Source organism: Aquimarina sp. I32.4 (assembly GCF_002924285.1).
GTDB lineage: Bacteria > Bacteroidota > Bacteroidia > Flavobacteriales > Flavobacteriaceae > Aquimarina.
The window spans coordinates 1-50377 of sequence record NZ_PGUB01000027.1 but is presented as its reverse complement, the minus strand read 5'-3'; the positions used below and the strand labels follow the sequence as shown (position 1 = coordinate 50377).

General features: G+C 33.4%; 38 protein-coding genes. 17 read left to right on the top strand and 21 right to left on the bottom strand.

Annotation, left to right across the window (positions count from 1 at the left end):
- Positions 1-62 precede the first annotated feature (62 nt).
- From CVD18_RS08235 to uvrC, 5 genes are all read right to left on the bottom strand, one after another.
- Positions 63-803, bottom strand: coding sequence for an IS1595 family transposase (locus CVD18_RS08235; protein ID WP_103864966.1), 741 nt, complete (start codon positions 801-803; stop codon positions 63-65).
- Positions 804-972: 169 nt separating this feature from the next.
- Positions 973-2112 (bottom strand): 4-hydroxyphenylpyruvate dioxygenase, encoded by a 1140-nt coding sequence (gene hppD / locus CVD18_RS08230; RefSeq protein WP_103864965.1) that lies wholly within the window; start codon positions 2110-2112, stop codon positions 973-975.
- A gap of 216 nt (positions 2113-2328) precedes the next feature.
- Positions 2329-3486, bottom strand: coding sequence for a homogentisate 1,2-dioxygenase (locus CVD18_RS08225; protein WP_103864964.1), 1158 nt, complete (start codon positions 3484-3486; stop codon positions 2329-2331).
- 177 nt (positions 3487-3663) lie between these two features.
- A complete protein-coding gene (locus tag CVD18_RS08220; protein ID WP_103864963.1) occupies positions 3664-5925 on the bottom strand; it encodes a patatin-like phospholipase family protein in 2262 nt (753 codons plus the stop codon).
- Complete coding sequence (gene uvrC / locus CVD18_RS08215; RefSeq protein ID WP_103864962.1) at positions 5912-7726, bottom strand: excinuclease ABC subunit UvrC; 1815 nt, start codon at positions 7724-7726, stop codon at positions 5912-5914. The genes CVD18_RS08220 and uvrC overlap by 14 nt, the downstream gene beginning before the upstream one ends.
- 459 nt (positions 7727-8185) lie before the next feature.
- Here uvrC and rimK point away from each other — a divergent pair, with 459 nt between their 5' ends.
- The 3 genes from rimK to CVD18_RS08195 are packed head-to-tail and all read left to right on the top strand — an operon-like array spanning position 8186 to position 10605.
- On the top strand, positions 8186-9058 hold the full coding sequence (gene rimK, locus CVD18_RS08205) for a 30S ribosomal protein S6--L-glutamate ligase (protein ID WP_103864960.1): 873 nt from the start codon (positions 8186-8188) through the stop codon (positions 9056-9058).
- A gap of 4 nt (positions 9059-9062) precedes the next feature.
- Positions 9063-10043, top strand: a complete 981-nt coding sequence (locus CVD18_RS08200) for a succinylglutamate desuccinylase/aspartoacylase family protein (RefSeq protein ID WP_103864959.1) — start codon at positions 9063-9065, stop codon at positions 10041-10043.
- Positions 10036-10605 (top strand): 5-formyltetrahydrofolate cyclo-ligase, encoded by a 570-nt coding sequence (locus CVD18_RS08195; RefSeq protein ID WP_103864958.1) that lies wholly within the window; start codon positions 10036-10038, stop codon positions 10603-10605. The genes CVD18_RS08200 and CVD18_RS08195 overlap by 8 nt, the downstream gene beginning before the upstream one ends.
- A gap of 1 nt (position 10606) precedes the next feature.
- On the opposite strand, the gene CVD18_RS08190 is transcribed toward CVD18_RS08195, so the two are convergent.
- Both CVD18_RS08190 and CVD18_RS08185 read right to left on the bottom strand, forming a co-directional pair.
- Positions 10607-11215 (bottom strand): lipoprotein signal peptidase, encoded by a 609-nt coding sequence (locus CVD18_RS08190; protein ID WP_103864957.1) that lies wholly within the window; start codon positions 11213-11215, stop codon positions 10607-10609.
- A 269-nt stretch (positions 11216-11484) separates the two neighbouring features.
- On the bottom strand, positions 11485-13092 hold the full coding sequence (locus tag CVD18_RS08185; RefSeq protein ID WP_103864969.1) for a beta-N-acetylhexosaminidase: 1608 nt from the start codon (positions 13090-13092) through the stop codon (positions 11485-11487).
- Positions 13093-13467: 375 nt separating this feature from the next.
- Here CVD18_RS08185 and CVD18_RS08180 point away from each other — a divergent pair, with 375 nt between their 5' ends.
- On the top strand, positions 13468-14097 hold the full coding sequence (locus tag CVD18_RS08180; RefSeq protein WP_146052735.1) for a hypothetical protein: 630 nt from the start codon (positions 13468-13470) through the stop codon (positions 14095-14097).
- A gap of 97 nt (positions 14098-14194) precedes the next feature.
- On the opposite strand, the gene CVD18_RS08175 is transcribed toward CVD18_RS08180, so the two are convergent.
- From CVD18_RS08175 to CVD18_RS08165, 3 genes are all read right to left on the bottom strand, one after another.
- Entirely contained in the window at positions 14195-14578 is a 384-nt protein-coding gene (locus CVD18_RS08175) for a TraR/DksA C4-type zinc finger protein (RefSeq protein ID WP_103864955.1), read from the bottom strand.
- 4 nt (positions 14579-14582) lie between these two features.
- The gene (ileS, locus tag CVD18_RS08170) at positions 14583-17987 is read right to left on the bottom strand and encodes an isoleucine--tRNA ligase (protein ID WP_103864954.1); all 3405 of its coding nucleotides are present in this window, start codon (positions 17985-17987) and stop codon (positions 14583-14585) included.
- A 371-nt stretch (positions 17988-18358) separates the two neighbouring features.
- Entirely contained in the window at positions 18359-19579 is a 1221-nt protein-coding gene (locus CVD18_RS08165) for a hypothetical protein (RefSeq protein WP_103864953.1), read from the bottom strand.
- Positions 19580-20111: 532 nt separating this feature from the next.
- On the opposite strand from CVD18_RS08165, the gene CVD18_RS08160 reads away from it, so the two are divergent.
- Positions 20112-20894 carry a nitrilase family protein gene (locus CVD18_RS08160; protein WP_103864952.1) on the top strand — a complete coding sequence of 261 codons (783 nt, stop codon included), beginning with the start codon at positions 20112-20114 and terminating at the stop codon, positions 20892-20894.
- On the opposite strand, the gene CVD18_RS08155 is transcribed toward CVD18_RS08160, so the two are convergent.
- Entirely contained in the window at positions 20891-22510 is a 1620-nt protein-coding gene (locus CVD18_RS08155; protein WP_103864951.1) for an Ig-like domain-containing protein, read from the bottom strand. The two genes, CVD18_RS08160 and CVD18_RS08155, sit on opposite strands and share 4 nt — an antisense overlap.
- Positions 22511-22616: 106 nt before the next feature.
- On the bottom strand, positions 22617-23078 hold the full coding sequence (locus tag CVD18_RS08150; RefSeq protein WP_369858591.1) for a ComF family protein: 462 nt from the start codon (positions 23076-23078) through the stop codon (positions 22617-22619).
- 294 nt (positions 23079-23372) lie between these two features.
- Between CVD18_RS08150 and CVD18_RS08145 the strand changes: the two genes are divergently transcribed.
- The 3 genes from CVD18_RS08145 (at position 23373) to CVD18_RS08135 (ending at position 29294) form a co-directional block, all read left to right on the top strand.
- Entirely contained in the window at positions 23373-24260 is an 888-nt protein-coding gene (locus CVD18_RS08145) for a hypothetical protein (RefSeq protein WP_103864950.1), read from the top strand.
- 138 nt (positions 24261-24398) lie between these two features.
- Entirely contained in the window at positions 24399-25934 is a 1536-nt protein-coding gene (locus tag CVD18_RS08140; protein WP_103864949.1) for a glycine--tRNA ligase, read from the top strand.
- Positions 25935-26288: 354 nt separating this feature from the next.
- Positions 26289-29294: a T9SS type A sorting domain-containing protein gene (locus CVD18_RS08135; RefSeq protein ID WP_103864948.1), complete on the top strand. Its 3006-nt coding sequence runs from the start codon at positions 26289-26291 to the stop codon at positions 29292-29294.
- Between the two features lie 7 nt (positions 29295-29301).
- On the opposite strand, the gene CVD18_RS08130 is transcribed toward CVD18_RS08135, so the two are convergent.
- Complete coding sequence (locus CVD18_RS08130) at positions 29302-29661, bottom strand: hypothetical protein (protein WP_146052734.1); 360 nt, start codon at positions 29659-29661, stop codon at positions 29302-29304.
- Positions 29662-29795: 134 nt separating this feature from the next.
- On the opposite strand from CVD18_RS08130, the gene CVD18_RS08125 reads away from it, so the two are divergent.
- On the top strand, positions 29796-30560 hold the full coding sequence (locus CVD18_RS08125) for an exodeoxyribonuclease III (RefSeq protein ID WP_103864946.1): 765 nt from the start codon (positions 29796-29798) through the stop codon (positions 30558-30560).
- 27 nt (positions 30561-30587) lie between these two features.
- The gene (locus CVD18_RS08120) at positions 30588-31547 is read left to right on the top strand and encodes an OmpA family protein (RefSeq protein ID WP_103864945.1); all 960 of its coding nucleotides are present in this window, start codon (positions 30588-30590) and stop codon (positions 31545-31547) included.
- Between the two features lie 149 nt (positions 31548-31696).
- Here the strand turns inward: CVD18_RS08120 and CVD18_RS08115 are convergent, their stop codons facing one another.
- The 8 genes from CVD18_RS08115 to CVD18_RS08080 form a co-directional block, all read right to left on the bottom strand.
- A complete protein-coding gene (locus CVD18_RS08115) occupies positions 31697-32884 on the bottom strand; it encodes an efflux RND transporter periplasmic adaptor subunit (protein WP_103864944.1) in 1188 nt (395 codons plus the stop codon).
- 2 nt (positions 32885-32886) lie between these two features.
- Positions 32887-37275: a CusA/CzcA family heavy metal efflux RND transporter gene (locus CVD18_RS08110; protein WP_103864943.1), complete on the bottom strand. Its 4389-nt coding sequence runs from the start codon at positions 37273-37275 to the stop codon at positions 32887-32889.
- Positions 37276-37398: 123 nt separating this feature from the next.
- Positions 37399-37713: a DUF6660 family protein gene (locus CVD18_RS08105; RefSeq protein ID WP_369858590.1), complete on the bottom strand. Its 315-nt coding sequence runs from the start codon at positions 37711-37713 to the stop codon at positions 37399-37401.
- A 117-nt stretch (positions 37714-37830) separates the two neighbouring features.
- Positions 37831-38277 carry a hypothetical protein gene (locus tag CVD18_RS08100; RefSeq protein ID WP_103864941.1) on the bottom strand — a complete coding sequence of 149 codons (447 nt, stop codon included), beginning with the start codon at positions 38275-38277 and terminating at the stop codon, positions 37831-37833.
- Between the two features lie 54 nt (positions 38278-38331).
- Positions 38332-42018 carry a T9SS type A sorting domain-containing protein gene (locus CVD18_RS08095; RefSeq protein ID WP_103864940.1) on the bottom strand — a complete coding sequence of 1229 codons (3687 nt, stop codon included), beginning with the start codon at positions 42016-42018 and terminating at the stop codon, positions 38332-38334.
- A gap of 87 nt (positions 42019-42105) precedes the next feature.
- On the bottom strand, positions 42106-42474 hold the full coding sequence (locus CVD18_RS08090; protein WP_103864939.1) for a hypothetical protein: 369 nt from the start codon (positions 42472-42474) through the stop codon (positions 42106-42108).
- 149 nt (positions 42475-42623) lie between these two features.
- Positions 42624-44177: an aldehyde dehydrogenase family protein gene (locus tag CVD18_RS08085; protein ID WP_103864938.1), complete on the bottom strand. Its 1554-nt coding sequence runs from the start codon at positions 44175-44177 to the stop codon at positions 42624-42626.
- A 334-nt stretch (positions 44178-44511) separates the two neighbouring features.
- Positions 44512-45435 carry a nicotinic acid mononucleotide adenyltransferase gene (locus CVD18_RS08080; RefSeq protein WP_103864937.1) on the bottom strand — a complete coding sequence of 308 codons (924 nt, stop codon included), beginning with the start codon at positions 45433-45435 and terminating at the stop codon, positions 44512-44514.
- Positions 45436-45558: 123 nt separating this feature from the next.
- On the opposite strand from CVD18_RS08080, the gene CVD18_RS08075 reads away from it, so the two are divergent.
- The 7 genes from CVD18_RS08075 to CVD18_RS08050 all read left to right on the top strand — a co-directional run bounded on the left by CVD18_RS08075 (position 45559) and on the right by CVD18_RS08050 (position 50364).
- Positions 45559-46554 carry an NAD(P)H-dependent glycerol-3-phosphate dehydrogenase gene (locus CVD18_RS08075; protein WP_103864936.1) on the top strand — a complete coding sequence of 332 codons (996 nt, stop codon included), beginning with the start codon at positions 45559-45561 and terminating at the stop codon, positions 46552-46554.
- A gap of 37 nt (positions 46555-46591) precedes the next feature.
- A complete protein-coding gene (locus CVD18_RS08070; protein ID WP_103864935.1) occupies positions 46592-47047 on the top strand; it encodes a nuclear transport factor 2 family protein in 456 nt (151 codons plus the stop codon).
- A gap of 15 nt (positions 47048-47062) precedes the next feature.
- Complete coding sequence (locus tag CVD18_RS08065) at positions 47063-47914, top strand: sulfurtransferase (RefSeq protein ID WP_233194508.1); 852 nt, start codon at positions 47063-47065, stop codon at positions 47912-47914.
- A 23-nt stretch (positions 47915-47937) separates the two neighbouring features.
- On the top strand, positions 47938-49047 hold the full coding sequence (locus CVD18_RS08060) for a glycoside hydrolase family 3 N-terminal domain-containing protein (protein WP_158250412.1): 1110 nt from the start codon (positions 47938-47940) through the stop codon (positions 49045-49047).
- Between the two features lie 90 nt (positions 49048-49137).
- Positions 49138-49425 carry a hypothetical protein gene (locus tag CVD18_RS08055; RefSeq protein WP_103864933.1) on the top strand — a complete coding sequence of 96 codons (288 nt, stop codon included), beginning with the start codon at positions 49138-49140 and terminating at the stop codon, positions 49423-49425.
- 253 nt (positions 49426-49678) lie between these two features.
- Complete coding sequence (locus CVD18_RS22965) at positions 49679-49852, top strand: hypothetical protein (RefSeq protein WP_199185059.1); 174 nt, start codon at positions 49679-49681, stop codon at positions 49850-49852.
- Entirely contained in the window at positions 49849-50364 is a 516-nt protein-coding gene (locus tag CVD18_RS08050; RefSeq protein WP_199185058.1) for a sterol desaturase family protein, read from the top strand. Before CVD18_RS22965 ends, CVD18_RS08050 begins: the two co-directional genes overlap by 4 nt.
- Positions 50365-50377 lie beyond the last annotated feature (13 nt).

Sequence of the window (50377 nt, the reverse complement as noted above, 5' to 3'; positions counted from 1 at the left end):
AAATATTTCCATCATAAGCACGCCAAATACGCCGCCTGAAAGATTTATAAGAACTAATTACCCTAACGATTAATAATTTCTTTTTTTGGAACCACTTTAGAATCCAAATTATAATCCTCTTTCAAATTATTATAACTGTTTGATTTGTCTGAAACAATTTTAGTATTCTTTTTTACCTTTTCCTTTACCACCACAGCTAAATCTTCTTTTTTTAATGATTCAATAACCATCATCTTTAAATATCCTACACGTTTTTTAGTTCTATGTTTTTTAGGATTATAATTTTGTTCTTCTACTCTTGATTCTGCTGCAACCAACACCGTTGATTGACGCTGACTTCCCCGTCCTCGTTTTAATGGTTCTGTTTTATCCCTTGTTATAGAGACAGTTTCAAAAAAAACTTCATCTAATTCTATTTCCTCTCCTAATTCGTATTGTTCGTCTCTAAGCCCCATAACACTTCGTAATTTATGAACCATTGACCAGATAGGCTCATAACGTTTATGACCTATTTGACGTTGAATTTCTTTAGCAGAAAATGATTTCTTTGTACTTGTTATTAAGTGCATGGCTATAAACCAGTATTGGTAGGGCAATTTACTGCTCTGCATTACCGTTCCACTCTTCAAAGTAGTACGATGCTTACAGCTCTTACATTCCCATTGCTCTCTGTTCTTTTTCCAGTAATGTGAAGTACTACCGCATTTTTTACACGTTACACCTTCTTGTAAACGATACGATTTAAATGCTATCTTACAGCTTTCCTCGTCTGGATAATGCTTAAAAAACTCAATTAATTTCATACTTTAAAGATACCAAGTAATAGGGAAACATACGGATAAGCATATATAATTACACACATTAATGTATACCAAATGAAGAACAGTATGTCTATACAATTGGTATACAAGAATGGATATAAGAAAACAGATTGGTTTTCTTGATATATGTTATTTAATCTGGCAAGTGTTTTTACAAAGTACCTCTCTGCTCTTGCTCTCTTTCTATAGCTTCGAACAATGCTTTAAAATTACCTTTCCCAAAGGACTGAGCCCCTTTACGTTGTATAATTTCAAAAAACATAGTAGGCCTGTCTAGCACAGGTTTTGTAAAGATCTGAAGAAGGTATCCTTCATCATCACGATCAATTAAAATACCTAATTCTTTGAGCGGAGCAAGATCTTCATCAATTTCACCAACACGATCTAAAACTGTCTCATAGTAACTTGCAGGAACTGTAAGAAAATCCACTCCTCGATTCTTAAGCTCAGAAACAGTTTCTATAATGTTATCTGTTGCTAATGCCATATGTTGTACTCCAGCACCGTTATAAAAATCTATGTACTCTTCTATCTGTGATTTTTTTCTTCCTTCAGCAGGTTCGTTTATAGGAAACTTAATACGTCCATTTCCATTACTCATTACCTTACTCATCAAGGCTGTATATTCTGTAGAAATATCTTTATCATCAAAAGATACTAATTGTGCAAATCCCATAACTTTGGCATAAAACTCACACCACTTATTCATTTCATTCCATCCTACATTTCCTACCATATGATCTATAAACTTAAGTCCAGTAGATTCTGTTTTATACGGTTTATCCCATGCTATATATCCTGGTAAAAATACTCCATGATACTCTTTTCTTTCTACAAAAATATGTACTGTTTCTCCATAAGTATGAATTCCTGAAAATACTACTTTACCATCCTCATCTTCCTCTACTCTAGGCTCCATATATGATTTGGCTCCTCTTTTTACTGTTTCCTCATAACTTTTGGTTGCATCATCAACCCAAAGAGCAACAGTTTTTACACCATCTCCATGCGCATTAATATGATCATTAACTTCCCCGTCAGGTTGTAATGGCGAAGTAAGGATCAAACGTATTTTATCTTGTTGTAACACATAAGATACACTATCTTTTCTTCCTGTTTCTAATCCTGCATAAGCAATTATCTGAAATCCCCATGCGGTTTGATAATAATATGCTGCTTGTTTGGCATTACCAACATAGAGTTCTACATAATCTGTTCCTAATAATGGTAAAAAATCTCCTGCTTGTGGAACTAATTTTTCTAAATTTTGAGGTGTTGTATTACTTGACATAATGTTTTTGATTTATATAAATTAAAATAAATGAATCAACAAGAAATACTTTATTGAATTTCTTGGACAAATTGATTTTAAAGCGCGCTACCACATCGCCCTCAAATGGGCTGTAATATCCTTCCTGTAATTTAGCATACTATAAAATATATTTCTAAAAAAAGCACCTATACAATTTATTGATTATAAATCATTTAATCGACAGGTTTCTGTTAATTAATCTAACCATGATTTATGATAATCCTCGTCAGCTATTTTCATAGCTTCTTCTGTTACCATAAGAGGCTTAAAAGTATCTACCATAACTGCTAGTTCATCGGTTTTGGTTTTACCAATACTTCGTTCTGCCGCTCCAGGGTGAGGTCCATGAGGAATCCCTGCTGGGTGCAATGAAATATGACCTGCATCAATATCATTTCTACTCATAAAATCACCATCTACATAATACAACACCTCATCACTATCTATATTACTATGATTATAGGGTGCTGGAATACTCTGTGGATGATAATCATATAATCTTGGCACAAAAGAACAAATTACAAAAGCATCTGTCTCAAACGTCTGATGTACTGGTGGTGGCTGATGTATTCTTCCTGTAATAGGCTCAAAATCATGTATAGAAAAAGCATATGGAAAACTATACCCATCATATCCAATAACATCAAAAGGGTGTGTTGCATAGATCATATCAAAGATTTCATCTTGCTTTTTTACTTTGATCAAAAAGTCCCCTTTTTCGTCATTTGTTTCCAACTCATATGGTCTTCTTAAATCACGTTCACAAAATGGTGAATGCTCTAATAACTGCCCAAACCAGTTACGATATCTCTTGGGCGTATAAATTGGCCTTCTTGATTCTACAATAAATAAACGATTATCTGTAGTGTCAAAATCAAGCTTATATATTGTTCCTCTTGGAATAACGATATAATCTCCATATTTAAAATCAAGATTACCGAGGTGACTTCTAAATTTTCCACTTCCACGATGTACAAAGATCAATTCATCAGCATCAGTATTCTTGTAAAAATAATCTTTGGTAGACTCTTTTGGAGCAGATAGAATAATACTTGCATCACTATTGGTAAGTACATTTTTTCTGCTTTCTAAGTAATCATTTTCGGGAGCTACCTTAAAACCATGAAATCTATATGATTTAATATTATTCTCGATTGCCACTTTGGCAGCTACATTATAACTTCCTTTAATTTCTTTTACCTGTGTAGGTCTCTGACAATGATAAGAATTAGTAGACATTCCATCGAAACCTATTGTTCCGAATAATTGTTCATAATATAAACTACCATCAGGTTTTTTAAAAATGGTATGTCGCTTGGGAGGTATTTCTCCTAATGAATGATAAAAAGGCATAGTATTGCATGTTTAAGATATTAACTACTTTTTTTGATAAAAACAACAAATAGTAAGACTACCTCATTCGGGATTCCGTTTAATAAGGTAGTGTAGTAGTAATAATAAATCCTGCCAAAACAAGCTCATAAGAACACAAATATCGTAAATATTTCTATTCTTTTGTAATTTAATTGTTTAAAACCAAAAACCAATGCTAAAAAACCAATTACTTTCTTCTAGTTCAGGAGAATATGTATACTTAACTTGTATTGGCCCTGCAAAGGTATCTAGGCCATACCCCAAAGCATATCCAGAATACTCAGGATCCTCAAACCATCTTCCTGTGCTAAACAATTTATTACCTGCATTGGCAAAATTGGCAGATACATTAATGTGGTTTTTCTTAAACACCTCATAGTCTATAGAGAAATATGTTTTTGCAAAACTTCCTCCTGTTATTCCCAAAAAGTCATATCCATAGAAAGGAATAAAGTTATTGATAGTTTTAGCACCAAAACCTCCTAATAAAAAATTAAGAGAATTAAATTCTGTATCCCCTATTTTGGTACCTGCTTCCATTCCCATATTTATAGATAGGTTTTTATATATGGGTGTAGCAAAACCTAGGTGTGCCTTTGCAATTGAGAACTCATTAAAAGTATTTGTAAAATCAGAAGAAAAGAGATAGGTATGTAAATCTCCTTCAAATAAAAATCCTCGCTTCGGGAAATACTTATTGTTGTAGGTATCAAGTTTTACATACCCAAAGGCACTCCAGTAATCACTATCATCAAATACTGTTCTTGGCACTTGATTTTCATCTTCTCCAAATGTTTCAGAAATAATATTAAGACGTTTATATTCTGCCCCAAGACCAACTGAAAAAGTTTGCTGTAATAATGTTTCTGCATATGCCTGTATATTAAGGTCTGCATATTCTATATCGATAGTATTGATTCCAATATCTGCGGGTGTCTCTCCAAACTCACTCAAAAAATCAAAATCTATAGGCTTCCTAAATTTTGTATACCGAGCTTTTAATCCAGTACTCCAATAAAATCCTTTATCAATATAATAATCCAAATTATACCGAATATTATCTCCTAAAGCGACATCCACAGAAAGGACATCATTATTTACCAGAAGCCTTTTTCTAGTCACATTTACAAGAGCTGCAGTTTTATATAAATCATCATAATGTAACGCAAAACGCAATAACATTTTGTTTTCACTTTCTTTGACATTAAGAACTAATTCTTTTCCTTCTTTATTATCAATCAACTTATGACTTACTCGATCAAAATTCCCTGTAGCTGATAGGTTATTGATTCCCTCATTTAACTTTTCATAAGTAGTGACTACTGGGGTTTTAAGTTTTAGCTTTCCTTTGATATAAGCTCTGGTATATCGCTGATGCCCTGAAATAGCCAAACTATTGACCACAATGGTTTCTGAATTTTTTGGCACAGGCGGTGGTATAACAAGCTGTTTCTGTCGCATAGCAACAGCCTTCAGCTTTTCAAAATTGGCAAATGCTGCTTTTTCTCCATTGGCAATAATCTGGTCTGCTTGATCAAAAGAGAGCACAGAAAAGCCTTTTATAGAGGGTTTAATGTAAAGATCTGTTTCAGACACCTTATCCCTCATTGCTTTATAGGTTCTAAAATTACTGATTTGCAGCATTATACTAGTCACTGAGTTTAGCTGATCCTTTGACATCAAGCTATCTTGTACATCAATTCCTATTACTATTTCTGCTCCTTTTTCTTTAATTTCTTTTACAGGATAATTATTTGCAACCCCACCATCAGTCATCAAAATTCCGTTTAGCTCTATCGGACTAAAAACAGAAGGTAACGCGCCACTAGCTGCAACAGCCTCTGGCAAATATCCTTTATCTATAAGGACTTGCTCTCCAGTTTCTATATTGGTTGCCATGCAAAAAAAAGGAATAGGGAGTTTATTAAAATCCCGTATATCATTGACATGTGCAGTATACCTAGAGAGCTGATTGTAAAAATTCTGCCCTTTGGAAAGCCCTTTGGGTAAATCAATTTTAAACTTATCAAAAGGGAGCGTGACAGCATACTTCTCTGAATCTTCACGCTCATAAAAAGTTTTGGCATTCCTGGGCAATTCATCCTGTATAAAGGCATCAAAATCAACTGCTCTAAATATAGAGTCTAATTCTGCGGCACGATACCCTGATGCATATAATGCTCCTACAATAGCCCCAATACTCGTCCCTCCTATATAATCAATACGTACTCCTGCTTCTTCTATTATTTTTAATGCTCCTATATGTGCCAACCCTTTTGCTCCACCACCACTCAATACCAATCCTACTTTTACATCTTCTACATCAGAATCAGACACATTGTTTTCTTGCGACCAAATCACATTAAGAACAAAAAAAAGAAAAAGTATTACTATACCTAATTTACTATGTTTTGCCACCTTTATTCTTTTTAGAAAGATAATAATTATACACTTTGGTTGCGCGTGAATTTCCTATCACCTCTATCAATTCTTCTATAGAAGCATCGCTTATTCTTTTTACAGATCTAAAATTTTTTAATAATTCTACAACAGTTTTTTCTCCTATTCCAGGGATTAAATCCAATTCAGTTTCTAAAGCTGCTTTGCTCCTTTTTTGTCTATGAAAAGTAATCCCAAATCGATGGGCTTCATTACGCAAATGTTGAATGACTTTCAACGATTCTGATTTCTTGTCTAAATATAATGGTATCGAATCTCCTGGATAGTATATTTCTTCTAATCGCTTAGCGATCCCTACAATAGCTATTTTTCCTCTTAGACCTAGTTCATCTAAAGCTTTCAATCCAGAAGAAAGTTGCCCTTTTCCTCCATCTACAATTATTAATTGTGGCAAAGGCTGCTCTTCTTCTGTCAATCGCTTGTAGCGTCGATACACAACCTCTTCCATCGAAGCAAAATCATTAGCTCCTTCTACTGTTTTTATGTTGAATTTCCGATACTCTTTCTTACTTGGCTTTCCGTTTTTAAAAACCACACAAGCAGCAACAGGATTAGTTCCTTGTATGTTTGAATTATCAAAACACTCTATATGCCTAGGTTCTTCTGGAAGTCTAAGGTCTTTTTTCATTTGAGCCATCAAACGTTTTATATGTCGATCAGGATCCATGATCTTGATTTGCTTAAAACGTTCTTGCCTATAGTATTTTGCATTTCGCAATGATAGATCTACAATCTTTTTCTTATCACCTAATTGCGGAATAGTGATTTTTAACTTTTCTCCAACATCTACCTCAAAAGGAACAAATATTTCTCTAGACATCGAGCTAAAACGTTGTCTAATATCAATAATTGCTAATTCTATTAATTCTTTATCAGATTCATCCAATTTTTTTTTGATCTCAGTTGTATGAGACCTGATGATAGAGCCATGTGATAATTGAAGAAAATTAATATAACCATACGATTCATCTGATATAATAGAAAACACATCAACATTACTTATTTTTGGATTAACTACAGTTGATTTTGCTTGATATTTCGCTAATATTTCTATTTTCTCTTTAATTCGTTGTGCGTCTTCAAACTCCATTTTCTCAGCATGTACCATCATCTGTTCTTTAAAGCGAATCAAAGAATCTTTAAAATTTCCTTTTACAATTTGACGAATCGCCTCTAGATTTTCGGTATATTCTTTTTCTTCCTGTAAATCCTCACAAGGTCCTTTGCAATTACCCAAGTGATACTCTAAGCAAACTTTGTATTTTCCATTATTAATTTTTTCCTGAGATAAATCATACGTACATGTCCTAAGAGGATACAGCTCTTTGATAAGATCTAAAAGCGTATGAACTGTTTTTACTGATGTATATGGCCCATAATATTCTGAACCATCTTTAATAAGAGTACGGGTAAGAAATATCCTAGAAAATCGTTCTTTTTTAATGCAAATCCACGGATATGTTTTATCATCCTTAAGCATAACATTAAACCGTGGTAAATATTTTTTAATCAGATTATTCTCTAGTAACAATGCATCTGTTTCTGTTTCTACAACAATATGTTTTATGTTGTAGATTTTCCTTACAAGAAGCTTTGTTTTATAGTTATCATGATTTTTTGTGAAATAAGAAGTAACTCTTTTTTTTAAATTCTTTGCCTTTCCTACATATAACAATTTATCCTCCTTATCATAGTACTGATATACCCCTGGACTAGTAGGCAGTGTTTTAATTTGTATGTCTAATGTTGCTGTTTGCATATTCTAACTGTAAAGTTAAGGGTTTACCTCAATTGTAATACAACTTAGAGATATTTAAATTTTTGTTAACTACTCATAAGAAGGATGCTTTTCTATTAAAAGCAAGGGATGCCACACAATGCTTATCGATTTTTACTACATTAGTACTTCCAATACCAACATGGCTTTTGAAAAAAGAAAAGAAAATAATTGGTCAAACTAATAAAGTAAAGTTTTTACTTTTAGAATTAAAAAGTATCATTACAAAAACTAATAAGCATTGTATTGACACTCATAAAATTAACATAAACTCACAATACAATCTTCTGGATGTAATATATCTACATTATAACGACAAAGAACTTATATTCTCATATGATCATAACATACACTTTTTTATATTGATTGACTTTAAATTTACTAATAGTATTTTTCCAACTAACAACTAATTAAAAAACCTTCTTATAACCTAACACTCTAATGAATATCAAAATTTTGTCGCGTAGTACGAATTTATATTCTACCAATGCATTAATTCAGGCGGCGGTAAAACGCAAACACAATGTACAAGTAATTGACCCTCTAAGCTGTGATATTATTATTGAAAAACAAAAGCCTGAAATATATTATAGAGGTAAAAAATTAGATCCTGTAGATGCTGTAATTCCCAGAATTGGATCTTCTAATACTTTTTATGGCACTGCGGTAGTGAGACAATTCGAATTAATGAATGTATTTACCACGCTCAAATCTCAGGCATTACTTCAATCCAGAGATAAGCTCAGGAGTTTACAGATATTATCAAAGGCAGGATTGGGCCTCCCAAAAACGGTATTCACAAATTATTCTAAAGATGCATCAGAGGTTATCTCTCATGTAGGAGGAGCTCCTTTAATTATTAAACTGCTTGAAGGCACTCAGGGCTTGGGTGTTGTTCTCGCTGAAACTAAAACAGCTGCAGAATCTGTATTAGATGCATTTAATGGCCTACAGGCAAGAGTTATTGTACAAGAATACATAAAAGAAGCAAAAGGAGCCGACATTCGAGTTCTTGTAGTTGATGATCGTGTGGTTGGCGCAATGAAAAGGCAAGGAAAAGAAGGTGATTTTCGTTCTAATCTACATAGAGGAGGCACTGCTTCTACAATTACCTTAAGCAAAGAAGAAGAAACAGCAGCAATAGAAGCTGCAAAAGCTTTGAAAATGGGAGTGGCTGGAGTAGATTTATTACAGAGTAAAAGAGGTCCTCTTATCCTCGAGGTGAATTCGTCTCCTGGATTAGAAGGTATAGAAAATGTAACACAAAAAGACATTGCAAAAACTATTATTCGTTATATAGAAAGAAGCTTGTAATACAATGACCAAAACAACCAAAAAAAATATTCTCAATATCTTAGGCAAAGAAGTGCTGCCAGGAACTAGTACTACAATCAATTTTAATATTGCCAAGTTATATACTTCTACCAAGGTAGAGATTCCTATAATTATTGAACGTTCAAAACATTCAGGCCCTACTATACTAATTACTGCTGGTATTCACGGTGATGAAATAAATGGCGTAGAAGTAGTACGACAAATCATTGCTAAAAAAATCAACAAACCATCAAAAGGTAGTATTATTTGTATTCCTGTTCTTAATGTCTTTGGTTTTTTAAGTATGAATCGTTTTTTTCCTGATGGCCGTGATTTGAACAGGGTTTTTCCTGGCACCAAAAATGGTTCACTTGCCAGTCGTTTTGCTCATCAGTTTATTAATGAAATCTTACCTACTGCGGATTTCTGTCTAGATTTTCACACTGGAGGAGCCAGTAGGTTTAATGCCCCTCATGTACGTGTTGATCCAAAAAACGAACAATTGATAGCACTTGCTAAAATTTTTAACGCTCCTTTTACTTTACTATCCAAAAACCTTGACGGCTCATATCGAGCAACTTGTGCAAAAAAAGGGAAAGATATTTTATTATTTGAAGGAGGTAAATCCCAAAGTAGTAGTAAAGAAATAGCTAGAGAAGGGGTACAAGGAACTATGAGAATACTACACCATTTGGATATGTTACATTCTAATTTTGATCCTCCTATTCGCGATTCCGATACTTTGATTATCAAAAAAAGTTTCTGGATGCGAGCAAAATATAGCGGCCTATTACACATCAAAATACTTATTGGTAAACATGTAGAAAAAGGAGAAATACTAGCAACTATTACCGATCCTTATGGCAAAATGAGACATGTGGTCAAAGCGAATAATGAAGGATATATTATAAATGTAAATGAATCTTCAATTGTATATAAAGGAGATGCAATTTTTAGAATAACCAAAGAATCTATAAATGAATAAAAAAGCACTTAGAGTCAAATACAAAACACTTAGATCACAATTGAGCCCTGATCAAATAGAAGAACTAAGTATTGATATTGCCAATCGCTTGCTTACACTACCGATTTGGAAAAAGACATATTATCACATTTTTCTACCTATTGAAAAACAAAAAGAAATCAATACTGAATTTATTCTTAACATCCTTTTGGGTAAAGATAAAAATGTAATTATATCAAAAAGCAATTTTGAAGATAATACACTTGATCATTTTTTACTTACTGATACTACTGTAATAAAAACAAATTCTTGGGGTATTCCTGAACCCGTAGATGGAATTCCTGTTCCTGAGAATAAAATAGAGGTTGTCTTTATCCCCTTATTAGCTTTTGATCAAAAAGGAAATCGAGTAGGTTATGGCAAAGGGTTTTATGATAAATTTCTAGCAAAATGTAATCCTAACACCTTAAAAATAGGTGTATCGTTTTTCTCTGCAGAAAAAGAAATTGATACTATTCTTGCCACCGATATAGGTCTGGACATATGCGTCACTCCTACAAAGGTATATCACATAAAAGAATAATCTAAGCTTCTTTTTGAGGAAATGCTCTCTTATTAAAAATAATTAATAAGAATACACCTACGCTTATTGCAGAGTCTGCAATATTAAACACAGGATCAAAAAATGAAAAATGCTCACCTCCTACAAAAGGAATCCACTCTGGCAAAATATCATCATAAAATGTAAATTGAATCATATCTACTACTTTACCATAGAAAACCTCTTCATACCCTCCTCCTTCAGGCAGAAAACTTGCTACATGAATATTAGTACTCTCACTAAACAACATACCATAAAATATAGAATCTATAATATTTCCAAAAGCACCCGCAAAGATTAATGCTATACAAAATGTAAGTATTGGCGAGCTATTCTTACGAACCGAATCATACAACCAGTAACCAATTCCTGTAATTGCCACTACTCTAAATAAGGTAAGAACTAATTTACCATAACTTCCAGGAAGCTCTACACCCCACGCCATTCCTTTATTTTCTACAAATATAATACGAAACCAATTGAAGACCTCTATGTCTTGATGAAGAGTAAAATGAGTTTTGATATAAATTTTGGAAATTTGATCAATAAGTAATACCAAAATTATAACTAAAATAGATTTCTTTAAAGACATAAATATGTTGATTTATCTGGCTATAAAAAGCGACGGACAAAAATAGTGTTTTATTGGTGAAACTCAAATTGCAAAATTAAAGAAGAACCATATTTAATGGTTTAACAAGAAAGGTTTAAAAAAATTGCCCTATATCCAAAATAAAAACTGGTATTGACCAGCATTATTTGCGTATAGAGCAATTTTTTTGAACACACATCTACTTAGTCCTTGCTGTAGATATCAAGTAAACAATTATTTACATTTTACACTATATAAACAATAGTTACCTATTTCTTAATTTTTTGCATTCCTTGCTTTGTTTTCCAATCAATCAAAGGAGAAGGATAGTATTTAACATTCATACGCTCTAGAAAAGGCCCTTGATTTGCTAAACGCACTTTATAATCTTCCCAATTACGGTTCTCTTGGACAGTCCATCCAATTTCTGCATAACCTATAGCTCTAGGAAAAGCTAAATATTCTAGCTCATCAATATCACTAATCGTCTCTGACCAAAGAGGTGCCTCTATCCCCATAATACTTTTCAAGGGCACATATGATTCTGGAGTCCAAATATATGCTGTATCTGTTGGAATATGACCTACCCAATCTAATCCATACTTGGAGAGAGAGTCATACTTCATATCTAAGTACGCTTTTTCTGCTGGAGACATAATAATTTTCATTCCTTTAGATACTGCAACCTGAGTATTCTTTTTACCTCTCCAATGTTGAGAGATAGAAGAAGAGCTTATATCTGCATTAGCTACCTCATCCCATCCAATCATACGTTTCCCATACTTTTGCACAATTTTCTCTACCTTATTTACAAAATATATATAATCTTTCTTTTTGGTCACTAGACTTTCGTCTCCACCAATATGAAAATACGGACCAGGTGTAATAGCAGCTACTTCGCGAATAACATCATCTATAAATGCATATACTGTATCTTTTTTGGTATCAAAAGTGCTAAATCCAACTCTGGTTCCTTTATACAATTTAGGTGTTTTACCATTTCCGTTCAGAAAAGGATAGGACACTGAAGCAGCATTTGTATGCCCAGGCATGTCAATTTCTGGTACAATAAGTATATGACGAGCTGCAGCATAATTCACAATATCAGTATATTCTTCTTGTGTATAGAAACCTCCTGATTTTCCTCCTACTTCTGTACTCCCACCTATTTCTGTAAGTTTAGGCCATGATTTAATCTCTATACGCCACCCTTGATCATCAGTAAGATGTAAGTGTAACACATTAAATTTATAATAACTCAACACATCGATATATTTCTTAACATCCTCTACAGCAAAAAAATGACGAGCCACATCTAACATAGCACCTCTATATTCAAATTGAGGAGAATCTATAATTTTGCCAGTTGGTATTACCCATACTTTATTTTTTGTAAGCGTATCATTACTCATTTCTGGAATAATCTGGCGTAATGTTTGAATACCTCTAAAAGCACCTGTGGCTGTACTTGAATGTAATGTAATCGTATCTTGAGCGATATGCAATTGATAGGCTTCTGGAAGGTTCTGATCAAGAGTATCTGATTTACGAATATTAATGACCGTTTCTATAGTTGTAATAGTATCGATATTTACTGGCACCTCAATACCTGTCTTAGATTTTATTTTATCTGCCAGAAAATTTCCTACCTCTTCAAAACCTTCTACATCTTTAGAAGTGTAAATGGCTGTATACTTATCAAGAGCAAAACCATCATTTGTAGAGATTATTTCTAACGGTTTCGGAATTAAATTCTCTTCAACCAAATTCGTTTCTGGAAAATTGATGACCCTCTTTGGTTTTGGTTGGGTGCAAGAAATAGTTGTGATTGTAAAAAGTATGGCAAATAAACTGCCAACAGAGGAGAGTTTTATCATCATTGTTTAATTTAAGGTTTATACGTATATCTTCTATTATGTCTATATAATGAGTTACTATTTAGCTTTGCATAGACACTAATAGTAAATAAAAATCATCAAAATCTTCCTAAAAAAGCATATTCAAGAATAAAGAACTGCTTCCGATTTAAATTTATAAAAATCAAGTTCTTCTGATTCAATCTCAAATTTATCAATTTGTTTTTTGATTTTTTTATATACATCTTTTTTATCAGAAAAAAATCCCTGATTGAGAAACTCAATTTATGATAACTATAAGACAAATTTAACTTTTTCAAAACAGGGAAACCTTCTTAGGAATCGTCTTTAGTATTAGAATATAAAATTATTATTAACCATTTAAAATACAAAAAAATGAATATTAAATTAAATTTTTTATTAATGCTTTTAGTCTCTATTTTAATTGTTTCATGTAGTAAAGATAAAATTGAGGATACTACCATGCAAACCCCAGAAAATATTGAAGCTAATGAAATTGACAAGCAATTACAGGAATTAAAAAATCACAATATTGATAAAGATATTGTCTTTTCTAATAACAACAGTAGTGCATACAACTTATTACCTGGAACTTGGGAGATTGTAAAAGTTTCACATATTGGTGAAATTCAAAATGCTGGCTTTGGAGAAAATGATATTACAGGGTTCAGAATTACTATTACAGAATCTAGTTTATATCCAAACAAACTAAGGTTAGATGGTTTTACTGGAGAGGCTCCTTACACTATGGAATTTGAAAACATGTCTCTTTACCCTGGTACTGTTGGAAAGGTATCATTACGAAATCGACAGTTTGTCAGATTATTATATAAAGATCGAGCGATTTTTTCTAATATGGTTAATGACCCTATTATAAATTATAATCCTGATCAAACCAATAAAAGTATTAACTTTTCTATGTCTACAGATAATAGATATTTCTATTTATATGGATACTCTGAAGTACTCAAAGAACAATCTCATATAACATTCAAAAGAGTATAATGTCATTTTAAAAACACTAATAAATTCTCTGAAACAAGCCTTGAATCTTTATTAAAGATTCAAGGCTTGTTTTCTATTTCATGCTTCTAACTATTAGCTAGCTTTGCATGTTTTTTGCTTCAATACTTAGTGTAGCATGAGGAACTAGTTTTAATCGTTCTGGATTAATTAATTTACCTGTTACACGGCAAACACCATACGTTTTGTTTTCTATACGTAATAATGCATTTTTTAAATCCCGCACAAATTTCTCCTGTCTAATAGCAAGCTGTGTATTTGCTTCTTTAGACATTGTTTCACTACCTTCTTCAAATGCCTTAAATGTTGGTGAAGTATCGTCTGTACCATTATTACCATCATTTTTGTATGCACTTTGTAACAATTCTAAATCATTCTGTGCTTTTTGCATTTTTTCAAGGATAATTTCCTTAAACTTCGCCAAATCGGCGTCACTGTACCTTACTTTGATATCTTCTGCCATACTCTTAATATTTTTTAATTATCAATTGGGTTGCAATGTCGTCAAACGCAATTTCTGTACCATTTATTACATCTGAAGCAAACTCAATTGTCTCGGTTAAGGTTTCATTTTTAATATAACTCTCATTAGTAGCAACAGCTTCCTGAATAGTTTCATTATTCTGAAAAACAATTCCTATCTTATCAGTTACCTCAAAACCACTATCCTTACGTATATTTTGAATACGATTCACAAGTTCTCTGGCAATTCCTTCTTTTTTGAGTTCTGGACTTATTGTTACATCTAATGCAACTGTCAAAGTTCCTGAGTTTGCAACCAACCAACCTTCGATATCCTGAGAGCTTATTTCCACATCACTGATACCTAATGTAATAATTTTATCATTAATTTCTACATCAAAATTACCTGTTTGTTCAAGAATTTTTATAGTTTCTTGATCAAATTTCTGTATCTTGCTAGCAATCAGCCTCATATCTTTACCAAAACGAGGACCTAATGCTTTAAAATTAGGTTTGATTTGTTTTACCAATATCCCAGAAGCATCATCTATAAGCTCTATTTCTTTAACATTTACTTCACTTTTAACCAAATCTGCTATATCATTAATCTCATTCTTTTCTGCTTCATTAAGCACAGGGATCATAATTCGTTGCAATGGTTGTCTTACCTTGATTTTTTCTTTTTGACGCAAAGAAAGTACTAAAGAGCAAACGGTTTGAGCTTTTTGCATTTTATGTTCTAACGATTTATCTACAAATGCTGGATTATATTCAGGAAAATGAGCCAAATGCACACTTTCAAATGTTTCTTTTTGAGTTCCTGCAATCAAATCCTTATACAATCTATCCATAAAGAATGGTGCTACAGGAGCTCCTAACTTAGCTACTGTAAACATACAGGTATACAATGTCTGGTATGCAGAAATTTTATCTTGCTGGTAATCTCCTTTCCAGTATCTCCTTCTGCTTAAACGTACAAACCAGTTACTTAAATTTTCTTGTACAAAATCAGAAATCGCTCTTGTTGCCTTTGTAGGCTCATAATCATTATAATACTCATCTACATTTTTGATCAAGGTATGCAATTCACTTAATATCCAACGATCAATTTCTGGACGTTCTGCCAATGAAATATCTGCTTCTGTATATGCAAAATTATCAATATTAGCATATAGTGTAAAAAACGAATAAGTATTATATAGTGTCCCAAAAAACTTACGACGCACCTCTGCAATTCCTTCTAGATCAAATTTTAAATTATCCCAAGGATTTGCATTACTAATCATATACCATCGGGTAGCATCTGGCCCGTATGTATCTAAGGTTTCAAATGGGTCAGCTGCATTACCTAATCGTTTAGACATTTTTTGCCCATTCTTATCCAGAACCAAACCATTTGATACTACATTTTTATAGGCTACATCATCAAAAATCATTGTTCCTATTGCATGCAGTGTATAGAACCATCCACGAGTTTGATCTACACCTTCTGCTATAAAATCAGCTTTTCGATCTCCTGATTCTACTTTTTCTTTATTTTCAAAAGGATAATGCCACTGTGCATAAGGCATTGACCCCGAGTCAAACCACACATCAATCAGGTCGCTCTCTCTTTTCATAGGTTTCCCCAAAGAAGAAACTAGAATAACCTTGTCTATTACATTTTTATGTAAATCAATTTTATCATAATTCTCCTCACTCATATCACCAATCACAAAATCTGCAAAAATATCTGCTTCGAGTACTCCTGCCTCTATTGCTTTGGCCATCTCCTTCTTTAGCTCTTCAACAGAACCAACAATAAGCTCTTCTTTACCATCTTCTGTTCTCCAGATAGGTAAAGGAATTCCCCAAAATCGTGATCTAGAAAGATTCCAATCATTTGCATTTGCCAACCAATTACCAAAACGCCCTTCTCCAGTCGCCTTAGGTTTCCAGTTAATCCCCAAATTAAGTTCATGCATACGATCTTTAAAATCTGTAACTTTTATAAACCACGAATCCAATGGATAATATAGTATAGGTTTATCTGTACGCCAGCAATTTGGATAACTGTGCACATATTTTTCAACTTTAAAGGCTTTATTTTCTATTTTTAATTTAATAGCAATTTCTACATCTACAGATTTCTCTGGAGCCTCACCATCATCGTAATATTCATTTTTCACATACTTACCACCTAGATCTCCCATTTCCTGAATGAATCTACCTTGTAAATCTACTGTTGGTACTAGATTATTATTTTCATCCATTACCAATAGTGCAGGTACTTCAGGCTTTGCTTGTTTGGCTACAAGGGCATCGTCTGCACCAAAAGTGGGTGATGTATGTACAATTCCTGTCCCATCTTCTGTAGTAACAAAATCTCCTGCAATGACTCTAAAAGCATTCTCTGGATTATGATATGGTTGTACATAATCTATTAATTGTTCATATCTCGCATCTATCAAATCTGCTCCTTTGAATTCTTTTAAGATATAATAGGGTATCTTCTTATCTCCTTGTTTGAATGCTTGTACTTCTGCTTCTGTCTCTGCTAAGACAAACTTTCCTGCAAATTGTTTTCCTACAAGGTTTTTGGCAAGAATTACATGTATTGGTTCAAACGTATATTGATTAAACGTTTTTACCACAACATACTCTATTTTTGAACCAACCGTTAAAGCGGTATTTGACGGAAGTGTCCATGGTGTAGTTGTCCATGCCAAAAAGTATATTTCTTCCTGAACCTCTTTTAAAAAAGAGGGTAATGTTTCTTTTATTGCTTTTAACTGAGCCACTACCGTTGTATCAGTTACATCCTGATATGTTCCTGGTTGATTAAGTTCATGAGAACTTAATCCAGTACCTGCCTTTGGAGAATATGGTTGTATTGTATATCCTTTGTAAAGCAATCCTTTTTTATAGATCTCTGACAATAACCACCATACACTCTCCATATATTTGGGTTTGTATGTGACATAAGGGTCCTCCATATCTACCCAGTATCCTATTTTTTGAGTCAGGTCATTCCATATATCAGTATATCTCATTACGGCTTTTTTACATGCCTCATTATATTCTTCTACTGATATCTTCTTACCAATATCTTCTTTGGTAATACCTAATTCTTTTTCTACACCTAACTCTATTGGAAGCCCATGTGTATCCCACCCAGCTTTACGCTGTACTTGAAATCCTTTCTGAGTTTTATATCTACAAAAAATATCTTTAATCGCACGAGCCATTACGTGATGAATGCCTGGCAATCCATTTGCTGAAGGAGGTCCTTCAAAAAAGATAAACGGCTCTGCTCCGTCACGCTCACTAATACTTTTTTCAAATATGGTATTCTGTTGCCAAAAATTCAATATTTCTTCAGCTACTTTAGGTAAGTCAAGTCCTTTGTATTCAGGAAACTTCGTGCTCATTTGATCGTACTTTCTGTTAAGTCTGCGAAAATAAGGATTTTCTAGAAAAAAGTAGCCTGAATTCACTATACGATATCAAATAATTGTTAGGCAAATATGATTTTTTAACAAAGAATTCAATTTTTTTAGTAAAAAGTCATTGCTAATCGTATTCTTGATCAGAAATTTTTAAAATCAACTTAATCTATATTATTTGTTGTTTTTTTAATTCCTCTATTTTCCTGAGTCTAATATTACCTGATATATTTTCTATCCTGCATTAACATATCACATTTTCTATATTAATAATTAGGATAGTATTCATTAAAAAAGAATAAGCTCTCAAGGAATTAAACCCAAAGAGCATTGTAGAATGATTATATTAATTTGTGTTATCTCAACATTTGAAGATATGCGTCTTGCCAATTATTTCTAAGACTCCCTCCAATTTGATTAGCTTCATCATTTAGCTTTTTGAAAGCTGTATCTCGTTTAAAATTAGAATTTCCAATCCATTGTGTAATGGCTTGCAGAGAAGAACCTCTTTTGTGCATAGTTGCAAATGTTCTCATAAAATCTAATTCTGTATATTTATCAGAATTCGAAGAAACTGTACATTCTGCTATTCTATACTTCAAAGGGTATTCACTGGTTCCGCTATATACTGGAATTACGTCTTTGGATCCTTTATAGTATTTAAACTTTGCTGAACTATTAGATTGGTTATGCCAAGAACGAAGAGCAAAGAAATGAGCAAATCCTTCTGAAGTGCCACATGATGAGTACTCTGAACTTCTCATAGAATGATTTCCAATTCCTCTACATGAACTACTTTGGTAACTACAGTCATTTGCAAAATCGGTATCAAAGAAATACTGGTATACATGTCCAAATTCATGTGCCATTACATATCTAGAATTACGGTGACCACTATAAATATGCAATTCTAAATGAGATCCAGATCTTCTCATATGAGATCCACTACTATGATTAGTATTAATGATCACATGTAGGTTTCTATGCGCATTAAAGGACCCTGTTCGATTAATGATATACCCTAGTGTAGACATTACATTAAATGTAGCATCGTATTTTGTTTCTTTAATTGTTAAACCTCCAGATGAAGGAAAATCTCTTGTAATTCGCTTGGTAGATGAGGTAGATCTGCTTCCTGTATAGGCATATACAAATGAATTACGATCCAATTTTAATACAGGAGTAATTTCTATATAATACTTACTGGTTTGACTTGGCTTATTAAGAGATACACATCCATTACTATCAGTATATCTAGTTTGGATAGTTGCATTATCACTTTTTCTTTTAACTCGTACCCTACCATTTACATAGGACCTATTTGTTAATCTAGATGAAGTAAAGTAATTTTCTGTTCCTGATGTATCTGAAAGTAAGGTAGATAGTTTTACACAGATATTAACACTCGTTTTAGAAGGTATTTCTCCATTATCACTCTGCTCTAGAACTTCTAAGTTCTCACCTGTCTCACATGAAACAAACCCTATTAATAGAAAAAGGAAAAGAAATCGAACTAAAGTTTTTTTTGCTTTTGCTTTTTCATTATTTAATTTGCTTACAAGATTATTTCTTATCAAGATAGAAAAAAACTCAACATTTACTTAACAGATTGTGTGTGCTGTTAATTTTTATATATGAAATGATATTTTTGAGTTATACCCTTACAATTTGTTTCAGATTTTTCTTGCCCACAATCTCATACATTTTGAGCCATCTTGCTACTTGATTTCTACTAAACACACCATACAAATCTTATTACCAAGTAGTTTACTTTTAAAATTTAGTGCATTTTGTCTGTATGAATGACTCTATAATCTTAGTTTTATTGATTATATTCAATTATATAATCATGAAGATTTCTGGTTTGTAAACGAATTCAATAATCTGTTTACCTATAAGCCTCCTTTTTAGTCGAAAGAATAACTTTTAATTAAGTGTAGAGAATTAATCTTTTAGGTATAAATAAAAAAGTGTTAGTTTGTTATTTAGAAATTTAAAGTTAGAAACTTACACTCTTCAAATGAGCTTTATAAATTTAAGGGTTATATATAGACATATATCAACTCCTGATCTGCATTCTAATTTTGAAAAGAAAAAACCACAAGTATTATGAAAGAAATTCTAAATATCACATTAATCCAATCTCATCTAGCATGGGAAAATCCTGTACAAAATCGTGCTGTTTTTTCTCAAAAAATCAATTCCATATCTCAAAAAACAGATTTGATCGTATTACCAGAAATGTTTACTACAGGGTTTACTATGAATCCCGAAAAAGTAGCCGAAACTATGACTGGAGAGACAATGCAATGGCTCATCAAAATGGCTAAAATATCTAATTGTGCTATTACAGGTAGTATCGTGATTAAAGAGGATGGTATGTTTTACAATCGTATGATATTTATGTATACTGATGGCACTTATGAATCGTATGATAAACACCAATTATTTACTTTGGCTAAAGAACAGAATATTTATACGGCTGGGCAAAAGGAGGTAATTGTTGAGTATCTGGGTTGGAAAATAAAGCTTTTGATTTGTTATGACTTGAGGTTTCCTATATGGGCTAGAAACACTACTAATTATGACACTTTGATATATGTGGCTAGTTGGCCAAAAATTCGTATAACCGCTTGGGATACTTTGCTTAAAGCACGAGCAATAGAAAACATGTGTTACTGCATTGGGGTAAATCGTGTGGGATTAGACGGTAAAGGCTTTGAGCATAATGGGCATTCTGCTATCTACAATGTTTTGGGAGAATCGATACTACAAGAAAACCCTATAGAAAAAGAAACTATTCTATATGCAACTCTCAAAGCAGATCATATCCAACAAACAAGAAAAAAACTCCCCTTTCTACAAGACAGAGACAATTTTACATTCCTCTAGTCTTGATCCAAAACAAAAGTTTGTTTTATCTCCCAATTTGCCCTTACATCAACTGGCGCATCAAAATATCGAATTTCTTCGGGTTGTATTCCTTTTAAAAAATTACCTGAATCCCATATTCCATTATCATTACTATCGATTATTACACGAATAAAATATTTAGAAGGATCTAGATGATCAAATGTTAAGACTCTTTGCTCTCTTGCTACTTGTTCTGCTATTACATTTTCTTTTTCATCAGTAATCTGAACCAGAACCGGATAAGTCTCTACATTCTCTAAGGTTAAAAAAATTGTTCCGTAATCCGCCAATCTTTTGGTTCTGAAATTAATATTTATAGTATCATTAACGTTACCTACAAAATCCTTGACTGCCTCTGGTAAAAACTTCAAATTATAGGCGTTGCTCTCTGTTTTATCAAAAATCAATTCAACTTCATTGGTATGAATATCTAAATCAACAGAAAAAGGAACTTCTAGTGTATCTTTATCTGTAAGTGAAATTAGCTTTTCATTAATACTATCTAGCGCAGTGTTTGCAGAAAAAACTAAATTTTTATTGAGTGCAAGTGTATTTCCTACATCAGATTCTAATACCAGAGAGTCCTTATATTGATCTTTGAATCTGGTTGTTATTGTGTCTTTATAATTTTTGATATTGGTTACTTCAAACAATAATGAATCTGCTTCAAAAAATGGCCTAAACCAATAATGTAAAGTATCTTTTTTCTTATCAGGAAAAACTCTCGTCTCAAAATCATCCGGAGCTTTGCTAAGCAGTTTTACCTGCATACTATCTTTTACCCCCTCATACGGGAAAATAAATTCATTTTTTGAAACTTGTTTTGAATGTAAAACCTTAAAATTAAGTGTTTCTTTAAACAAAGTAAGATTAAATACTTTGGCCGTATCTTCAGGAAGTGTAATTATTTCTTCATAAAATCCTATTTTATCTTGCTTAGGCTCGTATGTATAATTATTAGAAACATCTTTTAAAGCAATAAGCTTAAATTTTCCTTCTTTTAGGTTATGTAAATCAAAAACTATACTATCTAGAGTATTAGTAATATATCTAGGTACATTTTTATAAACTACAGAATCACTATACTCCTCATCAATTTCATATAGTGCCACGGTAACGTATGGGTCTGCTTCTTTTTGAACAGCATCGCTCACTGTTCCTTTTATACTAAGCGAATCTAGAAAATCTCCTGTAGAAAAAACATATCTAAAAAAAGGATTTGGGTTTTCTTCGTTATTATCAACTATACTTTCGCCAAAATTAATACTATAAGTAGTGTTTTCTAATAGGGTGTCAATAAACTTAATTTTTATAAACTTATTTGCACCCCCCATAGGAGTAATCGTTGGCTTTGGATCCATAGGAGGAGAAACAATAATCTGTTTCTGTGCATCTTTTAGCTTCACATATTCATCAAAATATATACGTATCTCTTTTTTATTAAAGTTTGTAGAAAAATTAGGAGGGAAAGCTTTTACAATAACTGGAGGTGTTTCATCTTTTGGACCACCAGTTATAGAACCTTTTTTGGCACAACCAACAATAATGATAATTGATGCCGCGACAAGCAATATTGTATGTATCCTTTTGCTCATAATCTCTACAATAATTTTAAGACACAAAGAAACAACTATATTTAAAAAACAAAAAACTTAAAAAATAGTCCTCTAAAAAAAATTCTGTTTACCCTTTTTGTGTGAGTTACTCTGCCATTGCCATAGTAGCGATACTTATTTTTACTCCTGGTATATCTTTTAATACATTCACACAAGATTCTATTGTTGCTCCTGTTGTAACAATATCATCTACCAACAATACATGTTTATTTTCTAACAAAGACTCGTTTTGTGTGCCGAATGTTTCAACGGTATTCATCCATCTGTTAAATTTTAGATGTTTGGATTGTTTTTTATTGTAAGATTTTTTTTTCAATACTGAATCAATATATTCTGCATTCAATTTTTCAGCAATTTCAATACCAAATTTCTCTACTTGATTATATCCTCTTTCTCTCAACCTTACCTTATGCAAAGGAACTGGAACCACCACATCAATACTCTGGTATCTAGTTTTTTGAGATAACTCCTGACCCAACCATCTTCCTAATTCCTGACCCACTTCTTCTCTCCCTCTATACTTGAGATTATGAATTAAATTTTGCACCAGGCTATCTTTATGAAAAATAAATAGAGAGGTCACATTTTCTATTTTGATTCGCCCATAAAATACTTTTTCAATTTTTTTTGCGTTTACGTTATGAAAATTGCCCAAAGGGAGTCTATGCCTGCAAGAAGTACATAGCAACCTTTCGTTTTTGTATAAAGGGCTGTCACAGGCAGCACAGTATATAGGATAAAATAAGTATATGAAGTCTCTTAACATTATGATAGGGAGATTAACATTAATTATTATATTTAGCCATTTAAAATAACCATCAAACAATTATAAATTTCAATTATGACAACTCAGAACAATAACTTGACCCTTAAAATTCTAATCGGTGTTCTAGGAGCGCTGTTACTTATTTTAGGGATATTTACGTATAAGTTTTACAACGAAGAGAAGCAAAATAAAGCAATTTTGCAACAAGAAAAAGATCTTATTGAAAGTGAATTAGGCGAATTGATAACAAAATACGACAATGCTATTGCTCTTAATGAAGTGATGGATGATCACCTACTTAAAGCAAAAGAGCGTATTGTTGTGTTATTAGACAGCGTAAAAGATAATGATGCTAACTTGGCATTGATTTCTCGATACAGAAGAGAAGTTGGTAAACTTAAAAAAGAACGTGAAAGATTGTTCAAACTTGCAGATAGTTTGACAACTGCAAACACACAATTGACAACAGATTTAGATAGCACATCTACTGCACTAAATCAAAGAATTATTTTGGCTGATTCTTTACAGACTCAAAATAGTAAACTTGCAGAAATTGTAGAAAGAGGTTCTGCCCTTACTGCTGCAAACATCAAAGCAGAAGGAGTACGAGTACGTAATAGTGGTAAAATCACTGGAGCTTCTAAAGCTAGTAGAGCAGAAAAAGTACGAGTTTGCTTTACACTTTCTCCAAATAAACTAACAGAAAAAGGAGACAAAGACTTGTTTGTACAGGTTATCAACCCTGAAAACACTCTAATTGGAGATAAAATAGCTGTAAACTTTGACAAAGGTAATGCTATACTTACCTACAGCGGTCGTAATAAAGTATTTTACGAGAATGAAGCTCTAGATGTATGTATATTGGTTGATGCAGCAGAAGGAGAATTGGTAAAAGGTAATTATATCGTAAACTTATTTTCTGGACCAAGAATGATATCAAATACTCAGTTTGAGTTAAGATAATCATAATCAACAAAATTATAAACCGCCATGTTGTTAATAACATGGCGGTTTTTTGTTTTTTATTAATAATCCAATGTTTTAATAAAAATCTAAATCAGATTCGTTTTCAATTCATTTTAATTCAATTATTTTTGTGCAATGGCAAATCAAGAAGATAAATTTAAAAAGGTTATTGCCCATGCAAAAGAGTATGGGTATATTTTTGGCTCGAGTGAGATATATGACGGACTAAGTGCTGTATATGATTACGGTCAAAACGGAGTAGAACTAAAGAAAAACATAAGAGAGTACTGGTGGAAAAGTATGGTAAATATGCACCAAAATATTGTAGGGCTAGATGCTGCAATACTCATGCATCCTACCACTTGGAAAGCTTCTGGCCATGTAGATGCTTTTAATGACCCTCTTATTGACAACAAAGACTCTAAAAAAAGATATAGAGCCGATGTTCTTATAGAGGATTATGCCGAAAAACTATACCAAAAAGCGCAAAAAGAAATTACTAAAGCCAAAAAACGTTTTGGTGATGATTTTGATGAAGCTCAATTCGTAGCAACCAATCCAAGAGTAGTAAAATACCTCTCTAAAAAGGAAGAAGTGATACAGCGCATGGCAAAGTCTCTTGAAAACGAAGACCTTGCTGATGTAAAAGCATTGATAGAAGAACTAGAAATTGCTGATCCAGAAACAGGCTCAAAAAACTGGACAGAGGTAAGGCAATTTAACTTAATGTTTGGAACCAAACTAGGTGCATCTGCTGAATCTGCAACAGATTTATTCTTAAGACCAGAAACCGCACAAGGTATCTTTGTTAACTTTTTGAATGTTCAGAAAACTGGACGAATGAAAATTCCTTTTGGTATTGCCCAAACAGGAAAAGCATTTAGAAACGAAATTGTAGCCCGTCAGTTTATTTTTAGAATGCGGGAGTTTGAACAAATGGAAATGCAATTCTTTGTACGACCAGGAGAAGAGATGAAATGGTATGAATATTGGAAAGAAACTCGATTAAACTGGCACCTATCATTAGGGCTAGGTAAAGAAAATTACCGTTTTCATGACCATGATAAATTAGCGCATTATGCCAATGCCGCAGCAGATATAGAATTTAACTTCCCATTTGGATTCAAAGAATTAGAAGGTATACACTCACGTACAGATTTTGACCTCAAAGCACACGAAAAACACTCTGGTAAAAAACTACAATTTTTTGATCCTGAGTTGAAAGAAAGCTACGTGCCTTATGTTGTTGAAACTTCTATAGGGCTCGACAGAATGTTTCTTGCCGTATTCTCTACTGCACTACAAGAAGAAAAATTAGAGGACGGTAGTAGTAGAGTAGTATTAAAACTACCAGCGGTAGTTGCCCCTGTAAAAGCAGCAATACTTCCACTAGTCAAAAAAGATGGTTTACCCGAGATCGCACAAAAAATTGTAAATGATCTAAAATGGAAATTTAATGTTATCTATGATGAAAAAGATGCAATCGGACGCCGATACAGAAGACAAGATGCCAATGGGACTCCTTTTTGTATCACTATAGATCATGATACAATAACTGATAATAAAGTTACCATACGAGATCGTGATACAATGGAGCAAAAAAGAGTTGCCATTACAGAACTTAAAACAATCATTGCAGAAAAAACCGATCCTGAATATTGGTTACAATAATTTAAGGAAAACGCACCGTTTTCAATATAAAAGCTATCTATTAAATAGGTAGCTTTTTTGTTTTTCACACCTTTTTAGCTCGGTTTATGTTAAACCCCTATTTTCCAGGCACACTTCTTTTTTAAGGCCAAAGTCCTCTTTTTGAGAGCTTATTATAAATCTTAAAAACGGTATCATATACAATCCAAATATGGTGATAGTTTTTATGTATTATAAATTAATGTTTTCTTTCTAAAAAACTCTTTTTTTTGCAAACGATTTAGATAAAGTACTAATTAGTTTATTATATCCTAAAAGTTTAGTCGTACTTTAGTAATTAAATTAAAACCTAAACTCAACTATAAATCATCACTTATGTTAGTAAAGAAAACTGTAATAGTTACTTTTCTATTTTTCACCTCAATAGGATTCTCTCAAAAGAAAAAAGTGATGCATGCTAGTAGAATTACTACTGCTAGTTATATGAAGGTAATAGAACCACTAACTGGAAAAAAATTAATCCCTGCAAAATCAAAAGAAGGTAAAATAAACCCTAGAAAGACTGGCGCAAACAAGATTGTTCCAGGAAAAGGTTTCCCCCGTGGAAAAGACCCACTACTTATACAACAAAAAAATAATCAAAATATGAGATCAGGAAAGGCTCCTTCTCTAACTTTTGAAGCAAACTCCAGCCCCAATTCTCCTTCTGACCCAACAGGAGCTATTGGCCCTAATCATTATGTAAGTGCCAAAAATTTTGGGTTTGCTATACATGATAGAAGCGGAACACTACTACAATCAGGATCATTAGAAAATATATTTCCAGGAGAAAGATTAGGAGACCCGATCGTTTTTTATGACAGCTTTGCCGACCGATTTGTAATAACTCAATTTGATGGTAACCCTAATGATTCTGGAGACCCACAAAATGGTTTTTTGGTTGCAGTATGTCGAGGGTCAGACCCTGTAAACGATGGCTGGTTTATGTATCGGTTTTTTACGGGTACTTTTCCTGATTACACAAAGTTTTCTGTTTGGTCTGATGGGTATTATGTTACTGCCAACAAAGATCAAGGCTCTATACAAGATAGTGAGGTTGTATATGTAATCGAAAGAGAAAAAATGTTACGAGGAGAAAGAGAAGATAATGTAAAAATGGTTGGTTTCCCTCTTCCTGGGGCTAGAATAGGTGGGTTTTATAGCCCTGCATCATTCAATGCAATAGGAAACACATTGCCACCTGAAGGTGATGCAAAAATTATTTATTTTCAAGATGATGGATGGGAAGGTGTTGGTCAAGATATCTTAAAACTATGGAACATCAATGTAGATTGGGTTTCTCCTATCAAATCTACCATTACAGAAGATCAAGAAATTTCTGTGACTCCTTTTGATTCAACTTTTGATGGAGGGTCATTTAGTAATATTCCTCAACCAGGAGGTGGTAGTAGTATTGATGTATTACAAGGTGCAATCATGTTTGCAACCAATTACAGGCGCTTTTGCGACTATAATACTGTTGTCCTCAATTTTGCTGTCGATATCGATGCAACATCTGATAATGTAGCTGGAATACGTTGGTATGAACTACGCCAAGATAGTGATGGCCAGCCATGGACTGTGTATCAAGAAGGAACTTATACATCTCCCAACGGAAAAAGTGCATGGTGCGGTAGTATGGCAATGGATATTTATGGTAATATCGGCATGGGGTATACTACTATGGGTACTATTGATACGGGAGCAGATGCAGATAGCTTTGTATCGATCAAATACACAGGTAGACTTGCTGGTGATCCCTTGGGAACCATGACGATTACAGAGCAAGAAATTAAAGCTAGTACAGACATACAACGCGGCGGAGGAAATCGCTATGGTGACTACGCTCAACTTACTGTGGATCCCTTAGACGATCAAACATTTTGGCATATCGCAGAGTATTTTGAAGATTCTGATGATAATTCAAGGAATATCGTTGGTGTTTTCAAAGTTGATGCTGGTACCACCACTACTGATGTTGGTATTATTAGTGTTGATGCCCCTCAAAACAATAGTACCTACACAAATAACGAAACTATCACTGTAACTATCAAAAATTATGGTACTACCGCCCAAAGTAATATTCCTATTAGCTACACAATTAATGGTGCAACAGCAATTACCGAAACTTTTACAGGTACAGTCGCTCCATTAGAAACAGCTTCTTTTTCTTTTGCTACAAGTGCCGATCTTAGTACAGAAAGAACCTACACCGTCACCGCAGAAACCAATCTGGCAGGAGACACTGTTGTAGGAAATGACTGTAGTGTAACAACTCTCAACAATCTATTTTCTAGAGACATTGGGATAGGAAATTTGGTATCCCCTACAACTGATAATGGTATTGCTACCTCTCCAGAATCAATTACTATTACCTTATTCAATCACGGTTCTGTCACACAAAGTAATATTCCTGTTTTTTATATTTTGAATAATGGCTCCAGAATAAATGAAGTTTTCTCGGGCACACTGCAATCACGCGAAGAAGCTACTTATACATTTACTTCATTAGCTGATATGACGGGAACAGGAAGTTTTATACTTGAAATAGGTACTGCTCTTACTGCGGATGAAAATACCAGTAATGATAGCATTACACAAACGATAGACAGAGAACTTTGTAAACCTACTGCAGATTGTACAAGGTTTGGAGATGGGGTTGTTTCTTTTGAGTTATCTAATGTCATCAACTCCCAGATTGATTGCAATACAGGGTATGAGGATTTTACAACTAATTTCACCATTAACCTAAATCGATCTATAGGAGCATACACTTTGACTTTACAAACAGGATTTGCTGATCAGGAAGGGTCTGAACGAATATCTTTATGGGTAGATTATAATGATAATTTCGTTTTTGAAACATCAGAGTTACTCATCAGTAATAAAACAGTAGAAAAAGCCAATCAGGATCAAGAGTTTGATATTTTAGTATCAAAAGATGCGCCTTTAGGGAAGCATTTATTAAGAATTCGTGCAGGAGATACAAATACGAATAATGGAGACTCACTTAATGATCCCTGTGGCTCTATGGAGTTTGGTACAACACATGACTACACAGTAGACATAGGGGAAAACAAAAATATTGACACTCAATTACTTGTAATAAGCGAGCCGAATAATCAATTTTTGATTACCAAAACAGATCTGGGTTCTGACAGTGAAACAAGAATTTATGTTTTTAATATTCTAGGACAGGTTATTGCTACCAATCTCATACAAAAAGACGCCAATGACAGGTTTATTTATACCCTAGATATGTCGTATGCTAGGTCTGGAGTTTATTTTATTAGACTAGGCAATAGTAAAAAAGCAGATGCTGTCAAATTTATAGTGCAATAGACGAGAGCTAAAGTTTATCTCTCCTAGTAATCTCTGTAATAGAAACAGGACGTGCTTCATTACACCTACTTGGCATTCTAAGGCTAGAAAATTTCACCCACACATGTTCGGGGATTTCACTTTTAAAAAACTCTTTTAAATTTATAGGATCCAGATTATCTTCAAACTCTTCGACATTAAGTATATAAGAGCAATCAGTATTCTTACTCGTAACAATAGTTCCTTTACTAAATCCTTTTTCTTTCATCTCTTTCAAAAATTGTTGTTTACTTGTTTTGGAATCAGCATTATCTTTGGTTTCTACTCCCTTTGTAGGGATACAGTTGTATATGCTAAATGCGAGAAATAAACAGGTGATTTTGAGCATATTTTTCATGTTTTGTGATGTTTACCTATAAAGATCATGAAAATTTATTAAAACCCTACTGCATTTAGATCATTAAAATGCATAACTATGACAGTTCATTTTCTATTTTTACTAAAATTTAAATTGATAGCGCAATGAAAATCGTATCCTATAATGTAAATGGAATCAGAGCAGCAATAAAAAAAGGATTTTTAGAGTGGTTACAACAGGCCGACCCTGATGTAATTTGCCTTCAGGAAATAAAAGCCAATAAAGAACAATTAGATCTAGATCTGTTTTCACAAGCAGGGTATTCTTATAATTACTGGTACAGTGCTCAAAAAAAAGGATATAGTGGTGTCGCTATTTTATCTAAAACAGAGCCCAAACATGTAGCCTATGGTACTGGGATAGATTATATGGATTTTGAGGGTCGTAACCTAAGAGCTGATTTTGACGGAGTTTCTATTATGAGTTTATACCTGCCTAGTGGTACCAATACAGATCGTCTAGAGCACAAACTTAAATACATGGCTGATTTTCAAACCTATGTAAACGACCTCAAAAAAGAACATCCTAATCTGGTTATTCTTGGTGATTATAACATATGTCATCAAGCAATAGATATTCATGATCCTGTACGTAATAAAAATGTGTCTGGTTTTTTACCTGTAGAACGAGAATGGATAGGTAATTTTATGGATAGCGGTTTTATTGATTCTTTTAGACACTTTAATACAGAACCTCACCAATATTCATGGTGGAGCTATAGAGCTAATGCAAGAGCAAACAACAAAGGATGGCGTTTGGATTATGGTATGGTGTCTAAACCTTTACAAGATAATTTAAAAAGAGCCGTTATCTTATCAGAAGCTAAACATAGTGATCATTGTCCTATTGTTGTAGAATTAGAAGTATAGTTTTTAAACCCCTAAATACCCCATAAAATGATTAAAAAAATTGTGTTAATGGTACTTGTCGGTACTCTTATGTCTTCTTGTGTTTCGACTAAAGTGTATAAAGATCTGGAAGGAAAATATGCCAGATTGAAACGAGAAAATCGTAAAAACAAAGATGCTCTTTCTACCTTAGAAAAAGCAAATAATGCAAATAAAAAAGCACTGGAGCAGTTAGATGCCGAATATCAAAAACTCAAAGCAGAGAGGGATGATCTCGAAGGAAAATACAATGCTGCTCAAGCTAATTATGAAAATTTAAAAAACTCTTATGATGCGTTAGAAAAAAATAGCTCTGCGGCCATTGCATCAAATAGTAAAAAAAACAGAGAATTATTAAAACAACTCGAAGAGAAAGAACGTGCATTAGCAAAAGAACGTAGCCGTCTAGAAACCTTACAAAGAGACTTGAATTCTCGTTCTAAACGTATTGATGAATTAGAAGGTCTAATAGCTGCCAAAGATGCAAAAATGCAAGCTCTAAAGAATGCAATCTCTAAAGCGCTTCGTAATTTTGAAGGTAAAGGTCTTACTATAGAAGAACGCAATGGTAAAATTTATATTTCTATGGAAAACAAACTCCTGTTTGAATCTGGTAGTTGGGCTGTAGGAACGCAAGGACAGAAAGCAGTAAAGCAACTAGGTAAAGTATTAGGACAAAACATTGACATTGCAGTCCTTATAGAAGGTCACACTGATAATGTGCCTTATACTGGAAATGGACAGTTATCTGGAAATTGGGACCTTTCTACTAAAAGAGCCACTGCTATTGTGAATATTCTATTGCAAAACAAAAAAATTGATCCGCAAAACCTCACTGCCGCAGGAAGAGGAGAATTTGCTCCCGTTGCTTCTAACGATACTAGTGCAGGAAAAAGCAAAAACAGACGTATTGAAGTTATTTTAACACCAAAACTTGACGAGATCACAAAATTATTGAATGATATATAATATCACTTGATTATAGTACCTCACAAAATTATTTGATTATTGGCTAATTAATTCTGTTAATTAGCCAATAATCAATAAAAAGTAAACCCTACTAGAAGAAATTACAAGAATAGGTTTCTACTTATAATAAGGTGAAAAAAAATATTTGACTAATGGGCATGTCCACCTTCTCCACTATTTTTTGCTGTTGCCAATAGTGTAAAAGCATCGTTAATCACCAATTGGATTGTATTTATATCTTTGGTCTGATCTTCTAGTGTAATTGCTACAAACCCATCTTCTTCCGCTCCTTTTACAATAGGTATCATCTCAAAATCGGTAACTATTTTTTCACCTTCTTTTCTTTTTTTACCAATTTCAAACACATAATACTTTTCATCAAAACGTACTATTGCAGCTTCTGGAACAGTATATGCTTCTTGTGTACCCACCTCTATTCTTGCATTTACAAACATTCCAGGAAGCAATTCATGATTTTCTTCTTTTAAGTGCCCATGTATTGTTATTGATCGATCCTCACGTACATTATTACCAATCAGAAAAACCTCTGCTTCCATCCATGTATCAGGTTGATTTGCCAGACGAAAACGAATGCGTTGTTCATTTTTGATCAACGGAATATCATCTTCATACACTTTGAGCTCTACATGTAAATCATCGGCATTAGTGATATCCATTAGCACATCTTGAGCACCAAAATATTTTCCCGTATTTACATACACCTCACGCACTACCCCATTGATCGGGGAATACACATTGACTACAGAAAATATTTTTCCTTTTCTTACACTTGAAGGGCTAACTCCTACCATTTTCAATTTACTTTCTAACGCCTGAATACTTGCCTTATTAATCAAATAATCACTTTTTGCTTTTTGAAATATCTTTGTTGAAGAAACCTCTTCTTGATTAAGTGTTTTCTGTCGTTCATAATCAGCCTTCAGGTATTCGTTTTTTGCTACCGCTTCGAGGTAGTTTTGCTGAAATTCTATAAACTGAGGGTTCTCTACCCTTGCTACAAGTTGTCCTTTTTTTAATCTTGTTCCAGGAAGCATATCGGTAAATTTCAAAAAACCTCCATAAGGCACAGTAATAGAAAGATTACTTTGCGGGGGCACATCTATCATTCCATTCACATTCAACTCCTTTCCGATATTTCGTTTTTCAACTGTTCCAACTTTTATTTGAGTTTGTTTTATTTGTTTATCTGTCAATTCTATATGATCTTCATGAGCATCTTCATGCTTTTCTTGAGAAGAAACTGTTGCTATGTTATTACATCCCGAAGCAAAAAGAAGGGCAAGTAATACTGGTATTATATATAGGTTTGTTTTCATTATTATTGAATTGCAATTATACTTTCGATTTCTATAAGTGTTTGATTGTAAATATTCAAAAACTCTAAATACTTGGTTTTGATACCCAAAGAACGATTAAGCCCTTGTACATATTCTATATACCCAATAGCTCCTTCTTTGAATGCCAACAGGGACTGTTTTAATAACAGTTCTGATTGTGAAATCGCATTTTTCTCATAATACGATATGTTTTTTTTATTTTTCTGAAGCTGATGCATCAATGATTTCAACTGTGTGTTTACCTCGTTTTCTATCACTTTCATTCGTGTTTCACTCTCTTCTTGATATATTTTGGCTGCTTTGATCTTTGCTGAATGAGGTTTACTCCATATAGGAATAGCCAACCCTAATTGTACGCCAGTAAATCGATCTGATGTATCAAAAACTGTTGACGTCCCATTTTTTCTTTCTCCTGGACCATTAAACGATTGATTAAAATAACCCAATGTAATATCAGGAAGCATCTCTGATACTGCTACCGATTTTTTAAGATCTGCAATGGTAATTTGCTCTTTATAAAAAGACACTTCAGGATTTTTTTCTATCCCTTCTATATTTTGTGAGACCAAGATTGACTCTGACCTCATTTCTAAGCTAGAAACATCGATATCAACTGCTGTTTCAGAGTTCATTAATTTTTGCATGACTAACTGATATTCCTGTATAGCAGTAGTATTATTTTGTATCTGTATTTGCAAATCAGCTAATTCTGCATTAGCAGTTGCTTTTTCTAATGCATTACTCTCTCCTGTCTTGAAACGTAAATTTGCCACATACGCAAATCGTTGATAAATACTATCCTGTTTATGTAATAGTTGTTGCTTACTCTTAAGAAACCATAGTTGATAATAGGTAGATTTAAGTCGCTTTATAATTTCGTTTCGAACTACTTGTTCACGTAATTCACTAGATTTTATAGTTGCTTTTGCTAGTTTATTCTGCTGAGTATATAGTGTAGGAAATGCAAATTTCTGACTAATACTAAAGCGACTATCATTATCATAATCACTATTGGTTTGTCCATACTCAAGACTAAATTTAGTTTTTGGTAAATTAATACTTGTTCCTTTGAGCACACGTTTCTGTTCTGTTCGCAGTAGTGCTACTTGTACATTTGGATTGTTTTCTAATGCTACCTTTATAATTTCTTCTAAATCTTGGTATACTATTTTTTGTACATCTGCCTGTGCATGTATTGAAGTTATATTACCAAATAACCCAAACAATACTAATAATGAAAACACTTTTTTTATTGGCATCATTTGTATTCTTTTTTCAAAATAATAATATAGAATAGGTAATACTACTAGGGTCAAAAAGGTAGCCGTAATCAACCCGCCTATCACAACTGTTGCCAGAGGTCGTTGTACTTCTGCTCCTGAGGTTTGAGAAATTGCCATTGGCAAAAATCCTAATGAAGCTACCGTAGCTGTCATAATCACAGGACGCAATCTGGTCTTAGTTCCTATGTAAATACGCTCAAAAACATCAGTAATTCCTTGTTTCTTTAATCTATTGAATTCTGCTATCAGCACTATACCATTTAGTACAGCGACTCCAAATAAAGCTATAAAACCTACTCCAGCAGAAATACTAAAAGGTAGATCTCTAATCCAAAGCGCAAAAACTCCTCCTATGGCAGAAAGAGGGATGGCGGTAAAAATTAGAACACCTTGCTTCAAAGACCCAAAGGTAAAATACAGTAATATAAAAATAAGGAGTAATGCCAATGGTACTGCAATTGCCAATCGATTTTTGGCTTTAATTAGATTCTCAAACTGACCTCCATAAGCTACTGTATAACCTGAAGCCAATTTTACCTGAGCATCTATTTTTGACTCGATTTCTTTTACTACACTTTCTACATCCCGATTACGCACATTAAAAGCAACGATGATCCTCCTTCTGGTATTATCCCTTTGTACTTGATAGGGACCATCTTTGATAGCTACTTCTGCCACTTGCTGTAATGGAATCTGCTCTCCATTATGCCCATTTATATAAAGGTTTTGCACATCGGTGATACTGGTTCTATTACTATTGTCTAGTCGTACTACCAGATCAAAACGTTTTTCTCCTTCATAAACCAATCCAGCAGAAGCACCCGCAAAAGCTGCTTGTATGGTATTATTTACTGTTTTGATATCTAATCCATATTTTGCCAATTGCGCCCTGTTGTAATCAATGACGATCTGAGGTACTCCTGTTACTTCTTCAACATAAACATCTACAGCTCCTTCTACTGTATGGGCTATTTTACCCATCTGATTTGCGTAGGATGAGAGTTGTTCAAGGTTTTCTCCATACACTTTTATTGCTACATCTTGTCGTACCCCTGTCATCAATTCATTGAAACGCATTTGTATTGGCTGCTGAAAACCAAAAGCTACTCCAGGAATCACTTCTAAGGATTCCCCCATTTTGTGTGCCAATTCTGATCTATTTGCAGCTGATACCCATTCTGATTTATCTTTGAGGATGATCATCATATCTGCTGCCTCTACTGGCATGGGGTCAGTAGGTATTTCTCCTGATCCAATTTTTGAAACCACTTGTAAAACTTCAGGAAACTCATCAAGTAATATTTTTTCTGCTTTGGTTGTCGCTTTTATCGTATTAGATAGCGAACTCCCTGTAAGCACTCTAGTTTCTACTGCAAAATCTCCTTCTTCTAATATGGGTATAAATTCACCCCCCAGAGTATTAAACACCAAATACGCTACTATAAAAAGTCCTGATGTAATAGCTAGGATTAGTATTCTGCTACGCATCGACCATTTGATTATGGGCTCATACAGCTTATAAAAGAAATTTATGATTTTATCTGAAATGTTTTCTTTATGTGTTCCTTTCTTACTCAATCCCAAAGCAGATACCATAGGAACATATGTGAGAGATAGTATAAATGCTCCCATAATGGCAAAACCTACAGTTTTTGCCATTGGACCAAACATTTTCCCTTCGGTTCCTACCAATGCCAGAATGGGCAGGTACACAATAAGTATAATAATCTCTCCAAAAGCAGCAGAGTTTCTGATTTTACTGGCAGAAGCATACACCTCATCATCCATTTCTTTTTGGGTCATTCTTTTTGTAAGTTTTAAAGCCCCAAGATGAAATACTGTTGCTTCAACAATGATTACAGCTCCATCTACTATTAATCCGAAATCAATAGCGCCAAGACTCATTAAGTTTGCAGAAACCCCAAAAAGATGCATCATTCCAAAAGCAAATAATAGAGATAGAGGAATAACAGATGCTGTAATTAATCCTGCACGCCAATTTCCCAATAATAATAAAAGGATAAATATAACAATGAGTGCTCCTTCTATAAGATTTGTGGTTACGGTACCTATGGCATTATTTACAAGTTTAGTTCTGTCTAAAAATGGCTCTATAATAACTCCTTCTGGCAAAGTTTTACTTATAGACGCCATCTTATTTTTCACATTCTTGATGACTTTGGCAGAATTTGCTCCTTTTAGCATCATTACAATAGCACTTACCACCTCCCCTTCTCCGTTTCGAGTGGTAGCCCCATAACGAATTGCTTTTCCCATTTGCACTATGGCAACATCATTGATCAAAATAGGAATCCCATCTGTAGTTTGCTTAATCAATATATTCTCTATATCCGTAATACTACCTATTAGCCCCTCACTTCTGATAAAGAGAGATTTATCATTTTTTTCGATATAGGCACCTCCTGTATTTTGATTGTTATTCTGTAATGCATTGAATATTTCTGAGATAGATACATTCATAGCGTTTAATCGTTCTGGACGTATAGCTACCTCATATTGCTTAAGATATCCACCAAAACTACTCACATCTGCCACTCCTGGCGTGCCTAGCAATTGGCGTTTTATAATCCAATCTTGGATAGTCCGTAAACTAGAAGCATCATACTGATCTTCATATCCTAGCTCAGTGGTAATAACGTATTGATATATCTCACCCAATCCAGTAGTGAGAGGCGCTATCTCTGGTTTACCAATATTAGCAGGTATTTGTGATTGTACTTCTACAAGGCGTTCGCTAACTTGTTGTCTTGCCCAATAAATATCTGTTTTCTCATCAAATACAATGGTTACTACAGATAATCCAAAACGAGAAAAAGAGCGTATTTCTTCAATCTCAGGAATGGTAGCCATTGTAATTTCAACAGGAAAAGTAAGTAGTCGTTCTATCTCTGGCGCTGCAAGGGTAGGCGAAGAGGTTATCACCTGTACCTGATTGTTTGTTATATCAGGAACTGCATCTACTGGTAACTGTTTTAGAGAGTATACCCCCCAAACAATTAATGCAAAGGTTAGTATTCCTATAATCAATTTATGAGTTATAGAATACTTAATTATGTTATTAAGCATAGTGTATTTTTAATTCAGTTATTTGTTACGATATGCTTTATTTTTTAAATAAAACACAGCGATTAAGCGAGTCTTTCCTTTATAAAAAAGACATGTCAGGACGTACGCATCCTTTAAACTGAACTAAACTTTGGGAGGTTGAAAAGGTAAATCAGGAATCTCTTTACCTACACTATCAAAATGAGTAAATAATTGAGGATACATCTCTGGTAAGAGTAATTGATATGAATTAATATTAAAATCAACTACATGCACATGACAACAATGGCATTGACAAAAAGGGGAGCATAAATCATTTTCTGTAGAGTCATCATGAGTATCTCCTGTACATGTCGAAGTTTCTATATGGGTGTCTTCTGTAGTAGAAATAGTATCATTACATGGCATAAGATTAAGTGCCAAAAAATATATTGATAATATAAATACAAGAATCTTCACTCTTCAAAGATAATAATATTATAGCCAATATACTCTGCTTCATATTCACAAAAAACTGTTATATAATGTTTAAGAGAGATAGAATAAGTCAGGAAACAACAAATAACAACTTATCTTCTAGTTATATCTAACGACTTCATACATTGTATTGCTCATATCAGAACATAGATTTTCTCTTACTTTAAAAAATACTTCCTTGTCTTTACTTATATCTTGAGTTAGATTTTTGAAATCATTTGCTGGAGAATTCACAAAACCAAAAACGATCTCTTGTCCAGCGCTAATCATATTAACAATACCTGCTCCCGAATTAATAATTCTTTTTATCCTTACACTTGTAGTTGCTTTAAATTTTTTATCACAGAGCATTCCATCTTTTTTCAGTTCTTGCACTACAGCAACTAAATGAACTGTATTGGGGTCAACAGCTATACTCTGAGTATCACCAAACTTAGGTTTTTCTACCTTAGAACTAGTATTTTTAATTCCTTTTTCTTGTGCAACACTATTAGATTTACAAGAAAATAATAATATTGCCAGTACTACATATAGTATTTTGGTCATAATATAATTTTAAAAAAGAGGTTGAAAAATTCAACCTCTTTTTATATATAGAAATTATCGTTTTACAATTTTAAATGTATTATTAGTTGTACCTCCGTAAACTCTTACTACATATAAACCTGCTGGCATACTTGATGCATTCCATGTCAAATCGGAATTTGCATCAATATTTCCTTTAGAATACACCAGATTACCCGTGTTATTAAAAATATTTATAGAAATTTTCTCGCTAGACTTTGAAGTTATTTTCTTAAGATTAAACGAGAACTGGTCACTAGATGGATTTGGGTATACCGAAATTCCTTTTTCTACATCCAATGTAGCTAGAGGCTCTGCTATTGAAGGGCCATTACCTGTGCTACCATCATCTACTGCTCCATAAATCTGGAATATTTGATCTAGAGGATCTCTACCAAAAGCAATTGAAACAGGTGTCCAATCAATTGCTCCTGTGCCAAATAAATCTAATTCATCTTTAAGATGTGGTTCTTGGCCAATTCCTCCATTTTGAGAAGCCCAAAACCATTGAGTTGAATCTGGGTTAAATGCCAGATTTGCGTATACTGATAGCCAGTAGCTTCCACTTTGTAGTGTTACTCCTTGCGGTAACATTAAATTCAAGTTTAAATCTGAAGGATCAGAAATCGGTACAATCTCTCCACTATTATATACCTCAGCACCAGGAACACCTGCATTGTCTTCGTATATAACCACCGTTGCATTAGTTAATTGAGGGGAGTTATTTCCTGATCCAAAAGCTACAATTCTTTCTAATGTCCATGTGTTTCCTACTGGAATAACAAAATCATCCGCAGATTGCACTAGCCCACCGAAATCTACAAAAAATTGAGATGGTAATGTTGATACAGAACCTGCTACTTGCTCATAAACAGGAAGTTCAGATATTGACACTGTAAATCCTTCTGCTACTTGTTCATCACCAGAAGTTGCTACAAGTCCTATAGTTGCTTTTCCTAAACTATCAGGGGCAAAAGAAAGGGTAACTGTGTTCCCATCTAAAGTAGCCGTTACTAATTCTGGATTAGAATTGGTAAACTCAATATTTATTGGCGCTCCACTAGAGTGCACAAATAAACCAGTAACATCTACTTGTATACTTTCACTATTTTCTGCAACTAAAAGATCTTCTAATAAATAAGCTACACTCAATGATGACTCTGGTAATTCATTAAATACAGGGAACCTGGCACTATATAATCCGCTACCATGAGCGGCTACCGCAATAAATCCATCTTTACGAGTTTTCACCTCATCTGTTACTGCATTTCCTATAGCAAAAGGCTCTTTGATCCAACGAGTTCTTTCTCCATTTAACCTATTGGTGTAATATAACCCTGTACTTGTTGCTGCATATACTTTTTGTAATCGTGAACCAAAGAATCCCTGGCTACCTCCAAAAAATGCTGTACTTCTTACTGAGGGACCATTACCACTTCCATCTGCATTTTCTTCTAGATTTCCACTGATATTAGTCCAAGTATCTCCTCCATCAACCGTAAGAAATACACTGATCACTCTATAATTTGAAAAAGTAACGATCACTCTATCAGAATTTGAAGGATCAACATTGATATCATTCACAAATCCTTCTGGCAATCCTTTTCCTGTAGAAACATCTACTACTACCTGATCATCTAAGTTAGCATTATCCATTCTATAGATACCACCAGAGTTGGTTCCATAATACAATCTATTGGCTATTGGATATTTAGAAACATCCAACGATGTTATTGTTGTTCCTGCTGGTGTATCTGTATTTGGTAAATCCACCCAATTTACGGTTGCAAATGCGTTAGAAAAAAGCGGAACTTCATCTAGATTGTTGTTTCTCCATATTCTATTACCCGCTGGTAAATACATAATATTATCATTGTTTGGATCTAAAATAAACGGAGTAATAAAAGCAAGATCATTTGCTCCTGCTGGTCTTATTCTTGTAAAGGACTGAAACACTCCTGCCTCATCAAAATTAAATCTGTATACATTTCCTCTTTGCGAAGAGACGTATCTTGTTCTTCCATTATCTGCAATTGCATTATAAGAACCATCACCTCCAAAATCCTCGATCCAAGGGTCTGTAACATTGACTGAAGAGGTAAACCAGCTGCCATTATCCTGAAAACCAGCAAGTAAATCATCACTATTAGGTTCAGGATCAAAAGAAACGTGGTATGGTTGTGTTGTTATATATCCATTATTTAAAGAAACCCATTGAACAGGCTCATTAAACTCATTAGTATTTGTAGCGGTTACATCTTCTGTCACATATATCCCCCCATCATTACCTGATAATACTTTATTTGGGTTTGAAGGATAAAATACCAATGCGTGTTGATCTGGGTGTTGATTTGTATATTGATTAAATGAGCTTAAGTTCCTTGGACTATACCCTGCAATCCACCCATCTATACCAGTAGGAGTAGTAAAACCAGTTGTTGATCTATACAAATTAGTTCCTCCAACAAAAACTAAGTTAGGGTCAGCAGGACTTACCTTTACCAAAAGATTATATCCTCCTTGAAGATTAAAAGTCCCTGCTCTATCTTCAAAGTTAGGAGGAAGATTAGCTGTTAAATCTACCCATGCTTCTTGAGCAGTTGCTCCTTCATTATATTTTAATAAAAACGCTGGTGAACCTGCTCCCAAATTTTCTGCAAAGAAATATACTTCATTTTCGTTTGATGGATTAAAATCCATAACGGTTCTACCTATTGTTTCTGAAATAAAATTAGGAGTTATACTAACCCATGTATCGCCATCTGTTGAAGCAAAAAAACCTTTATTAGGATCACTTTCGGAATCTAAAGTGGCATAAATTTTACCCCCTGGAGTAATTAACACCTCTGCTTTGGTATCAAATCCTCCTGATAAAACCTCAGTAAATGTTCTACCATCATTTTGAGATCTCTGTACTCCCGAAATAGTTCCAACATAGATATCTCCATTAATAGGGTTAATAGCAATCGAATTAATAAGATCTAATGGTCCAAAAGCTCTAATATCATTATCATTAGTAGCTTCAAGAAGTTTCCATGACCTCCCTCCATTAATAGACTTATATATTCCCGTTCCCTGAAAAAAAGCACCTCCTGCTCCAGCAGAATTACCCAATCGTTCTCCTGAACCATAATACCATGTATTATGCTTGCCTGGTCTTGGGTCTTGCACTATGCAGGTAATACTTGGTGACTGCCTTCTATTGGTTACTTTTTTCCATGTGTTGCCACTATCTGTAGAACGCCATAATCCACCAGAAACTCCTCCTGCTAAAATTATATTTTCATTGGTACGATCAATTGCCAATGCTCTTGTTCTTCCTCCTACATTATAAGGCCCTCTATTTTTCCAATATGAAAAACGACCTACTTTAGAAGATTTTGCAGAATTGGCAATCGATTGTTTTGAATCGTTTCCTGTTGCAATTTTACTTGCAAAGCTAACTTCTTTGGTTCTGATTCCTAGGGGAATCTTTCCTGTTTTAGGGTCTTTGAGTCTTTCAAATTCCCATTTCATTCTTTGTATCGCATTGTCTCCAACTTTTTTCACATTATTCTTAGATCCATATTTACTATCATAAATTTTGGATTGTTTATAAAGTGAATGTCCTTTCACAGGCTGGTCTGCCTGATTTTTAAGTTGTTGCGAACTTACTGTAGTAATGGCCCCAAAAAGAGAAGCCGCCCAAACTGACTGTCTTAGGTAAAATAAAAATCTTTTCATTTTTTAAGCTGATTTATGAGTGATTCTCAAAATTAGCTTAATTTTTTGAATTATTTTATGAAAAATTATGAAAAATTATGATTTTTTTTATTTTTTCGATAACACAAATTCTAAGTTTTTTGTTATCACGTGGCATATATCTTCAGTTACAATAACGGGATCACTTACTATCGAGATATAGCCTGTTTTACTTATTGATATAACATATGTTCCTTTGCGCTCATATGCTCCTATAAAAAGATTGGTCCCTTTTACATTTTCTAATGTTTCTGAATATTGTCCATCGCTAGCCATTACTGTAATACCTTCTGTCAAAACTGCTCCACTTTCTACATCTTTAATAACAATTTCTAGTCCTAGTCTAGCTTCTTCTGTGCATAATACTGGGTTTTCTGTATCATCATCATTTCCACAGGATGCACCAATAATCAACAAAATAAAAAAGATTTTTCTCATTTTTTTCTCATTTTTAAATATCACTTATATACAAGATTAAGATGCTAATAAACAATCAAGGTTGCGTTTTCTATAGCTTATAATTTTTCAAACAAAAAAAGCATCCTTAATCAAGGATGCTTTCTATTTTATTACATAAAATTAACTACCTAGAGATCAAATTTAATCCCTTGTGCCAATGGTAACTCTGTAGTGTAATTTATTGTGTTTGTTTGGCGACGCATATACACTTTCCAAGCATCTGATCCTGATTCGCGCCCTCCACCTGTTTCTTTCTCTCCACCAAATGCCCCACCAATCTCTGCCCCAGAGGTTCCTATATTTACATTTGCAATCCCACAATCTGATCCTGCATGAGATAAAAAACGTTCTGCTTCTCTCAAATTATTCGTCATAATTGCAGAAGATAGTCCTTGTGCAACTCCGTTTTGTAATTCGATTGCATTTCCTATATCTCCACTATATTTTAAAAGATATAATACTGGAGCAAATGTTTCATGCTGTACTATTTCAAACGAGTTATTAGCTTCAGCAATGGCTGGTTTTACATAACATCCACTTTCATATCCTTCTCCAGTAAGCACTGCTCCCTCAACAATAACAGTTCCTCCTTCTTCTTCTACTCTTTTTAGAGCATTTTGATACCCTTTTACTGCATCTGTATCAATTAACGGCCCTACGTGATTATTTTCATCAAGTGGATTTCCTATTCTCAATTGTTTATATGCATCAATCACTGCTTTTTTTACTTGATCGTAAATAGATTCATGTATAATTAATCGTCTAGTAGATGTACAACGTTGTCCTGCCGTACCAACCGCACCAAATACAGCTCCAATTACTGTCATTTTGATCTCGGCATCTGGTGTAACAATAATTGCATTATTTCCTCCTAGTTCTAAAAGTGATTTACCGAGACGTTGCCCAACTGTTCCTGCAACAATTTTACCCATACGAGTAGATCCAGTTGCAGAGATCAAAGGAACCCTGTTGTCTGTTGTCATCATTTCTCCTACTTTATAATCTCCATTAATCAGGCAAGAAATTCCTTCAGGCAGATTATTATCTTTTAAAACTTTGGTTATAATATTCTGACATGCAATTCCACATAACGGTGTTTTTTCGCTAGGTTTCCAGATACATACATCACCACAAATCCATGCTAGAGCTGTATTCCAAGACCATACAGCTACAGGAAAATTAAATGCAGAAATAATTCCTACAATTCCAAGGGGGTGGTATTGTTCATACATTCTATGTCCAGGACGTTCTGAGTGCATAGTTAAACCATGTAATTGTCTAGATAATCCAACTGCAAAGTCACAAATATCTATCATCTCCTGTACCTCACCTAGGCCTTCTTGATATGATTTTCCCATTTCATAAGAGACTAATTTACCCAGAGGTTCTTTTAATCGCCTCAACTCTTCTCCAAACTGCCTTACAATCTCTCCTCTTTGAGGAGCTGGCATCACTCTCCATGTTTTAAATGCTTCTGTTGCGGTTTGCACCACTTTTTCATAATCTGCCGCAGTGGTAACTTCTACTTTACCAATTAATTCTCCATCTACTGGAGAATATGAAAGGATTGCTTCTTCTGAAGAAAACCAGTTTGATCCTGTAGAAGTTCCTTTATTATGCGTTGAAACACCTAATTCTTGCAGAGCTTCTTGAATTCCGAAATCTAGTACTACTGTTGCCATCTTATATGCTACTTTTATAAAAGGTAAAGATACTCTCTTTTAAAGATAAATTAAATTTTGAAAGATTCTACCGTAAATTTTGAAATATTTTACGACAAATAAGTTTAAAAAAAATCAATTTTATAATAAACTAGTGCCTCACAAATTAATTTGATTACCTTTTTTGAATCAAAATCTCTATAGATACTCATTTTACAATACACTAAAAACAAAAAGAACTATCAAAAGTATTTCTATAAAATAAAGAAATCGCTCAAACAAGATTTCTCTTGTAGAGCGATTCCCAACTAAATAACCAACCAAAAAGTTAATATTGTTAAGTGCTACCTTACTTTTATTTTGAAAGCTTTCTAAAATCAGCTTTTTTTATTCTTTTCTTTTCATTCTGAGTAGGTTTTCCTTTCTCAGAACTCTTGAATTGTATATGTCTTCTTCCTACAAACCGATATACAGTTTCAGAATTTGGATGAAATAATTCTATTTTACTGTCATTTATAACGGACAACTCAAAGAATTCATTGCCCAAATAATCGTAATCAAGTGTTAAAGTTTTCCTATCAAAAATGTTAATTATATCATTTACTTCATAATGCCCTGTATAATCATAGAAAATATCATTGATAGGAATTCCAATTTCATCTTGAGAGCTTTGAAAATTTTCTCCTGATCCAAAATATGAGAATTTTAAATAGTTTTCATTATCAAATTCATTCAATACCCCGTACTCACTAGTAAATACTTTTTCCCAGGTTTCATATTCTTGTAAGAAATAATGAATATTATCATAAAATACGCTGTCATAATCAAAATCACTACGTTGATGTCCTATTAAATAATAGCTCGTATTCGTCACCTCATCATACATTTCTATTTCATTATCAGAAATTTGTGATATCACAAACCTATATGTTCCATCGATATCATGATCAATATCTAAATCCATTTGAAACGTATCATAAAAACCAACATTCAATCCAAAGCCATTTCCATTATTTCCCATTCCTACCAAATTATTATTTGCCAAGAAAGCTCCATTTCTAAATGAAACTGTAAATGCTTTTTGCAAAAACGGAACCTCACCATTACCTTTTGTACGCTCAATATCTACGTACCAAATTTCATAGGTGTTTAGTAACTCATTTAAAGTAATTCTTGGTTCTTCGATATACACATCTTCTTCGATAACAACTTCTGCTACGCAAGAAGTTAACAGTATTGAACTTAAAAAAATAACCGAAAGTAATTTTAGCGTTTTCATATGCTTTGTGTTTTCAATTTCATTTATGATAAACCAAAACACATGCCAAACTTTTAATTGATTGATTATCGGTCTTTTATTTTGAGGTGTATTTTTCCTATTTTTGAGGTCACAATCTTTTTTATGGAAAATAAAATAAAATTCGCAGTACTTGGTGGTGGTAGTTGGGCAACCGCTATTGTAAAAATGCTTACAGAAAATCTAAATGAAGTTGGTTGGTACATGCGAAGTGTCTATGCTATAGAGCATCTTAAACGACAACAACATAATCCCAATTACTTAAGTTCTGTAGAGTTCAAAATCGAACAACTTAAATTAACCAATGATATTAATGAAGCAATTACAAATGCAGATTATCTTATTTTTGCAATTCCATCTGCTTTTCTTCATAGTGAACTTGAAAAACTTACTGTATCTCTAAAAGATAAAGTTATTTTCTCTGCTATAAAAGGTATTGTTCCAGAAACTGGTCTTATCGTAGGAGAGCATTTTCATGATAAATACAATATCCCTTTTAATAATATTGGAGTAATTACAGGTCCTTGCCATGCAGAAGAGGTTGCCTTAGAACGTTTATCATACCTTACTATTGCTTCTAATGATGAAGAAAAAGCTAAAATTATGGCAGATTACTTAAGTGGGGATTATATCAAATGTAAAATCAGTGATGATATTATAGGAACGGAATATGCAGCGGTCCTTAAAAATATATATTCTGTAGCTGCTGGTATTGCACATGGATTAGGATATGGAGATAATTTTCAAAGTGTACTGATGAGTAATGCTATTCGTGAGATGAAACGTTTTATAAAAAAGGTACACAAAATGAAACGTAATATTAATGACTCTGCTTATCTGGGTGATTTATTAGTGACTGGGTATTCTGTTTTTTCTCGTAATAGAATGTTTGGCAATATGATAGGCAAAGGGTATACTGTAAAAAGTGCCCAGATGGAGATGAGCATGATTGCTGAAGGATATTATGCTGCAAAAACTGCCTATGAGCTTGATGCAACAAAAGAAGCAAGAACGCCAATTATTGATGCGGTACATGATGTTTTGTACGAAAACAAGGATCCTAAAAAAGTATTCAATAGACTTACAGACAAGCTAGATTAATTATTACTATCTTCATAGTATTTATTTTATAATCGTTATGAACGAGCTTATCAAAACTTTTTATACAGCATTAAACAATCGCGATGCTGAAACCATGATTTCTTGCTATCACGATGATGTCATTTTTGAAGATCCTGCTTTTGGAAAATTAAAAGGGGATAGGGCAAAAAACATGTGGCGTATGCTATGTAAAAATGCTAAGGATTTTAAATTAGAATTCTCTGAAATAGAAACAAATGACCAAATAGGATCTGCAAAATGGCAAGCTTGGTATACATTTAGTAAAACGGGAAGGTCTATTCACAATAAGATCAGTGCTCAATTTGAGTTCAAAAATGGTAAGATCATAAAACATACAGATCATTTTAATCTACGCCGATGGGCATCTCAAGCTATTGGTTGGAAGGGATCATTACTTGGGGGAACAGGATTTTTTAAGAAAAAGTTAATTCTACAAACTAATACCATGTTAGATAAATTTACAGCTTCCTGATTAATATTTCATTTTATGAATACTTTACAAATCAAATCTCCTCTTGTCTCTATCAATTGGCTTTATAAACATCTAAATGATACTGATCTAGTAATTCTAGATGCAACGATCAAAAAGGTAACCGCTGATACAAATACTCAAAAACAATATCAAAAAATAAAAGGTGCTCGTTTTTTTGATTTAAAAAAGACTTTTTTTAATAAAAACACAGCTATCCCTAATATGCTACCCTCACCAGAAGATTTTACAGAGGCATGCAAAACATTAGGCATTAGCTCTCATCATAAAATAGTCGTCTATGATACACTAGGCATCTATTCTAGTCCTAGGGTATGGTGGATGTTTAAGACAATGGGATTTGATAATATCGCAGTGTTAGATGGCGGGTTTCCTGCTTGGCAAAAAGAAAAATTACCCTGCGAAAAACTAGAATCTGATATACACACATATGATCTAGGAAATTTTGAAGCTACCTATATTCCTAAGCTAGTCACTAGTGCACAAGGTATTCTTGCAGAAATAAACAACACCAATACACTCATTCTAGATGCAAGGTCTTCTGGTAGATTTAAGGCTACAGAACCAGAGCCTAGAGAAAGTTTAAAAGGTGGTCATATCCCTAATTCTATGAATCTACATTATATAGATGTGCTTAACAACGGAAAAATGAGATCTACAAACGAATTAGAAGAAATTCTAAAGAATTTTAATATTGAAGATAAAAAACTGATCTTTACATGCGGATCAGGAATTACTGCTTGTATTATCATGCTTGCTACCGTACTGGTAGGATATAAAAATGTATCTATATATGATGGTTCCTGGAGTGAGTGGGGGCAACTGAATGGTGCACCCATTGAATGTTAATTACAATACATCTATTTTATTTTATGAATAATTTTTTTCGATTAGCTCTTTGTTTTATTTTATTATCTATAAATACCTATGCGCAAAAAGCACAAAAATTTAACCTTCAGGATTTTTATAAATACGATTCTGATCTAGAATATACTGTAGATTCTATTTTTAATGCATTGAATGATCGGCAAAAAGTGGCACAAATGATCATCACCTCTGGAGGAGAAATAGGAAAATCTAAAGCTACTGTTCAAAAATTAACAACTGAAAATGCTATTGGTGGCGTTGTTTTCTTAAAAGGCCATAAACAAAAACATATAGAAGATATAAAAGCACTTAATACTATTTCTTCTCAAAACAATACACTACCACTTCTTTTTAGTATGGATGCAGAGCCTAGTTTGTTTGCCAGTAGAATTAAAGGCGCTCCAAATGTAGGTAAAACAATAAATATTAAAACCGAATCACAATCAGATTCTATTGTAAACATCATAAATCAAGAACTTAAAGATATTGGTGTACATCATAATTATGCTCCTGTACTCGATGTTAGCCCTAATAATGAAGCTATCAAATCGCGAAGTTATGGAGATGACAAAGAGGTTGTTGTACGTCTAGCTAATCAATTTATAACACACACACAAGAGGGAGGTATCATTGCTACTGCTAAACATTTCCCTGGTCATGGGCTAGTAAAAGGTGATACTCATAAGCAAAGTGTATATATTGATGGCACCTTGCAAGAAGTTGGCAATTATACAAAAATTATTGAGGACGGAGTGATTTCTATTATGATTGCCCACATAACAATTGATAATAATGAAGAATATGGAACTGATGGCTTACCTTCTAGCTGTTCTCGTAAAATTATTAGTGGTCTATTAAAAGAAAAAATGGGTTTCAAAGGGATTGTTATATCAGATGCCTTGAATATTATGAAAGCTGTTACAATTCTTGATAACGCTCCTCTACTTGCCTCTAAGGCAGGTTGCGACCTAATTTTAATGCCACAAGACGAGATAAACACTATTAATTCTATACTGGCAGAAATAAATGCCAATACTTCTTATAAAAAACAAGTAATGCAATCTGTAAAAAAAATAATACGATTAAAGGTTTGTGCTGGAGTAATTAGCATCTAATCCATAATCACACACACAAAAAAAACACTTGCTCTTGTAGATAAAAACCAAAAATAACCTTAATAATTAATAAACAAATAAATTCATACAATGATTGAAATTTTAGCTTTGAGCTATTTTATTAAACAAATCAAAAAAATCGCAGAAGAAAAAGGTATTAAACCTGGAAAATGGATTGCCATATTAGTAGGATCCTGGTTTGGATCAGAAATACTAATTTTTATAATTGCTTTTGCTTTTTTTGATGTATCAAGAGATCAGATATTAATTGTAATGCTTCCTGCACTACTAGTAGCTGCTGGAGTAGCATATTTTATTTTGAATAAAGTAAAAGCATTACCTTCTGAATCTATAACAGATCAAGCTATTGATTCATAATGATTTGATTTTTACAAAAACATAGCTTTTTACAGAACATCATTAACAAAAAAATTGTTAATGATGTTCTATTTTACAATAAAATATGATTACACATAATGACAAAAACATAGCGTCCAAAAAAGACAAATCTACACTATAAAGATGAGCTATCGACAGAAATTCATATTCCTTATCAAGTAATAAATTGTCCTAAACCAACAAACACTTTATATTTCTTTGCGATTACATTTGTTACAAAAAAAACAATCCTATGAGCACACAAGAAATTATTACACTGTTTGAGACTTCAAAAATCTTAGATTACATTTTATACTTTTTTGTGATCAATAGTGTACTTACACTTTTTGAAATCTTTTTAGACATTCTTACTACCAAAGAAAGAAGATGGAAAGATACTGGAGCAAATATTATCATTTTTTTATGAGTCAATTACTAGAAAAGACCGTATTCGGCTCTATTGGGATTTTATGTTTACTACCTTTTTATCATATATCTCCTTTTGAAATTCCAATGAATGGCTGGACTTGGTGTATCGGACTGCTACTTGCTGATTTTACATATTACTGGATGCACAGACTAGAACATGAGCATCGTATTTTATGGGCTAATCACAGCGTACATCACTCCTCAGAAAATTACAATCTCACTATTTCCATGAGATTGAGCATTATAGAAAGTGCCATAGAATGGGTATTTCTAATTCCAATGATTATTATAGGATTTACCCCTTTTCAAACCATAGTCTCATTAATTTTTATTGCACAATACCAAACCTGGATTCATACAGAACGAATTATCAAACTTGGATGGCTTGATGAGATATTCAATACTCCATCAGTACATAGAGTTCATCATGGTTCAAACAAAAAATATAGGCTTAGTTATGATTTGTATATGTTTTATCTTAGCCTAAATTTTATTTTTGATGATTCCTGAAGATTTCAAAGAC

Bases quoted from the DNA above. Each gene is read 5' to 3' on its own strand.
- CVD18_RS08070 (WP_103864935.1), top strand. From the start codon at position 46,592: ATGAACGAGCTTATCAAAACTTTTTATACAGCATTAAACAATCGCGAT.
- CVD18_RS08195 (WP_103864958.1), top strand. From the start codon at position 10,036: ATGAATAAAAAAGCACTTAGAGTCAAATACAAAACACTTAGATCACAA.
- CVD18_RS08125 (WP_103864946.1), top strand. From the start codon at position 29,796: ATGAAAATCGTATCCTATAATGTAAATGGAATCAGAGCAGCAATAAAA.
- CVD18_RS08175 (WP_103864955.1), bottom strand. From the start codon at position 14,578: ATGGCAGAAGATATCAAAGTAAGGTACAGTGACGCCGATTTGGCGAAG.
- CVD18_RS08185 (WP_103864969.1), bottom strand. From the start codon at position 13,092: ATGATAAAACTCTCCTCTGTTGGCAGTTTATTTGCCATACTTTTTACA.
- CVD18_RS08075 (WP_103864936.1), top strand. From the start codon at position 45,559: ATGGAAAATAAAATAAAATTCGCAGTACTTGGTGGTGGTAGTTGGGCA.
- CVD18_RS08095 (WP_103864940.1), bottom strand. From the start codon at position 42,018: ATGAAAAGATTTTTATTTTACCTAAGACAGTCAGTTTGGGCGGCTTCT.
- CVD18_RS08155 (WP_103864951.1), bottom strand. From the start codon at position 22,510: ATGAGCAAAAGGATACATACAATATTGCTTGTCGCGGCATCAATTATC.
- CVD18_RS08120 (WP_103864945.1), top strand. From the start codon at position 30,588: ATGATTAAAAAAATTGTGTTAATGGTACTTGTCGGTACTCTTATGTCT.
- uvrC (WP_103864962.1), bottom strand. From the start codon at position 7,726: ATGCAAACAGCAACATTAGACATACAAATTAAAACACTGCCTACTAGT.
- CVD18_RS08060 (WP_158250412.1), top strand. From the start codon at position 47,938: ATGAATAATTTTTTTCGATTAGCTCTTTGTTTTATTTTATTATCTATA.
- CVD18_RS08180 (WP_146052735.1), top strand. From the start codon at position 13,468: ATGAATATTAAATTAAATTTTTTATTAATGCTTTTAGTCTCTATTTTA.
- CVD18_RS08050 (WP_199185058.1), top strand. From the start codon at position 49,849: ATGAGTCAATTACTAGAAAAGACCGTATTCGGCTCTATTGGGATTTTA.
- CVD18_RS08100 (WP_103864941.1), bottom strand. From the start codon at position 38,277: ATGACCAAAATACTATATGTAGTACTGGCAATATTATTATTTTCTTGT.
- CVD18_RS08190 (WP_103864957.1), bottom strand. From the start codon at position 11,215: ATGTCTTTAAAGAAATCTATTTTAGTTATAATTTTGGTATTACTTATT.
- rimK (WP_103864960.1), top strand. From the start codon at position 8,186: ATGAATATCAAAATTTTGTCGCGTAGTACGAATTTATATTCTACCAAT.
- CVD18_RS08145 (WP_103864950.1), top strand. From the start codon at position 23,373: ATGACAACTCAGAACAATAACTTGACCCTTAAAATTCTAATCGGTGTT.
- hppD (WP_103864965.1), bottom strand. From the start codon at position 2,112: ATGTCAAGTAATACAACACCTCAAAATTTAGAAAAATTAGTTCCACAA.
- CVD18_RS08225 (WP_103864964.1), bottom strand. From the start codon at position 3,486: ATGCCTTTTTATCATTCATTAGGAGAAATACCTCCCAAGCGACATACC.
- CVD18_RS08200 (WP_103864959.1), top strand. From the start codon at position 9,063: ATGACCAAAACAACCAAAAAAAATATTCTCAATATCTTAGGCAAAGAA.
- CVD18_RS08160 (WP_103864952.1), top strand. From the start codon at position 20,112: ATGAAAGAAATTCTAAATATCACATTAATCCAATCTCATCTAGCATGG.
- CVD18_RS08065 (WP_233194508.1), top strand. From the start codon at position 47,063: ATGAATACTTTACAAATCAAATCTCCTCTTGTCTCTATCAATTGGCTT.
- CVD18_RS08235 (WP_103864966.1), bottom strand. From the start codon at position 803: ATGAAATTAATTGAGTTTTTTAAGCATTATCCAGACGAGGAAAGCTGT.
- CVD18_RS22965 (WP_199185059.1), top strand. From the start codon at position 49,679: ATGAGCACACAAGAAATTATTACACTGTTTGAGACTTCAAAAATCTTA.
- CVD18_RS08080 (WP_103864937.1), bottom strand. From the start codon at position 45,435: ATGAAAACGCTAAAATTACTTTCGGTTATTTTTTTAAGTTCAATACTG.
- CVD18_RS08115 (WP_103864944.1), bottom strand. From the start codon at position 32,884: ATGAAAACAAACCTATATATAATACCAGTATTACTTGCCCTTCTTTTT.
- CVD18_RS08085 (WP_103864938.1), bottom strand. From the start codon at position 44,177: ATGGCAACAGTAGTACTAGATTTCGGAATTCAAGAAGCTCTGCAAGAA.
- ileS (WP_103864954.1), bottom strand. From the start codon at position 17,987: ATGAGCACGAAGTTTCCTGAATACAAAGGACTTGACTTACCTAAAGTA.
- CVD18_RS08140 (WP_103864949.1), top strand. From the start codon at position 24,399: ATGGCAAATCAAGAAGATAAATTTAAAAAGGTTATTGCCCATGCAAAA.
- CVD18_RS08090 (WP_103864939.1), bottom strand. From the start codon at position 42,474: ATGAGAAAAATCTTTTTTATTTTGTTGATTATTGGTGCATCCTGTGGA.
- CVD18_RS08110 (WP_103864943.1), bottom strand. From the start codon at position 37,275: ATGCTTAATAACATAATTAAGTATTCTATAACTCATAAATTGATTATA.
- CVD18_RS08130 (WP_146052734.1), bottom strand. From the start codon at position 29,661: ATGCTCAAAATCACCTGTTTATTTCTCGCATTTAGCATATACAACTGT.
- CVD18_RS08055 (WP_103864933.1), top strand. From the start codon at position 49,138: ATGATTGAAATTTTAGCTTTGAGCTATTTTATTAAACAAATCAAAAAA.
- CVD18_RS08135 (WP_103864948.1), top strand. From the start codon at position 26,289: ATGTTAGTAAAGAAAACTGTAATAGTTACTTTTCTATTTTTCACCTCA.